Origin of the sequence: Pseudomonas sp. RA_15y_Pfl2_54, from assembly GCF_963971015.1 — a bacterium.
GTDB lineage: Bacteria > Pseudomonadota > Gammaproteobacteria > Pseudomonadales > Pseudomonadaceae > Aquipseudomonas > Aquipseudomonas baetica_A.
The window spans coordinates 57,672-115,342 of record NZ_CAXAPN010000005.1; the positions used below are offsets into that span (position 1 = coordinate 57,672).

Annotated in this window: 51 protein-coding genes (2 of these 51 cut by a window edge); 19 read left to right on the forward strand and 32 right to left on the reverse strand. The window is 59.3% G+C overall.

What is annotated here, in order from left to right; genetic code table 11:
- Positions 1-1,463, reverse strand: the 5' portion of a protein-coding gene (gene pap / locus AACY50_RS05100) for a polyphosphate:AMP phosphotransferase (RefSeq protein WP_339431130.1). The gene continues 52 nt to the left of window position 1, outside the view; the window shows 1,463 of its 1,515 coding nt (coding positions 1-1,463); the start codon lies at positions 1,461-1,463; the stop codon falls past the left edge of the window.
- 172 nt (positions 1,464-1,635) lie between these two features.
- Between pap and mnmC the strand changes: the two genes are divergently transcribed.
- Complete coding sequence (mnmC, locus tag AACY50_RS05105) at positions 1,636-3,615, forward strand: bifunctional tRNA (5-methylaminomethyl-2-thiouridine)(34)-methyltransferase MnmD/FAD-dependent 5-carboxymethylaminomethyl-2-thiouridine(34) oxidoreductase MnmC (protein WP_339538262.1); 1,980 nt, start codon at positions 1,636-1,638, stop codon at positions 3,613-3,615.
- 3 nt (positions 3,616-3,618) lie between these two features.
- Here the strand turns inward: mnmC and AACY50_RS05110 are convergent, their stop codons facing one another.
- A complete protein-coding gene (locus AACY50_RS05110) occupies positions 3,619-8,454 on the reverse strand; it encodes an NEL-type E3 ubiquitin ligase domain-containing protein (protein WP_339538264.1) in 4,836 nt (1,611 codons plus the stop codon).
- A 251-nt stretch (positions 8,455-8,705) separates the two neighbouring features.
- Here AACY50_RS05110 and AACY50_RS05115 point away from each other — a divergent pair, with 251 nt between their 5' ends.
- The 5 genes from AACY50_RS05115 to AACY50_RS05135 all read left to right on the forward strand — a co-directional run bounded on the left by AACY50_RS05115 (position 8,706) and on the right by AACY50_RS05135 (position 15,571).
- A complete protein-coding gene (locus AACY50_RS05115; RefSeq protein WP_339538265.1) occupies positions 8,706-10,097 on the forward strand; it encodes a dermonecrotic toxin domain-containing protein in 1,392 nt (463 codons plus the stop codon).
- A gap of 217 nt (positions 10,098-10,314) precedes the next feature.
- Positions 10,315-12,087, forward strand: a complete 1,773-nt coding sequence (locus tag AACY50_RS05120; RefSeq protein ID WP_339538266.1) for an N-acetylglutaminylglutamine amidotransferase — start codon at positions 10,315-10,317, stop codon at positions 12,085-12,087.
- Between the two features lie 3 nt (positions 12,088-12,090).
- Entirely contained in the window at positions 12,091-13,839 is a 1,749-nt protein-coding gene (gene ngg / locus AACY50_RS05125; protein WP_339464835.1) for an N-acetylglutaminylglutamine synthetase, read from the forward strand.
- Positions 13,840-14,004: 165 nt separating this feature from the next.
- Entirely contained in the window at positions 14,005-15,195 is a 1,191-nt protein-coding gene (locus AACY50_RS05130; RefSeq protein WP_339431124.1) for an osmoprotectant NAGGN system M42 family peptidase, read from the forward strand.
- Positions 15,196-15,343: 148 nt separating this feature from the next.
- Positions 15,344-15,571, forward strand: coding sequence for a YheU family protein (locus tag AACY50_RS05135; RefSeq protein WP_003192759.1), 228 nt, complete (start codon positions 15,344-15,346; stop codon positions 15,569-15,571).
- A gap of 5 nt (positions 15,572-15,576) precedes the next feature.
- Here AACY50_RS05135 and csrA read toward each other — a convergent pair whose 3' ends face one another.
- The 3 genes from csrA to AACY50_RS05150 form a co-directional block, all read right to left on the reverse strand.
- Positions 15,577-15,762 (reverse strand): carbon storage regulator CsrA, encoded by a 186-nt coding sequence (gene csrA, locus AACY50_RS05140; protein WP_221729287.1) that lies wholly within the window; start codon positions 15,760-15,762, stop codon positions 15,577-15,579.
- A gap of 138 nt (positions 15,763-15,900) precedes the next feature.
- Positions 15,901-16,233, reverse strand: a complete 333-nt coding sequence (locus tag AACY50_RS05145; protein ID WP_339431123.1) for a YnfA family protein — start codon at positions 16,231-16,233, stop codon at positions 15,901-15,903.
- Positions 16,234-16,298: 65 nt separating this feature from the next.
- Positions 16,299-17,114 carry an SDR family oxidoreductase gene (locus AACY50_RS05150; RefSeq protein WP_339538267.1) on the reverse strand — a complete coding sequence of 272 codons (816 nt, stop codon included), beginning with the start codon at positions 17,112-17,114 and terminating at the stop codon, positions 16,299-16,301.
- 298 nt (positions 17,115-17,412) lie between these two features.
- Here AACY50_RS05150 and AACY50_RS05155 point away from each other — a divergent pair, with 298 nt between their 5' ends.
- Entirely contained in the window at positions 17,413-17,571 is a 159-nt protein-coding gene (locus AACY50_RS05155; protein ID WP_339431268.1) for a DUF3309 family protein, read from the forward strand.
- A gap of 73 nt (positions 17,572-17,644) precedes the next feature.
- Here the strand turns inward: AACY50_RS05155 and AACY50_RS05160 are convergent, their stop codons facing one another.
- The 10 genes from AACY50_RS05160 to AACY50_RS05205 all read right to left on the reverse strand — a co-directional run bounded on the left by AACY50_RS05160 (position 17,645) and on the right by AACY50_RS05205 (position 27,080).
- Positions 17,645-19,738, reverse strand: coding sequence for an LTA synthase family protein (locus AACY50_RS05160; RefSeq protein WP_339431121.1), 2,094 nt, complete (start codon positions 19,736-19,738; stop codon positions 17,645-17,647).
- Positions 19,739-20,052: 314 nt separating this feature from the next.
- Positions 20,053-20,658: an START domain-containing protein gene (locus tag AACY50_RS05165; RefSeq protein WP_221729291.1), complete on the reverse strand. Its 606-nt coding sequence runs from the start codon at positions 20,656-20,658 to the stop codon at positions 20,053-20,055.
- A gap of 41 nt (positions 20,659-20,699) precedes the next feature.
- Positions 20,700-20,954, reverse strand: a complete 255-nt coding sequence (locus AACY50_RS05170; RefSeq protein WP_339431120.1) for a YkgJ family cysteine cluster protein — start codon at positions 20,952-20,954, stop codon at positions 20,700-20,702.
- Between the two features lie 165 nt (positions 20,955-21,119).
- Positions 21,120-21,590, reverse strand: coding sequence for a translation initiation factor 2 (locus AACY50_RS05175; RefSeq protein WP_339538268.1), 471 nt, complete (start codon positions 21,588-21,590; stop codon positions 21,120-21,122).
- A 78-nt stretch (positions 21,591-21,668) separates the two neighbouring features.
- Entirely contained in the window at positions 21,669-23,108 is a 1,440-nt protein-coding gene (locus AACY50_RS05180; protein WP_221729294.1) for an aminotransferase-like domain-containing protein, read from the reverse strand.
- 201 nt (positions 23,109-23,309) lie between these two features.
- Positions 23,310-24,122, reverse strand: coding sequence for an OmpA family protein (locus tag AACY50_RS05185; RefSeq protein ID WP_339464914.1), 813 nt, complete (start codon positions 24,120-24,122; stop codon positions 23,310-23,312).
- Positions 24,119-24,475, reverse strand: a complete 357-nt coding sequence (locus tag AACY50_RS05190; RefSeq protein ID WP_339431117.1) for a DUF4398 domain-containing protein — start codon at positions 24,473-24,475, stop codon at positions 24,119-24,121. The genes AACY50_RS05185 and AACY50_RS05190 overlap by 4 nt, the downstream gene beginning before the upstream one ends.
- A gap of 9 nt (positions 24,476-24,484) precedes the next feature.
- On the reverse strand, positions 24,485-25,318 hold the full coding sequence (locus tag AACY50_RS05195) for a substrate-binding periplasmic protein (RefSeq protein ID WP_339431116.1): 834 nt from the start codon (positions 25,316-25,318) through the stop codon (positions 24,485-24,487).
- Between the two features lie 80 nt (positions 25,319-25,398).
- Positions 25,399-26,328 (reverse strand): electron transfer flavoprotein subunit alpha/FixB family protein, encoded by a 930-nt coding sequence (locus tag AACY50_RS05200; RefSeq protein ID WP_311997938.1) that lies wholly within the window; start codon positions 26,326-26,328, stop codon positions 25,399-25,401.
- Positions 26,329-26,330: 2 nt separating this feature from the next.
- Positions 26,331-27,080, reverse strand: a complete 750-nt coding sequence (locus tag AACY50_RS05205) for an electron transfer flavoprotein subunit beta/FixA family protein (RefSeq protein WP_007908338.1) — start codon at positions 27,078-27,080, stop codon at positions 26,331-26,333.
- 551 nt (positions 27,081-27,631) lie between these two features.
- Between AACY50_RS05205 and AACY50_RS05210 the strand changes: the two genes are divergently transcribed.
- A complete protein-coding gene (locus AACY50_RS05210; RefSeq protein ID WP_339464910.1) occupies positions 27,632-29,296 on the forward strand; it encodes an electron transfer flavoprotein-ubiquinone oxidoreductase in 1,665 nt (554 codons plus the stop codon).
- A 100-nt stretch (positions 29,297-29,396) separates the two neighbouring features.
- On the opposite strand, the gene AACY50_RS05215 is transcribed toward AACY50_RS05210, so the two are convergent.
- A complete protein-coding gene (locus AACY50_RS05215; protein ID WP_339464909.1) occupies positions 29,397-30,287 on the reverse strand; it encodes an AraC family transcriptional regulator in 891 nt (296 codons plus the stop codon).
- A gap of 190 nt (positions 30,288-30,477) precedes the next feature.
- Here AACY50_RS05215 and AACY50_RS05220 point away from each other — a divergent pair, with 190 nt between their 5' ends.
- Entirely contained in the window at positions 30,478-31,530 is a 1,053-nt protein-coding gene (locus AACY50_RS05220) for an NAD(P)-dependent alcohol dehydrogenase (RefSeq protein ID WP_339431113.1), read from the forward strand.
- Here the strand turns inward: AACY50_RS05220 and AACY50_RS05225 are convergent.
- The 5 genes from AACY50_RS05225 to AACY50_RS05245 all read right to left on the reverse strand — a co-directional run bounded on the left by AACY50_RS05225 (position 31,527) and on the right by AACY50_RS05245 (position 36,678).
- Positions 31,527-32,330, reverse strand: a complete 804-nt coding sequence (locus tag AACY50_RS05225; RefSeq protein ID WP_339464907.1) for an IclR family transcriptional regulator — start codon at positions 32,328-32,330, stop codon at positions 31,527-31,529. The genes AACY50_RS05220 and AACY50_RS05225 overlap by 4 nt on opposite strands.
- Before the next feature lie 60 nt (positions 32,331-32,390).
- The gene (locus AACY50_RS05230; RefSeq protein ID WP_339431111.1) at positions 32,391-33,701 is read right to left on the reverse strand and encodes an MFS transporter; all 1,311 of its coding nucleotides are present in this window, start codon (positions 33,699-33,701) and stop codon (positions 32,391-32,393) included.
- Between the two features lie 164 nt (positions 33,702-33,865).
- Entirely contained in the window at positions 33,866-35,014 is a 1,149-nt protein-coding gene (gene dgoD, locus AACY50_RS05235; protein WP_339431110.1) for a galactonate dehydratase, read from the reverse strand.
- Positions 35,015-35,048: 34 nt separating this feature from the next.
- Entirely contained in the window at positions 35,049-35,669 is a 621-nt protein-coding gene (locus tag AACY50_RS05240) for a 2-dehydro-3-deoxy-6-phosphogalactonate aldolase (protein ID WP_339464906.1), read from the reverse strand.
- 19 nt (positions 35,670-35,688) lie between these two features.
- A complete protein-coding gene (locus AACY50_RS05245) occupies positions 35,689-36,678 on the reverse strand; it encodes a 2-dehydro-3-deoxygalactonokinase (protein ID WP_339493593.1) in 990 nt (329 codons plus the stop codon).
- Positions 36,679-36,794: 116 nt separating this feature from the next.
- Between AACY50_RS05245 and AACY50_RS05250 the strand changes: the two genes are divergently transcribed.
- Positions 36,795-37,148 (forward strand): outer membrane protein, encoded by a 354-nt coding sequence (locus AACY50_RS05250; RefSeq protein WP_445261469.1) that lies wholly within the window; start codon positions 36,795-36,797, stop codon positions 37,146-37,148.
- Positions 37,149-37,384: 236 nt separating this feature from the next.
- On the opposite strand, the gene AACY50_RS05260 is transcribed toward AACY50_RS05250, so the two are convergent.
- Positions 37,385-38,950, reverse strand: coding sequence for a carbohydrate porin (locus AACY50_RS05260; RefSeq protein ID WP_339431098.1), 1,566 nt, complete (start codon positions 38,948-38,950; stop codon positions 37,385-37,387).
- A gap of 168 nt (positions 38,951-39,118) precedes the next feature.
- Here AACY50_RS05260 and AACY50_RS05265 point away from each other — a divergent pair, with 168 nt between their 5' ends.
- The 6 genes from AACY50_RS05265 (at position 39,119) to AACY50_RS05290 (ending at position 45,959) form a co-directional block, all read left to right on the forward strand.
- Positions 39,119-40,393 (forward strand): ABC transporter substrate-binding protein, encoded by a 1,275-nt coding sequence (locus AACY50_RS05265; protein WP_339464900.1) that lies wholly within the window; start codon positions 39,119-39,121, stop codon positions 40,391-40,393.
- 21 nt (positions 40,394-40,414) lie between these two features.
- Positions 40,415-41,380 carry a carbohydrate ABC transporter permease gene (locus AACY50_RS05270; RefSeq protein WP_339431096.1) on the forward strand — a complete coding sequence of 322 codons (966 nt, stop codon included), beginning with the start codon at positions 40,415-40,417 and terminating at the stop codon, positions 41,378-41,380.
- A complete protein-coding gene (locus AACY50_RS05275) occupies positions 41,377-42,219 on the forward strand; it encodes a carbohydrate ABC transporter permease (RefSeq protein WP_339431095.1) in 843 nt (280 codons plus the stop codon). Before AACY50_RS05270 ends, AACY50_RS05275 begins: the two co-directional genes overlap by 4 nt.
- A gap of 27 nt (positions 42,220-42,246) precedes the next feature.
- Positions 42,247-43,392 (forward strand): ABC transporter ATP-binding protein, encoded by a 1,146-nt coding sequence (locus tag AACY50_RS05280; protein WP_339431094.1) that lies wholly within the window; start codon positions 42,247-42,249, stop codon positions 43,390-43,392.
- 29 nt (positions 43,393-43,421) lie between these two features.
- Positions 43,422-44,891 carry a glycoside hydrolase family 32 protein gene (locus tag AACY50_RS05285; protein WP_445261471.1) on the forward strand — a complete coding sequence of 490 codons (1,470 nt, stop codon included), beginning with the start codon at positions 43,422-43,424 and terminating at the stop codon, positions 44,889-44,891.
- A gap of 75 nt (positions 44,892-44,966) precedes the next feature.
- Positions 44,967-45,959: a LacI family DNA-binding transcriptional regulator gene (locus AACY50_RS05290; RefSeq protein ID WP_339431092.1), complete on the forward strand. Its 993-nt coding sequence runs from the start codon at positions 44,967-44,969 to the stop codon at positions 45,957-45,959.
- Between the two features lie 66 nt (positions 45,960-46,025).
- Here AACY50_RS05290 and AACY50_RS05295 read toward each other — a convergent pair whose 3' ends face one another.
- On the reverse strand, positions 46,026-46,505 hold the full coding sequence (locus AACY50_RS05295; protein ID WP_339464899.1) for a GNAT family N-acetyltransferase: 480 nt from the start codon (positions 46,503-46,505) through the stop codon (positions 46,026-46,028).
- Positions 46,506-46,656: 151 nt separating this feature from the next.
- Between AACY50_RS05295 and AACY50_RS05300 the strand changes: the two genes are divergently transcribed.
- From AACY50_RS05300 to AACY50_RS05310, 3 genes are all read left to right on the forward strand, one after another.
- The gene (locus AACY50_RS05300; RefSeq protein WP_339431090.1) at positions 46,657-47,310 is read left to right on the forward strand and encodes an HD domain-containing protein; all 654 of its coding nucleotides are present in this window, start codon (positions 46,657-46,659) and stop codon (positions 47,308-47,310) included.
- A 97-nt stretch (positions 47,311-47,407) separates the two neighbouring features.
- On the forward strand, positions 47,408-47,734 hold the full coding sequence (locus tag AACY50_RS05305; protein ID WP_339538269.1) for a hypothetical protein: 327 nt from the start codon (positions 47,408-47,410) through the stop codon (positions 47,732-47,734).
- A 44-nt stretch (positions 47,735-47,778) separates the two neighbouring features.
- Positions 47,779-48,036: a hypothetical protein gene (locus tag AACY50_RS05310; protein WP_221729325.1), complete on the forward strand. Its 258-nt coding sequence runs from the start codon at positions 47,779-47,781 to the stop codon at positions 48,034-48,036.
- A 39-nt stretch (positions 48,037-48,075) separates the two neighbouring features.
- Here AACY50_RS05310 and AACY50_RS05315 read toward each other — a convergent pair whose 3' ends face one another.
- The 9 genes from AACY50_RS05315 to AACY50_RS05355 all read right to left on the reverse strand — a co-directional run.
- Positions 48,076-48,996 (reverse strand): PfkB family carbohydrate kinase, encoded by a 921-nt coding sequence (locus AACY50_RS05315; RefSeq protein ID WP_339431088.1) that lies wholly within the window; start codon positions 48,994-48,996, stop codon positions 48,076-48,078.
- A complete protein-coding gene (locus AACY50_RS05320; protein ID WP_339431087.1) occupies positions 48,989-50,455 on the reverse strand; it encodes a purine-cytosine permease family protein in 1,467 nt (488 codons plus the stop codon). Before AACY50_RS05320 ends, AACY50_RS05315 begins: the two co-directional genes overlap by 8 nt.
- A 159-nt stretch (positions 50,456-50,614) precedes the next feature.
- The gene (locus AACY50_RS05325) at positions 50,615-51,613 is read right to left on the reverse strand and encodes an ADP-ribosylglycohydrolase family protein (protein ID WP_339431086.1); all 999 of its coding nucleotides are present in this window, start codon (positions 51,611-51,613) and stop codon (positions 50,615-50,617) included.
- Entirely contained in the window at positions 51,610-52,323 is a 714-nt protein-coding gene (locus tag AACY50_RS05330) for a GntR family transcriptional regulator (RefSeq protein ID WP_339431085.1), read from the reverse strand. The genes AACY50_RS05325 and AACY50_RS05330 overlap by 4 nt, the downstream gene beginning before the upstream one ends.
- A 183-nt stretch (positions 52,324-52,506) precedes the next feature.
- Positions 52,507-53,475 carry an L-arabinose ABC transporter permease AraH gene (gene araH / locus AACY50_RS05335; protein ID WP_339431084.1) on the reverse strand — a complete coding sequence of 323 codons (969 nt, stop codon included), beginning with the start codon at positions 53,473-53,475 and terminating at the stop codon, positions 52,507-52,509.
- A gap of 12 nt (positions 53,476-53,487) precedes the next feature.
- A complete protein-coding gene (araG, locus tag AACY50_RS05340; protein ID WP_339431083.1) occupies positions 53,488-55,032 on the reverse strand; it encodes an L-arabinose ABC transporter ATP-binding protein AraG in 1,545 nt (514 codons plus the stop codon).
- Positions 55,033-55,086: 54 nt separating this feature from the next.
- Positions 55,087-56,091 carry a substrate-binding domain-containing protein gene (locus AACY50_RS05345; protein ID WP_339431082.1) on the reverse strand — a complete coding sequence of 335 codons (1,005 nt, stop codon included), beginning with the start codon at positions 56,089-56,091 and terminating at the stop codon, positions 55,087-55,089.
- 145 nt (positions 56,092-56,236) lie between these two features.
- Positions 56,237-57,055 carry an SDR family oxidoreductase gene (locus AACY50_RS05350; RefSeq protein ID WP_339464896.1) on the reverse strand — a complete coding sequence of 273 codons (819 nt, stop codon included), beginning with the start codon at positions 57,053-57,055 and terminating at the stop codon, positions 56,237-56,239.
- Positions 57,056-57,325: 270 nt separating this feature from the next.
- Positions 57,326-57,671: the end of an SMP-30/gluconolactonase/LRE family protein gene (locus tag AACY50_RS05355; RefSeq protein ID WP_339431080.1), read on the reverse strand. Its footprint extends 530 nt past the window's final position; the window shows 346 of its 876 coding nt (coding positions 531-876); its start codon lies off the right edge, out of view; its stop codon occupies positions 57,326-57,328.

The following is a 57,671-nucleotide window of genomic DNA, read 5'->3' on the forward strand; positions in this document are numbered from 1 at the left end:
AGCGCACGGTTGATGGTGCGCAATACTTTGATCCGCGCCCAACGTTTGTCGTTGGCCTCGACCAGCGTCCATGGGGAGATCTCGGTACTGGTGCGATCAACCATGTCACCGACTGCGGTGCGGTACTCGTCCCACTTGTCGCGGTTGCGCCAGTCGTCTTCGGTGATTTTGAAGCGCTTGAACGGGATCGCTTCCCGCGCCTGGAAGCGCTCCATTTGCGTGTCCTTGTCGATGGCCAGCCAGAACTTGACCACGATCACCCCGGCATCGGCGATCTGCTCTTCAAAGTCATTGATTTCACCGTAAGCACGCAGCCAGTCGGCCGGGGTACAAAAACCTTCGATGCGCTCCACCAGCACCCGGCCGTACCAGGAACGGTCGAACACGGTGAACTTGCCGCGCGCCGGCAAATGCCGCCAGAAACGCCACAAATAAGGTTGCGCCCGCTCCTCTTCGCTCGGTGCGGCAATCGGCACGATGTTGTACTGGCGTGGATCAAGCGCTGCCGCGACCCGCCGAATCGCCCCGCCCTTGCCCGCGGCATCGTTGCCTTCGAACACGGCCACCAGCGCATGGCGGCGCATACGCTTGTCACGCATCAGCCCGGACAGCCGCGCCTGTTCGGTGATCAGTTGCTCCTCGTAATCTTCCTTTTCCAGACGCTGGGTAAGATCGAGGCTGTCGAGCAAACCCTTATGATCGACGGGGGCGCCCAGCGGCGCTGCGTTGACCTCCTGGGCATGAATCTGCGAACGCTTCAACGCGTTTTGCAGCCCCTCAAGCAGAATATTGCCAACCGCCAGACTGCGATAGTTGGCGTCCATGCCTTCGATGACATGCCATGGCGCGTAGTCGCGACTGGTACGGCGCAATATGCGCTCGCCGTATTTGACGAACTTGTCGTAGGTTTGCGATTGCTGCCAGTCCAACGGGCTGATCCGCCAACTGTGCAACGGGTCGTCGGCCAAGGCTTTGAGCCGCGCCTTCATCTGCTTCTTGGACAGGTGAAACCAGAACTTGAAGATCAGCGCGCCTTCATCGCAGAGCATTTTTTCCAGACGCTCGGCGGCGCCGATCGCCTGATCCAGACGCGGGTTCTTGAACAGGCCATGCACCCGTCCCTGCAACATCTGGCTGTACCAGTTACCGAAGAAAATCCCCATCCGCCCCTTGGCCGGCAGCATCCGCCAGTAACGCCACGCCGGAGGTCGGGCCAGCTCTTCATCGGTCTGCTGATCGAACGTACGCACCTCGATCAGCCGTGGATCCATCCATTCGTTGAGCAACTTGACCGTCTCGCCCTTGCCCGCGCCTTCGATGCCGTTGATCAAGACAATCACCGGGAAACGCTTTTGCTGCTGCAACTCGAACTGGGCATCGAGCAACGCTTCGCGCAGCGCCGGGACGGCGGCCTCATAGGTTTCTTTGTCGACGGCGTGACCGATTTCAGCGGATTCGAACATAGGACAGCTCCTTCCAGGATTGAGCAAGACTAGCGGATTGGGCACAAGGACGGCGCAGAAATTCCCGCGGGCGGCGGATTGTCATCGAGTCGTCGGCGCCAAGCCTTGCCACGGATCAAGCACCCTGCGCGCGATCGGCTAGAATGGCGACCTTGTCGTTGCCGAGCCTGCCATGAAAGCCGTATTGCCCCACGCCCAACTCGACTGGGATGAACAGGGACGCCCGCGTTCGCGAGTGTTTGATGACGTGTATTTTTCCGACCAGTCAGGTCTGGATGAAACCCGTTATGTGTTCCTCGAACAGAACCGTCTGGCCGAACGTTTTACTGCGTTGCCAGCGCATGGACACCTGGCCATCGGTGAAACGGGCTTCGGCACCGGGCTGAATTTTCTCTGCGCCTGGCAGTTGTTCGAGCAACACGCCACTGTCGGTGCCCGACTGCATTTTGTCAGCGTCGAAAAATACCCGTTGAGCCCGGCCGATCTGAAACGCGCCCTGGCGTTGTGGCCAGAACTCAAGCCGCTGGCTGATCAATTGCTGACCCATTACGTGGCGATCCATCAGGGCTTCCAGCGCATCACACTGGCCAATGGCCGAGTGACATTGACGCTGCTGATCGGCGATGCGCTGGAGCAATTGCCGCAACTGGACGCTCGGATCGATGCGTGGTTTCTCGACGGATTCGCCCCGGCGAAAAACCCGCAGATGTGGACCGCCGAACTGTTCGCTGAACTGGCTCGGCTGGCGGCGCCAGGCTCGACCATCAGCACGTTCACCAGCACCGGTTGGGTGCGGCGTTTGCTCAACGCCGCCGGCTTCAAAATGAAGCGCACGCCGGGCATCGGGCACAAATGGGAAATCCTGCGCGGCGAGTTCCTCGGCTGGCCGTCGGAGGTGACCCCGCCTGCCCCGGAAAAACCCTGGTTCGCGCGCCCCGCCCCCACGTCCGGTGAACGTCGGGCACTGGTGATCGGCGCAGGCCTTGCCGGTTGTGCCACCGCGGCGAGCCTCGCGTCACGCGGCTGGAAAGTGAGTTTGCTGGAGCGCCACGAGGCCGTGGCACAAGAAGCCTCGGGCAATCCGCAAGGCGTGCTGTATCTGAAACTGTCGGCCCATGGCACGGCGTTATCGCAACTGATCATCAGCGGCTTCGGTTACACCCGACGCCTGCTCGAAAGCCTGCAACGGGGCACCGATTGGGACGATTGCGGCGTGCTGCAACTGGCGTTCAATGCCAAGGAAGCCGAGCGCCACGCGCAGCTGGCCGCGGCGTTCCCGGAGGATCTGTTGCAGTGGCTCGATCAGCCCGAGGCGCAGGCCCGCGCCGGTGTCGGCCTGGACCACGGCGGTTTGTACTACCCCGAGGGTGGCTGGGTGCATCCGCCCGCGCTGTGCCAGGCGCAGGCCACACAACCGAACATCGAACTGCTCAGCCACCGTGAGGCGCTGGAACTGCGCAAGGTCGATGATCAGTGGCAAGCCTTCGACGGCGACCGCTTGCTTGCCAGCGCGCCTGTCGTGGTATTGGCCGGTGCTGCCGAGATCAAGCGTTTTGCGCAAAGCGCCGAGCTGCCACTCAAGCGCATTCGCGGGCAGATCACCCGCCTGGCGCAGACTGAACAAAGCCAGGCGTTGACGACGGTGGTGTGTGCCGAAGGCTACGTCGCCCCCGCGCGACGGGGTGAACACACCCTCGGTGCCAGCTTCGATTTCAACAGCGACGACCTGACCCCGACCACCGCCGAACACCAAGGCAATCTGGCGATGCTAGAAGAGATTTCCAGCGATCTGGTCTCTCGCCTGCACATCAGCGAACAGGCGGTCGAAACCCTTCAAGGCCGCGCCGCCTTGCGCTGCACCAGTCCCGACTACCTGCCGATTGTCGGCCCGCTCGCCGACCGCGCGGCGTTCATTCACGCGTACGCGGCGCTGAGCAAGGATGCCCGGCAAGTACCGGACATCGCCTGCCCGTGGCTCGACGGTCTATACGTCAACAGCGGCCACGGTTCACGCGGTCTGATCACCGCGCCGCTGTCTGGCGAACTGCTCGCCGCCTGGCTGAACGACGAACCGTTGCCCTTGCCAAGAAGCGTGGCCGAGGCCTGTCACCCCAACCGTTTCGTATTGCGCCAACTGATTCGCGGCAAATAGACCTCAAGCATCGGGCATTGCGCAGAGGCCCAGATCCCCCAAGCGAATGGCCTCTCCCGTCAGGCGCTTGAGCACAGCCTCTTCGGCCTGCTCCCGTTCGAGCCTGATGACGTCCATCTGGTTCAGGTAATCGGCCGTGGAGAGTTTGCTCGCCTGTTCGAACACCGCGTCCAGCCGCGCCGGAAAGGTTTCCTCCAGGCTCGCGAATTGCCTGGGATACGTGCGCTTCAAGTACTCGCACCAGAACGGCTGACGCAGCAGGAACGTCAGCCATTCGGACGACAGCTCAGCGACACTGATCCTGTTCCTGGCAGTCTCCAGATTGGCTTCGGTCACCCCGCCCAGGATGGCAAAACGCATATGACGCGGCTGTCCCGGCAGATCGAACTCTTCGGCCAGTCCGATGCGATAAGCCAGGTTCACCTCCAGCGGATCAGCACTGGTATCGTTAAGCGCATGCTCACGGGCAATCTGATCCAGCTTGTCCAGCCGAAACAGGCCTCGACCAAGTTTGAGCAACGGGTGTACAGAGGTCACTCGGCCACCGGCAAGCCTGGTGATCTTGTTGACTTCCACAGCGAGTTCGAGCTGGCTGAAGTTGACGGCTGCGCTGTCCGTGCAATTGATCGGGTTGGCGGCCAGGTCGAACACTTGCTCACTCAGGATTGCATCGGTTTCGGCGGCTTCAAGCACCGCCCAGACACGTCGACAGGTGTCTTTGGCGACTTTTTCGGAGTCGGCGGTATTGCCCAGCTCCGCCAGTAAATGAAACAGGCCCTCGGCCCGGGGATCCTCCTTGAATAAGGTCCAGATCCGGTCACGCTGGGCCCAGTCCCCTCCGGCGCCGCCCTCGAACCACAGCGAGCGCGCCTTCTGTTCATCGAGACGCGCGTTATCGTTCTCCAGATAGCCCATACCGACACCCACATTGTTTCGATAGTCCGCCAGGTGAGTCCTGCTGGCTAACGACAAGGGATTACCGCGCAGGTCCAGCGCCTCGCTGAAACGTCGCGAGGTCTTGAATAACCAATCCGGTAGCTGCTTGATCTGATTTTCACGCAGATCGACCCAATCCAGATGTGGCAGGCGTTCAAGACCTTTGGGCAACTCGGTGACGCGGGTGTCGCGCAGACACAGGGAACGCAAATCAAACATCTTGCCCACCTCTGGGGTCGCCCCCAGCGGGTTACTGTTCAGATTCAAGGAGTGCAGTGTGCGCAGGTTGGCAAGCTTCACCAGTGTATGTTCGGTCAGTTTGATCCGGTTACCCGCCAGACTCACCCGGGTCAGATCAGGCATGTGCGACAACACCTCAGGCAGGCGCGTGAGTGCGTTGCCGTCGAGGTCCACAGACTCGGCGTGCTTGAATGACTTGAGGAAATAAACCAGGTCGTCGCCCTGCTCCATGTTCTTGAGCGACAACTGCTGGATATGATCGAAGTTCAACCCCGGCGGGAGCGTGGGCAACGTCCCCACCCGCATCCCGTCAAGATTCAATACACAGATCGATTTTCCGCTTTCATCGGTGGCCAGAAAAAGCCGCCGAAACCCATCCTCGATCATCTCTGCCGCCGTCTTGCGGCTGTGCCGCACTTCACGCAAATCCTCCCCCATCAACGTCATGCCTGCCTGATCCTGCGTCCAGACTTCGAGCACCTTGCGCAGTTGCTCCAGATCACGGCGCAAACCTTTCACCCGTGTAGCGCGGGTCAGCGGATCATTGCCCGACCGATCAATGAACTCACTGGCCTGCGCCTCGGTAAAGCCGGGATAGAGCCTTCTCACCTTACGTAATAACGCGCGTGGATGAGGTGATTCAGGCATTGCATGATCGCCCTGAATGCAGGGGGGGTCGGAGACCAGCGGCTCGAACTTGCCGGAGGTCAATACCCGGGCACTGGCCTCACGTTCGTCCAGCGCAATGTTCAGTAACTGGCTGCGCAATCGGGCACTGTCGGCGATCACCGGGTCAGCAAAACCTGCGGTTGTACGCTGAGCCGACGGCAGTGCCTTGAGGATCGCGGCATACAGGTTGTCTGGCTCCGACGCCACACGCCCCAGGGATTTACCGTCGCCAGTGAAGGCTTCGTAGCCGCCACTGGACTTGACCAGTGTGCAGGTCTTCAAAGGCGTCGCCGCTTCGTTACCTACGGCTTCCAGTACAGGCCCGTTCAGCGTCTTGTCCCGCAACGTCAGGCGCAGATTCGGGTCCCAGCCACTCAAACGGGGCAGTAACTGGATCGCCAGTTTTTCACTATCGGCATTGGCGACCTGCGACACGAGCAAACCGCTCAGGGCACGGTCAAGGCGCACGGCGGCAGAGGCCTTGCGGACTCTCTGCGCCAGGCGCAAAGGCACGCGCCCGGTTGAGCGCAAATGCAGACGCTCGACACTCGGCGCCTGGTCAATCAGGCGCTGAGCATAACGCGCAGGAATGTCGGCGAACACGCTGCGTAATGTCTTGACCTCGTCAGCCTCACTCTGGTCGTAGCGTTGATACATACGATCGAAAACCGATCGACGCTCAGCCCTGAACAAGGCTCCCAGTTTCTTCGCCAACGCTGGCTTTTGCGAGCCGGCACTGACCTTGCCCCCCAGCATGGCTTCAACCTCGCGCAGGGACAGGCCATCGATCACCGACTGCAACAACTGCCCTGCGGCCAATTGCTCTTGCGTGACCTGCACACTGAGCGCAGGGACGCGGGTGTTGGTCGCGGGATAGGTTGCCGTGACGTCTCCTTCGCTATCGCTGACCTCGATGTACCGGCCTGTCGGCCAGCCTGGCAACTGCGGCAAGCCGTGCAGTTGTTCCTGCGAAGGTTGACCTGCGTGAACTTCCCCACGCTCAAGCTCAGTGATGAGTTGGCTTGACTGGCGCTCGATCCGCAGGCGTTCCACGGTGTCGCGTAACCGGGCAGGCAAGGCCAGATTATCGTTAAAAACCCGGTGCAATTGATCGTGGGAGATCTCGCTGATTCGGCGAATCATGTCCAGATCCGTATCCGGGAACTCACTCAGACGCGGATCGATACGCTTGAGGGTGTAGGGAGCGCTATTCCACGTTTCGGCATCCTCAGCCGCCAGACGCCAGCCGCCCTCGACGTGTTGCTCAAGCCCGGGAGCATAGGCGTTCGGGCGCTCGGGATGATCCAGATGCCAGACCTTCGTGTCCGGATCGAGTGACCCGGAGAACATCCCATAGTCGACCCGGCCGACGGTTTTTTCCTTGAGCGGATGCAACTCGACGGAGTCATCGGCCATCGTGATACCGGCTGGCAGCCGATGTTCATACGGGGTGAGATCTGGCTTCCAAAGGCGCGGTTTACCGGCCGAATCCAGAATCGCGGTGAACTGCCCGAAAAACTCCGGATGGGCCCGAACCAGCTTGCGTCCCAGCGTGCCCACCGCCTTCTGTCCACCCGCGAACACGCCCATCAGCGCAATGTCTTGCGCCACGCTGAGCAGATGCGACAGCGCCTCCTGCTGGTCGCCCCGCTGCCAGTCCTCGACCCCCTCATACACTTGCGCCAGAAGTTGGCCAACCGCGACACCCATCATCAACTGACCGACAACCGGCACGAAGAAACCCGCCACCGTCGCAATGCTCACACCCAGTTCCAGAAAACCCAGCAAGCGCTTGCGTCGCACATCCTCATCAATATCGGCCGTCGGTACGGCGAGTTTGCGGGCGTCGATCTGCATCTTGCCGACATGGCTTTGCACCATGAACTCGAACAGCGGCACTGCAATGGGCAACTGCCTGATGTGGCCCAAATCGCCGGTGTCGGCGAAGGTCTTGAAGAAGTCTGCCTTGTCATCTTCATCAATGCTGTTGGCGAAGTAGTCCTGGTAGCGCTTGTCACTCAGCTTTTGCGTGAGGTATTGCTTGAACGCAGTGAAACTCGAGTACTCATACAGCGGCCTCTCGGGCTCGTTAGCCATGTACACCAGACACCATTCGTTCGGGTATAACTCGATCGACCGGACTGCAAACACCACAACCCCCCAGATGCAACTGTCGAGCACCTCGATGCCGTGCATCATTAATGGACGATTGCTGTAGTGCAGGGTTTTCGCCGAGACCACGCCGTCAGCGGCGATCAGCCTCTGCACGATCTGCAGGCCAGCCGGTGTGATGTGCTGGCTGATTGCGGCCAGATACATGTCCAGTTGCAGCAGAAGTTTCTTCATCGCAGCGATGTCGCGGGTCATCGGACGGGTGGCCGTCACTTTACCGGCGTCGTCCACCAGGCCGAACACCTGCTGAAAATGCGACTGATAGCGCTTGCCCAGGTCCAGTTCGCGACAGAATTTGGCGAACGACGCCGGCGTCAATCCGGCCACGCCCGACGGTACGCTGCTCACCCGCACCTGACTGCCTTCGGGGTAGTTGTCGGTTTCCTCGTCTTCGGTGAAATTCTGCATCGCCGCTTGCAGCAATGTCTGCGTGGCATTTGGAAAGGTTTGAATGCCCTCTGGGTCGGTCGAGGCTGGCGAGCAACCACACTCAACCCCCGGCAAACTCAGCAGATCTTTTTCAACATCGAAGACCGCCGGCCACTTGGCTTTCAGCGCGCGGGTCAACTCAGCAATACAAAAGGCATTCAGAGGTTTGAGCTTGAGCAGATCCTTCTCGACCTTGAGTTGGATCGTGAGCAGGTCTCGCGCGGTTTGATCGAGCGCGACCAGCGTGCTGGTCGCACTGTTAAGCAGCATTGCGGGCAGGCTCTTGTGCAGCGCCTCGGCGTTGTCCAGGTCTCCTGTGGCTTCCAGCAAAACGCTGAGCACTTCATTCTGAGTCGGCGCACGCGGTGCGGATTTATTCTGTGTGGTGGTCATCGGCAATAGTCCTTTATTGCAGGCTTGAGCGTTAACCTTATCCACATCCACTTGGAATTAAAACAGAAGACTCCGACGCAGGTTAATCACATCACAGCAAACACAGACCACACAAAATCGTGCAATACATATGTATATCAAACATTCAAATACCAACCGAAAACACACCCAAAACCATTCAATAATAAAACTGTTTTCATCACGACAAACTCACCTAACATGACATCTCATTTACGAAAGGGACTTCCCGCATGACTTTACCAACAAACAACTCGCCCACCACGGTATCGAACGTTGATGCCAGCGCAAACATTTCCGATGCCGTCCAGATTGAGGACAAGGCAACTGCCGTGCAACGTTTCATTACCCACGGTATGGCAAAAGAAGATCCCACGAGGCTGGCCGCCTTGCGCGCAACGCTCGATGAAGCGCTACCCTACCAGACTTATATTGATGAATTGGCAGGCAAGCTGGAGACACCGGAAAGTTTCTGCAGACGCGAACTTCGCAGTGAACTGCTACAAACCCATGGGACACGATTCGGCATCAACGACAACATCAGACTCACGCCTGCAAACTCTGCGGACGGTGAGTCATATACCTGTACCCTGCTGCAGGCGGCGATGCTGAACTTCACCGACGAAGAAGCGGCTCCCGGTTACTTCTCGAATGACAGCGAGATTTTGGACATCCTTGGCCAGTCAACCGTTGACGACCCTGACGCGATCAGGGTATCGGCACAAGAGTTTGCGGCTCTAAGTCGCAATCTGGATCTGGGAGGCCAATACCAGAAACATATCGCCAGAACGTTTAAAGTTTCAAACATTGAGCTGATCGCCACACGCCTGCACAAATTCAACATGAAACTCAGCGCCTATGAGAAATACTTTAAAAAAACCGACTTCCCTTTGAACCGGCTTCTCACCGTGCTGAGTCTGACAAAAGGCAACAGGGATATTTACACTGGCGACAACATCAATAACGGTAAAATAAAACTGCATTCGATACAGTTATTTGGCAAGTACACCACAGATGCCGTTCTGATCACCTGCCGTCGGACCGATCAATCACCAATAGACCATAACATCGTATACATACCCAACGACCCGGGTGACGGCTTTTACCAGGACGACAACGAAGACCAGACAAAATACCGATTCTCCATCAACTTCCTGACCAATAAAGAATTCCGGACACGCCTCGTCTCTCAACTAACCAATACCGAAAAAAATGAAATAGAGGCAATGGACCTGAATAGCATTTCGTTTGTCAACGACATAACGTTTATCCCGCTAAAGAAAGGGCTGTACAAACATTTCTTTGATCGCTATCTGGATAAATTGTCCGCGGATGCAAGGGACATTGCGGTGCCGCTCGCCAATGTCAACGAACCCGCCTACGCCAATAGGCGCAAAGCGCATACCCTGCCTGAGAAAGGACGACTATCCGTCAGCCCAACCCATGATTTCAGCAAGCGCTTGCGCACTTACGCCACGGATGAATTGCTGGCCTCCGTGTTCGCCGGTCTGGGAAGCTGGACCGCCATCGAGAAGTACAACGCCCTGTCACGGCTGCTGGATCTGAAAAAGCGATTGTCCCCGCCTGATGCCGAACAACACGGCTTGCCGGTGGACGCCGACTGACAATTATTCAAAAAAAATTGTCGAAAATCCGTCCAATTATCCGCAAGCGGCGAAGAATCAACGCCCGCCTATTACGCGGCAGCGATAGCGTCAAAATCAGCCTTATAACTTATCGTTCTAAAACTCCACTTAACGAGGGGGGTCAGTTTCCGAGTACCCTGTTTTATTGAGTAGTACTGCTTGACCCCTCCCCAACGGAAAAACCGGTAAGGACTTTATGTGCGGATTAGCTGGCGAGTTACGCTTTGATCATCAACCTGCAGACCTTGCAGCCATTGAGCGAATCACCCATCACCTGGCCCCTCGTGGCCCCGACGCGTGGGGCTTCCACGCACAAGGGCCGATTGCCCTGGGCCATCGTCGCCTGAAAATCATGGACCTGTCGGACGGCTCGGCGCAGCCGATGATCGACAGCCAATTAGGCCTGTCTCTGGCCTTCAACGGCGCAATCTACAACTTCCCCGAACTGCGGACCGAACTCGAAGCGCTGGGCTATGCCTTCTATTCCGGTGGCGACACCGAAGTGCTGCTCAAGGGCTATCACGCCTGGGGAGAAGCGCTGCTGCCCAAACTCAACGGCATGTTTGCCTTCGCCATTTGGGAGCGCGATGCACAGCGCTTGTTCATCGCCCGTGACCGTCTCGGCGTAAAGCCGTTGTACCTGTCGCGCACCGGTCAGCGCCTGCGCTTTGCCTCGGCCTTGCCGGCGCTACTCAAGGGCGGCGACATCAACCCGATTCTCGATCCGGTGGCGCTCAACCACTACCTGAATTTCCACGCCGTGGTACCGGCCCCACGTACCCTGCTGGCCGGCATCGAAAAACTGCCGCCCGCCACCTGGATGCGCGTTGAAGCCGATGGCAGCACCGAACAGAAAACCTGGTGGACCTTGCCCTACGGCCCACACGAGGACGAGAAAAACCTCACCCTCGAAGACTGGACCGATCGCGTACTCGACAGCACCCGCGACGCCGTGGCGATCCGCCAACGTGCGGCGGTGGATGTCGGCGTGCTGCTGTCCGGCGGCGTTGATTCGAGCATGCTCGTCGGTCTGTTGCGTGAAGTGGGCGTGGAGAACCTGTCGACCTTCTCCATCGGTTTTCAGGATGCCGGTGGCGAGCGCGGGGATGAGTTTCAGTATTCGGATCTGATCGCCAGACACTACGGCACTCAGCACCATCAGTTGCGTATCGACGAAAAAAAGATCATCGAACAATTGCCTGCGGCGTTTCGCGCCATGAGCGAACCGATGGTCAGCCACGACTGCATCGCGTTCTATCTGCTGTCGCGTGAAGTGGCCAAGCACTGCAAGGTTGTGCAGAGCGGCCAGGGTGCCGACGAGTTGTTCGCCGGTTATCACTGGTACCCGCAAGTGGACGGTGCGGCCGATCCTTACGCGGCCTATCGCGAGGCGTTTTTCGACCGCAGCTACGACGACTACGCCGCCACCGTGCAACCGAAATGGCTGACCGCCAACGACGCTGCCGGTGACTTCGTGAAAGAACATTTTGCACAACCCGGTGCCGATGCCGCCGTGGACAAAGCCCTGCGTCTGGACAGCACGGTGATGCTGGTGGACGACCCGGTCAAACGCGTCGACAACATGACCATGGCCTGGGGTCTGGAGGCGCGAACGCCGTTTCTCGATTATCGACTGGTCGAACTGTCGGCGCGGGTTCCCGGCCAGTTCAAGCTGCCTGACGGTGGCAAACAAGTGCTCAAGGAAGCGGCACGCCGGGTCATCCCGAGTGAAGTGATCGACCGCAAAAAAGGCTACTTCCCGGTGCCGGGCCTCAAGCATTTGCAAGGCGACACGTTGAACTGGGTGCGTGAACTGTTGCTTGATCCGAGTCAGGATCGCGGTCTGTTCAACCCGGCCATGCTCGACAAATTGCTGACTGACCCACAAGGCCAACTGACGCCGTTGCGTGGCTCGAAGCTGTGGCAACTGGCGGCCCTGAACCTGTGGCTCAGTGAACAAGGAATCTGATCGATGAAACCCCACGCCACGGCTTACAGCCAGCGCCTGTTGCGCGGTCAGACTCCGTCCTATGAACGTTTGCAGGCGCGGCTGGCCGAGGACGGCAGCGAACTGGCCGCCGATCCGATTGCGGTGCATTGCGGCTGGGGCCGGTTGCTGATCGGCCACACCTTTCCTGACTCGGCAACGCTGGCTCAGGAGCTGCTCAACGAGCAACAAGGCGAGCGAGATATCGCGCTGTATGTTGCCGCACCGCAACAGATCCTCGGCCTCGAACCGACGCAGTTGTTTCTCGACCCTTCCGACACCTTGCGCCTGTGGTTCAGCGACTACCGCCAAGCGACCCGCGTGTTTCGTGGTTTCCGCATTCGTCGCGCGCAAAGCGAGGCAGACTGGCAGGCGATCAATCAGCTATACCAGGCGCGCGGCATGTTGCCGATCGATGCCCAACGGCTAACCCCGCATCATCAGGGCGGCCCGGTTTACTGGCTGGCCGAGGATGAAGACAGCGGCGCCGTGATCGGCAGCGTCATGGGCCTGAACCATCACAAAGCGTTCAAGGACCCGGAAAACGGTAGCAGCCTGTGGTGCCTGGCGGTGGATCCGCAATGCTCGCGCCCCGGCGTCGGCGAAGTGCTGGTGCGGCACTTGATCGAACACTTCATGAGTCGCGGCCTGAGCTATCTGGACCTGTCGGTGCTGCATGACAACCGTCAGGCAAAAAGCCTCTACGCCAAACTCGGTTTTCGCAATCTCTCCACCTTCGCCATCAAGCGCAAGAACGGCATCAATCAGCCGCTGTTCCTGGGACCTGGGCCTGAAGCGCAGTTCAATCCGTATGCGCGGATCATTGTCGAGGAGGCGCACCGTCGCGGCATCGATGTGCAGGTGGACGACGCCGATGCCGGACTGTTCACCCTCAGTCACGGCGGGCGCCGCGTGCGTTGTCGCGAATCGTTGAGCGACCTGACCAGCGCCATCAGCATGAGCCTGTGCCAGGACAAAAGCCTGACCCACAAAGTGTTGAAGGCGGCGGGGCTCAACCTGCCTTCGCAACAATTGGCGGGCAACGCCGACGACAACCTGGCGTTTCTCGATGAGCACCAGCGGGTAGTGGTCAAGCCGCTTGATGGTGAACAGGGCCAAGGTGTGGCGGTGGATTTGCAGAGCATTGAAGAGGTGCAGCAGGCCATCGAAGCGGCGAAACAGTTTGATAGCCGGGTGCTTCTGGAAAGCTTTCACGAAGGGTTGGATCTGCGGATTGTGGTGATCGGTTTTGAAGTCGTCGCGGCGGCGATTCGTCGTCCGGCCGAGGTGGTCGGTGATGGCCATCACTCGATTGGCGCGCTGATCGAAGCCCAGAGTCGGCGCCGGCAGGCGGCCACCAGCGGCGAAAGCAAAATCCCGCTGGACCACGAAACCCAGCGCACCTTGCACGCGGCCGGTTATGACTACAGCAGCATCCTGGCGGCGAGCGAGTCGCTGTTTGTGCGGCGTACGGCCAATCTGCACACCGGTGGCACGCTGGAAGACGTCACGGCGATTCTGCATCCGACGCTGGTCGATGCAGCGGTACGCGCAGCGCGGGCACTGGACATTCCGATGGTCGGCCTCGATCTGATGGTGCCGGCGGCGGATCAGCCGGAGTACGTGTTTATCGAAGCCAACGAGCGTGCCGGATTGGCCAACCATGAGCCGCAACCGACAGCCGAGCGGTTTGTCGATTTGCTGTTTCCGCACAGTCAGCCGGCCAACTCGTAATGATACGGCGCCTCGACTGACGCGTTCGCGAGCAAGCCCGCTCCCGCAGGTTTTGTGGTCATCTCACAACCTGTGGGATCTGGCCTGCCAGCGATCAGGCCAGATCAGGCAGCCCAAATTCTCCTCATCGAAACCATCGATGTGCTCAACCCATCAGGAGTTTCCATGACCCTCCAAATTCCCGAACCAGACCTCAACTACCTGCAAAAAGTCCTGCTGGAAATGCTTGCCATTCCCAGCCCCACCGGCTTCACCGACACTATCGTGCGGTACGTCGCCGAACGTCTGGAGGAACTCGGCATTCCCTTCGAGATGACCCGTCGTGGCACCATCCGCGCGACGCTCAAGGGCAAGAAAAACAGCCCTGACCGCGCGGTCTCGGCGCACCTGGACACCATCGGCGCCGCTGTGCGCGCCGTCAAAGACAACGGTCGCCTGACCCTCGCCCCGGTCGGTTGCTGGTCGAGCCGTTTCGCCGAAGGCAGTCGCGTCAGTCTGTTTACCGACAACGGCGTGATTCGCGGCAGCGTGTTGCCGCTGATGGCCTCCGGGCACGCGTTCAACACGGCCGTGGATGAGATGCCCATCAGTTGGGATCATGTGGAGTTGCGTCTGGACGCCTATTGCGCGACCAAGGCTGACTGCGAATCGCTGGGCATCTGCGTCGGCGACGTGGTGGCGTTCGATCCGCTGCCGGAATTCACCGAAAGCGGCCATATCAGCGCTCGTCACCTGGATGACAAAGCGGGGGTTGCGGCGTTGCTGGCGTCACTCAAAGCCATCGTCGACAGCGGCCAGGAACTGATGATCGACTGTCACCCGCTGTTCACCATTACCGAAGAGACCGGCAGCGGCGCAGCGGCGGCATTGCCGTGGGACGTCAGCGAATTCGTCGGCATCGACATTGCGCCGGTCGCGCCGGGGCAGCACTCCAGCGAGCACGCAGTGAGTGTGGCGATGCAGGATTCCGGCGGGCCTTACGACTATCACCTGTCACGACATTTGCTGCGTCTGGCCAGCGAAAACGAGTTGCCGGTGCGCCGTGACCTGTTCCGCTATTACTTCAGCGACGCGCATTCGGCGGTGACCGCCGGCCATGACATCCGGACCGCCCTGCTCGCCTTTGGCTGCGATGCGACGCACGGTTATGAGCGCACGCACATCGACAGTCTGGCGGCACTTAGTCGGCTGCTGGGGGCTTACATTCTGAGTCCTCCGGTGTTCGCCAGCGATGCGGCGCCGGCCAATGCGTCGCTTGATCGCTTCAGTCATCAGATCGAGCATGAAACGCAAATGGAGAGTGATACGCGCGTGCCGTCGGTGGACAGTCTGGTAGGGCAACGTTCGGACAGTTAAATCCATGGTGCCCGGACCGCTCCCACCGTTGGAATACGTTTCACTCTGGGGGCGGACTTGCTCACGAAGGGCCGGCGCAGGCAACACAAAACTGGCAGCCAAACATCAATCGCCGTAGCATCCCGACATTGATTTAGCCGAGGTGCCCATGCTCATCCCCTACGACGCTCTTGAAGTCGACACCCTCACTCGCCTGATCGAGGATTTCGTCACCCGCGACGGTACCGACAATGGCGACGACACGCCGCTGGAAACCCGTGTGCTGCGTGTGCGTCAGGCGTTGACCAAAGGCCAGGCGCTGATCGTCTTCGATCCGGAAAGCGAGCAGTGCCAGTTGATGCTCAAGCACGACGTGCCCAAGCACCTGTTCGACTGAAACCCTCAGCGGGCCTTTTGCCTGGCCTGCTGACGCTGGATCCGTTCGTAGACCTCCGCGCGGTGCACATTGACGTTCTGCGGCGCCTCGACGCCAAAGCGCACACTGGAACCGTTCACGGACAGAACGCGCAGGGAAATGTCGTCACCGATTGAGATCAACTCACCGACGACACGGCTGAGTACAAGCATGAGATTCGTCCTTCAGGGTTAGCGAACGCTGAAGATGCGCGGCTTGCCTGCGCCCCACAATGCATGATCGGCAAATCAGTCTTGCCCTACACCCCCTCAAGCGCAGGGCTGTCAGATACTTCCCACAAAACCATCCGTTCAAGCGGCAGAAAACCGCGGCCCGAATAGAATCACGCTCGCACCGATCACACACAACGCCACACCAATCCAGTCCGAACCCAGTGGACGAACCCGCTCCACCACGGCCAGCCAGCCAATCGAAGCCACAATGTAGATCCCGCCATAAGCGGCATAGGCGCGACCGGCATAGGCCGCTTCGACACGGGTCAACAACAGGGCGAACAGCGTCAGACTGAGCAGCGCCGGGATCACCCACAGAGCGCTTTTGCCTTGACGCAGCCACATGAAGAAGGCGAAACAACCGGCGATTTCAAACAGCGCCGCGAGCAAGAACCACAAGTAATTGAGCATTGACGCGTCTCGACAGGATGACCATTGCCGCCACCCTAACGACGCGTCCCCCCTTCAGGCAAGTTTCACCCGTTGTTCTGCTTGGCCTTGGCGCGCATTTTGTCGGCCATGGTGACCATTTCGTTGTAGAGCAGTTGCGGGTTCTTCTGCTTGATCGCCCAGGCCATCCGGCCCTGTTCGTGAGGCAGGATCATGAACTCGCCTGCGGCCACTTGTTGATAGATGTAGTCAGCGATGTCCGCTGCGCTGATCGGCGAACTTTCCAGCAACTTGCCAACCTGCGCTTTCATCGCCGGGGTCGGCCCACGGAAGGAATCAAGCAAGTTGGTCTGGAAGAATGACGGGCAGACGACATGCACACCGACTTCCTGTTGCGCCAGTTCAATCAACAGGCTTTCCGACAACGCCACCACGCCGGCCTTGGCCACGTTGTAGTTGCTCATGGCCGGGCCTTGCATCAACGCCGCCATGGAGGCGATGTTGATGATTTTGCCCTTGCTTTGCTCAAGCAACGACAGAAACGCCTTGCAGCCCTTGACCACGCCCATCAGGTTGATTGCGATCTGCCAGTCCCAGTCCTCCAGCGACAATTCGCTGAAGAACCCACCCGAGGCCACACCGGCGTTATTGACGATGATGTCGATGCCGCCGAGTTTCTCTTCGCACGCCTGAGCAAACGCGGTGAGCTGGCTGTAATCACGCACATCGCAGCGCTGAATAAAACCGTCGCCGCCGGCCTCGCGCACCTGTTTCAGGGTTTCTTGCAGGCCGGGTTCGCTGACATCGGACAAGGCCAGTTGCCAGCCTTCACGCGCCCAGCGCAGCGCGATTTCGCGACCTAAGCCCGAGCCAGCGCCAGTGATCATCATGCGATTTTGCATAGCAGACAGCCTTGTTGTTCCGGGGAAGATGCGCGCAGTGTAGCGAAGGATGTGCCGCCAGCCTCGCTCCATCAGATTGCTGAATGGTAGGGAAAAACCGTGGCGCGTTTGATTCGTTGGGAGGGACTAAGTTCTGAACTTTCGCAAGGGGAAAAGGAAATAAGCAAGCGATCCAAATACATTAAAAAACATTGAATCTTCTTTCATTCGCACCAGTCGGAATTTATAAGCCGCCTGGAATTACTGAGTCTCCAGTCGACCAGAACACCAAGACTTCTCGAACGTTATCAACAAGGAAATCGACATGGGCACAATTCTTATCATTATCCTGGTCCTGTTGCTGATCGGTGGCCTGCCGGTCTTCCCGCACTCCAGAAGTTGGGGTTACGGTCCATCCGGCATTATCGGCGTTGTGCTGGTCGTGCTGTTGGTACTGTTGTTACTCGGTCGGATATAACGATTCAAGCGTAAAAAAAAGAGGCCCTTTTCAGGGCCTCTTTTTTATTGTGTGGCGTTTTATTGCGCGGGCATCAGTCTGGTTTGCCGCTGACCACACCGGCGGTGTTTTCCATCAGGCTCTTGGTCGCCGTTTGCAGGAACGCCTCAAGTTTGAGTTTCAACTCGGCAGTGCGCGGAGCATTCGCAATGATCTCCCCACCCGGGTTTGCGCCCAAATGGTACTGATAGATTTTCGGCGCCATTTCTTTCTCTTTCGGCAGCACCAGAACCTGGTCAGCCGTGACGATGGCAGTGGTCTGCTCGCTGCCCGACGGCTTGATCACACCAAAACCGGTGTCGCCTTCCGGCAGGTTGAGCAAGTCACGGCCCCAGCACTGATGGCGCACTTCGCCACCCAGACGCCCCATGATGGTCGGCACGATGTCAATCTGCGTACCCACGGTGTGGTCACGCGTACCAAACTTCTCCTGGATGCCCGGGGCGATCATCAGCATCGGTACATAGAAGCGGCCCAAGTCCATTTCGGTAATCTGACGCTCGTTACCGAAACCGTGGTCGCCGACGATAACGAACAGGGTTTCCTTGAAGTACGGCTCTTTGCGCGCTTTCTCGAAGAACTGGCCCAGTGCCCAGTCGGAGTAACGCATGGCGGTCAAATGCTCGTTCAGCGAACCCCGATCGGTGACGCGCTCAACCGGCAACGGTGTCGGCAAGGCGTAAGGCGTGTGGTTGGACAGGGTTTGCAGCAATGCGTAGAACGGCTTGCCGTTTTCGCGGGCCTTGAGCTCCTGCAGACCACGGTCAAACATGTCCTGATCGGACACGCCCCACGTCGGATCGGAGAACACCGGGTTGACGAAGTCGTTACGGCCAACGAAGTTGGTCATGCCCTGGTTGCTGAAGAATCCCGACTGGTTGTCCCAGGCGAAGTCGCCGTTATAGACGTAAACATCGTCAAATTTGCGTGCACTGAGCAACTGCGGCAGGCCGGACAGTTTGTGGCTGCCTTCCGGGGTCTGCATCAAGTATTCGAAACCCGGCAGGTTCGGGAAGCAGGCCATGGTGGCAAACATGCCCTGATGGGTGTGCGTGCCGTTGGAGAAGAAGCGATCGAACAGCAGACCTTCCTTCGACAGTTTGTCGAGGTATGGCGTGATGTTGCCCGGTGCGCCCAACGCGCCGACCGAGTGACCGGCCATGCTTTCCATCAGGATCACGACAACGTTTTTGATCGGCAGGGTCTTGTCCGCCGGCGGCATGTAGTCACGGCGCACGGCAGCGATATCGGCATCGACCAGTTTGTCGTCCGGCATGACCAGCATCTCACGCACGACTTTCTGCGCTTGCTCTTGTGGCAGCGTGGCTTTCCAGATGTTGTTGCGATCCTCGCCCATCCGATCCTTCGCCGCCGCGATCAGCGACAACGTGCCGTTGAGGCCGAGCTGGTTGGCGAAGTTCGAATTGGTGGTGTAGACGTCACCCCAACGCAGCGGCGGGCCCTGACGCAGAGTGCCACGGGCGGCCACCACGCAAATCAGCAGACAGACCACGAACACCGCAAGGCGCGTATACCACGGCGCGACCTGACGCGTGCTGACACTGCCACCACTGAAAGGCCCGCGCGGGCGCGTGGCTCGGTCGGCGCCTTTGAACGCCAGCGTCAGGATCACGGTGCCGACGCCCCACGCCAGCAAATAGCGAACCACCGGAAAACCGTACCAGAGCATGCTCATCACGGTTTTCGGGTCTTCTTTCACGTATTGGAACACCAGACCGTTAAGGCGCTGGTGAAACTCACGGTAGAAGTCCATCTCCATCAGACCGAGGAACAGGGCGATGCTCGAAGCGAGGGTCAGCCACAGACGGAAAAATCCGCGCGCAGCCATGGCCCGGGCACTGAACAGCGCCAGTACCAGCGGAACGCAAACGTAGACCACCAGGCGCAAGTCGAAACGCAACCCATTGACGAAAGCTTCAAGGAACGTCGAAACCGGGGTATCGAGGATCATTTCGCGGTTGTAGACCAGCAGCGCGAGGCGCAGCACGGAAAACATCACCATCATGACCAGCGCACAAAGCAGCGTGTAGGCCAGATGCGATTTGACGGTCGGTTGCAGTAGACGAGCAGAAGCTCGCTGCTGATTCAGGGCGTCCGGGATTGCCATGTCGTTTTAGGACCCATTGGAAGTTGAAGTTGCAAAATACAGCGGCGCCATGCCCTCTATTGGTCATTCCAGACCCCGGGGCGTGCGCGGTGCGCAAATGTTGCACGATCACCGGCACCATTGCCATTGATTAGTGCCCCGCCACCAGACACTTTCATTCAAAGCGGCGGCAGACAGGGACAGCGTGGAAACAGCGCGGGCGAATTGTCTTGAACGCTTTGTGAAAATTTCGTTCAACGCCTATCTGGAAACACAAAAAGTCATAAAACAAAACGCCCCGAATCAATCGGGGCGTTTTGCTGAATCCGGGGCGTTTACTTCTCGGCGAGCTCTTTCAGGGCTTTCAGGGTCTTGAACGGAGCATCAACGACAAACTTGTTGGCAACCATCGCCGGCACGCTGCCGCCTGGCTCGGTGTGCACTTGATAGGTCACTTCGACCTGATCGCCTTTTGGCACAAACTTCCAGAAGCCTTTGACCTGAGCCACCCGGACAAAACCTTTTTCCTCCGGAACATACTTCGGCACACCTTCCATGTTACGGGTCAGGCTGCCGTCGGCGCCTTCAACGGTCGTGATGTGCAGCACCGAATCACGCGGGGTGACCGGCCAAGGCGTGTTGAACTGGGTGTAAGTCCAGCTCTGATCACCTTCGTGCTTGAGCAGTTTCTGGGTCTTGCATTCGTGAATCCAGGCGCAGGCGCCGGAAACGTCCTCCTGCAATGCACGCAGTTTGGCAACGGTGGTCTTCATCAGAGCAACGCCCTGATAGGACTTGTAGTCCGAACCCGGCACTTCGCTCAGGGAAACCTTGATGCCATCCTCGTTCTTGGCGACCTTCCAGTCTTCAGCCTGCGCGACCGACGTCACCAGCACGGCAGTCAAACCACACAACACAGCGATACGATGCAGCGAACCCATAGTCTTATTCCTTATTGTTGAAGTTCCGTTCGTTTGACACATCAAGCCGCCGTCATTTGCTCCCACCAACCGATCAACCTGATCGCTTCTTCCTGGCTGCGGCCACAGACTTCGATATCGGCGGCGAAACCGGAACAGACCGCCGGGCGCTCTGGACGGCCGAAAATGTTGCACAGGTTTTCGACCGAGAGTTGCACGCAACGTTCGCCGGCAGGTTTGCCATCAGGCATGCCGGGAATCGCCGAACTGATGGAGGGGGCAATGCAGCAAGCGCCACAGCCTTCACGGCATTTCATGACGAACAAGTCCTCGCGACGGGCAATGTGTAAAAGGGACGCGGACAGAGTAACCGCTAAAACGGCTGTTTCAAATTCCCTGAACCGGGGTTTTTACGGATAAGTGAATGTGACTGACCAGTCTGCGACAAAGCGTCTGCTTCGCGGGTCACAGACGGGTTGTATTTACTGCTTGAATTCGAAATCCAGCGCCGCGCCATCAATATCCCGGCGCTCTTCGTTACGCAGTTGCAACTGCATTTCGTTGCTGAGCAAACGGCCATTGAGCTGGAAGCCGCTGGTTTTCTCGCCAAAAAACTGCGGCAGGATGCCCTCGTGCTTCGGCAGCGAAACGGTTCCCTTCGGCTTCAATTCCTGGACCATCTCCTTGGGCAAGCTCAAGTCCAGTGTTGCCGGCGGCAGCTTGATTTTCGCCACCTCACTGGAGGATTTCGACCTGGAAGCCACAGGGGTGCGTTTTTTCACGGTTTTCTGCCGGGAGTGCTCGGCAGGCACTGCCTTTTTCACTACTGGCGGCTTTTTCACTGTGCTCCTAGCCGCTGGTTTTTCTGAAGTTGCGCCCGCCAAGACACCAGGTGCATGACCGATCATCAGCAAACACAGCAAAACCCACATGGCAGGAAGAAACGCTTTCATGGACCCAACGACGCTAACGGCAGAGGGCCATATGCTCGCTTGTTGGACGTCACAAGACAAGTTTGACCCGCCACTGGCTCAAAATCCGCCAGCCGTTTCCTGACACAGTTGGGTCGCCAGCAGTCCCAGCGTCATCAACGCCCTCTCCGCCTCGCGGTTCCACGGGGTGCCACAGTTCAGGCGGATGCAGTGGTTGAACTGCTCGGTATTACTGAAGATCAGCCCGGGGGCGATGCTGATGCCCTGTTGCAGCGCACGAACATGCAACTCCTGAGTATTGACCCTGCCCGGCAGGCTCACCCACAGAATGAAACCGCCCGTGGGCCGGCTCATTTGCGTACCTTCGGGGAAGTACTGCTGCACCGCCAGTTGAAAAGCACTGAGATTTTTTCGGTATTCCTGACGGATGTACCGTAAATGCCGGTCATAACCGCCATTCTCCAGATAAGCCGCAATCCCCATCTGCGTGACACTGCACGCCGAATGGGTGCTGAAGGTCTGCAAACGCTGAATTTCCTGCTGATACTTGCCAGCGATCATCCAACCGATGCGTACTCCGGGCGACAAGGTCTTGGAGAAACTCGAGCAGTAAATCACCCGATCCAATCGGTCATAAGCCTTGAGCGCCTTGGTGCGACCCTGTTCGAACATCAACTCGCCATAAATATCGTCTTCGACGATCTGGATATCGAAATCCGAAGCCAGACGCAGCAGTTGTTTCTGCCGCTCTTCAGGCATGGTGCCGCCCAACGGATTGCTCAGACGTGTGGTCAGCACCAACGCCTTGATCGACCATTGGTTGGCCGCCAACTGCAGGGCCTCCAGGCTCATGCCAGTGGCTGGATCGCTGGGAATTTCGATGACCTTCAGACCCAGCAGGTCAGCCAACTGCAGCAGGCCGTAGTAAGTCGGCGACTCGGCGGCGATCAGATCGCCTGGTCGGGTCAGCACCCGCAACGACATCTGCAGGGCATCGACACAACCATGGGTGATCACCACTTCAGAGGGATCAACCACCACACCGGCATCGCGCATGCGGATCGCTACCTGCCGGCGCAGCGGTTCGAAACCGGGGCTGAACATGTAGCTGAACGCCCGTGGACTGTGAAACCGGGTGACCTTGGCCAATTGCTGATGAAGTGCGCGCACCGGCAAGTAATCGACACTGGGCACCGCGGCACCCAACGGGAATACGCCTTCACGGCGGGACTCGACCAGAACTTGTTGAATGATGCTGCTGCGAGTCACCAGACCTGGCCGTTCGACGCGGGCGATGTCGGGCGTCGGGGCCGTCAGCGCCGGGGTCTGGTGCACGTAATATCCGGACTGGGGCCGTGCGCGAATCAGCCCCTGATCTTCAAGGTTGGCGTACGCCTGCAACACCGTCGCATGGCTGACGTTGAGTTGCGAACTCATCTTGCGCACCGAAGGCACGCGCTCCCCCGGTTGATAGACCCCACGGCGGATGTCTTCGGCCAGTTGCTGAGCAATACGTTGGTAGAGCAAGAGATTGGTCATGACGCAGCACTCGATTTCACGGGCATTTTATTCTTGTGTGAAACAATACCGGAACAGTTTAGAAGTGTACTGGGACAGTTGTCACTCTAGTCGACCATACAGTGCAGTGTCTGCCTCAACTGTATTGATTTGCGAGCTATTCGACAGACGTAAAAAAGCCCGGTGCTGCCTGACAGCCCGGGCTTTCCAGTGACGCCGCCCTCAGCGGGCAGCGCCGAGCTGGCCTGTTTCGTCGGAGAAGACAATTTCCACACGACGGTTCTGTGCCCGCCCACGCTCGGAAGCGTTGGCGTCTACAGGGTATTCGTCGCCGTAACCTTCGACCTGAATGCGTTTTTCGTCGATGCCCAGATCCGTCAGCACATCGGCAACGGACTGCGCACGGTCGCGGGACAGTTTGAGGTTTTCCTGCTTACCACCGGTGCTGTCGGCATAACCCTCGATGCGCACCACGCGTTTCGGGTTGAGTTGCAGGAACTGGACAATTTTCAACACAACACGGTTGGCCGAGTTTTTCAGCTCGGCTTCCCCAGTGTCGAACAGCACATCACCGAGCGTCATCACCAGACCACGGTCGGTCTGCGTGGTCGCCAGCGCGACTATTTGTTCTTCAAGCCACTTGCCCTGCTGCTGCACGCTGAGCAGTTTGGATTCGCGCAAGGCCAGTTGCAGGCGCTGACGCTCCAGTTCGAGCTTGGCCGCACGCTCCTCGTTGAGCACCTGATTGGTGTGCTCGCGGGCGATTTCACTGTAGCGCTGGCTGAGATAGGCGTAATGGACCACATCCGCCCCGCTGCCCCAATAAGTCGACAGGCGATCGGCGCGGGCCAGCGATTCACCGGCGCGGATCACGTCTTTCGGCGCGATGCGCAGCACGTTGGAATCTTCCTTGACCTTCTGGAAGTCGGCGCTGGCCCCTTGCAGAGCGGATTCGCTATGTTGACCCGCACAACCGTAAAGACTGGCGCAACCGGCAAGAATGAAACCGCCGAGAACTCTGGAGTTGAGGCTCATTGGGCATCTCCCAGTTGCTTGCGCAGACGGACGATGCGGGTGTTGAGCACATTCAACTGTTCTTCACTCTTCTGGGTCAGCACTTTGGCTTCCGCCAGGCGAGCATCCAGTTCGGCCTGCTCGGCACGCATGCGCGCGTTCCGGTAGGACTCATCAGCCATGTTGCCCTTTGCCCGGTTGTATTTGGTTTCGGCCAGTTTCATTTCCGGCACGTCATCGCCGGTGGCACCGACAGCCTTGGCTTGAGTGATGGCCTGCTCGGTCAGGCGCATTTGTTCATTGGGTGCCGGATCGGTCGCGCAACCGGCCATGGCCAGAACGGCCACAGCCGCGAAAAGAGGTCGAATACTCACTAAGAATCCCTACTGTTTTGGGGTACTGACAGGTTGTTGCGGCTGTTGCTGCTGCGCCTTCCAACGCTCGATATTGCGTTGCAGCGCAGCTTCCGTCAGTCCGGACGCGGGCAATTCTGTCATCTTTTTGGCCAACTGTCCGCGCAACCACGGATCGTTGCACGCCGAGTTGTGGGAAACCGCGAGGAACAGCCCCGGTCGATCGATCGGTTGCTCGAAGGCCAACAGGTCATTGGCCATGCCCAATGCCTGTGCGGCTGCCATGCCCGAGTAGCGACCGGCGAGTACATATTCGACTTCACCCAGAAGCAATTTCTGAAAGGCCTGGGTGAGGTTTGCTGTCCGGGTCAGGGTCAATTGCTGCTCGGCGAAAGTAACGAATGCCTCGCTCATTCGAGACTTTTCCGACAAGCCACCGGTATGCCCGTGCAGGTCCTGCGCTGCGTTGTAAAACAAGGTCGAGCCTTTGCGCGTCCACACCAGATAGTCGTTTTCCAGCAGCGGCGGATAGATGTAGTCGAGGTTTTCGAGCTCATTGAAGGTCAGCGGAGCATCCGCGAGCAGGTCCATACGACCGCTGCGCACTTCATCCAGGGCTTGCGAGCGCTTGCCGGCGTAGAGCAATTGGACTTTGATGCCCAGCTCTTTGGCCACTTGCTGCAAAAGATCAGCACTGGCCCCCATCAATTGCTTGGGGTTCTGCGGGTCTTGCCACAGGTACGGCGGCGCATCCGGGCTGCCGGTGACGACGAGACGTTCGCACTTGCCGGCGGCCGCCACCAATCCCGGCAACAGCGCCAGTCCCAACAATAGCGAGCAGTGCAACCTGCGGCGCAGTTCCATGGCAAAACACTCCCACTCAATTGCGAGACAAAAAAAAGCCCGACCAAAAGGTCGGGCTCTTTATAAGTGAAGCTGCCGGATTAGACCAGCTTCTCCAGCTCAGGCACCGCTTCGAACAGATCCGCCACGAGACCATAATCGGCCACCTGGAAGATCGGCGCTTCCTCGTCCTTGTTGATCGCAACGATCACTTTGGAATCTTTCATGCCGGCCAGGTGCTGGATCGCGCCGGAAATACCGACGGCAATGTACAGCTGTGGCGCAACGATCTTGCCGGTCTGACCGACCTGCATATCGTTCGGTACGAAACCTGCGTCGACCGCAGCGCGCGAAGCACCGACGGCAGCGCCCAGCTTGTCGGCCAGGGCGTACAGGTGTTTGAAGTTGTCGCCGTTCTGCATGCCGCGGCCGCCGGAAACGACGATCTTGGCAGCGGTCAGTTCGGGACGATCGGACTTGGCCAGTTCTTCGTTGACGAAGCTGGAAGTACCGGCGTTGTGCGCGGCAGCCACGGCTTCAACAGCCGCAGAACCACCTTCAGCAGCCACCGGATCGAAACCGGTCGCACGCACGGTGATCACTTTGATCGCAGCGGTCGACTGTACGGTAGCGATGGCGTTACCGGCGTAGATCGGACGCTTGAAGGTGTCAGCGCTTTCTACCGAGATGATTTCGGAGATCTGATCAACATCCAACTGCGCGGCAACGCGCGGCAGGATGTTTTTGCCGTTGGAGGTGGCAGCAGCCAGGATATGGCTGTAGCCAGCGCCAAGCTCGGCAACCAGTGGCGCGACGTTTTCCGGCAGCTGATGCGCGTAAGCGGCATTGTCAGCGTTCAGGACTTTGCTCACACCTGCGATTTTCGCAGCGGCTTCAGCCACGGCGCCAGCGCCTTGGCCTGCGACCAGTACGTGGATGTCGCCACCGATTTTGGCAGCGGCAGCCACGGTGTTCAGTGTGGCCGGGGCCAGCACTTTGTTGTCGTGTTCGGCGATTACCAAGATAGTCATGATCAGATTACCTTCGCTTCGTTTTTCAGTTTCTCGACCAGTTCAGCCACCGACTTGACCTTGATGCCCGCGCTGCGTGCAGCCGGCGCTTCGACTTTCAGAGTCTTGTTGGTGGAGGCGGTGGAAACGCCCAAAGCGTCCGGAGTCAGCACTTCGAGAGGCTTCTTCTTGGCTTTCATGATGTTTGGCAGGGACGCATAACGCGGCTCGTTCAAACGCAGGTCAGTGGTGACGATCGCTGGCAGTTTCAGGGAAACGGTCTGCGCGCCGCCGTCGATTTCGCGGGTCACGGCAACGCTGTCGCCAGAGACTTCGACTTTCGAGGCGAAAGTGCCCTGACCGTAGCCGCTCAGTGCCGCGAGCATCTGGCCGGTCTGGTTGTTGTCGCTGTCGATGGCCTGTTTGCCCAGGATCACCAGTTGAGGCTGTTCCTTGTCAACCACGGCCTTGAGCAGCTTGGCCACGGCGAGGGAAGTCAGATCTTCAGCGGATTCGACGAGGATGGCGCGGTCGGCACCCAGAGCCAGCGCAGTGCGCAGTTGCTCTTGAGCGGTGGTCGGGCCGATGGAGACGACGACGATTTCAGTCGCAACACCTTTCTCTTTCAGGCGTACGGCTTCTTCCACTGCGATTTCGCAGAACGGGTTCATCGACATCTTGACGTTGGCGAGGTCTACGCCGGAATTGTCCGCCTTGACGCGAACCTTGACGTTGTAATCCACAACGCGTTTGACAGCTACAAGAACCTTCATGGATTCCTCGTTACTCTCCGGTGAAAAGAAAGTCGCCTAGGCGAACCTGGCGGTTGATGCTCATCGGGCTAAAAGGGCACCTCTAAAAACGCCGGCTTGTGTCGGGGTGATTTCACGAAGTGGAGTGCGATGACCGTTCGTCAGTGGTGACCGATAAGTCATTGATCTTCACGCTGTGTAAACTGCGCGCCAGGCCTGCGCTGCGCATCACCTTGTATTGCCTACGCCCTGTCTTTAGAGGTGCTCTTGAAACCGCCAGTCTGCCTACGGCGAGCGCAAAACCGCCCGTATATTGACCGGAACGCCTATTCCGGTCAATACGGCAAAATGGTCACTCATAAGCCGCGCTTCTTTGATTTCTCTGGGCTGGAGCCAATTCAAACAAACGTTTGTATTGGACGCTCGGAGTGGTGTAGATATAATGCGCCCCCTAGAGAGAAAGGTGGGTTTTCCAATATTCCCTTTGACGTTAACGTAAAGGCAATAGCGGATGCGACATCGAACCTCCAAATTAGAAAAAAAACTGTTGAGCCTTGAGTAGGAGATAGCCTGTGGAACGCGAATACATGGAATTCGACGTGGTCATCGTCGGTGCCGGCCCCGCTGGCCTGTCCGCCGCCTGCCGTCTGAAGCAGAAGGCCGCCGAAGCCGGTAAGGAAATCAGCGTCTGCGTGGTCGAAAAAGGCTCTGAAGTCGGCGCACACATCCTTTCCGGTGCCGTATTCGAACCCCGCGCTCTGAACGAATTGTTCCCGGACTGGAAAGAACTCGGCGCCCCGCTGCACACGCCGGTGACCCGCGATGACATTTTCGTGCTGAAAAACGCCGAAAGCGCGCAAAAAATCCCCGACTTCTTTGTGCCCAAGACCATGCACAACGAAGGCAACTATATTATTTCCCTCGGCAACCTGTGCCGCTGGCTGGCTCAGCAGGCCGAGAACCTGGGTGTGGAAATCTACCCGGGCTTCGCAGCTCAAGAAGCGCTGATCGACGAACAAGGCGTGGTCCGCGGGATCATCACCGGTGATCTGGGCGTTGACCGCGAAGGCAACCCGAAAGAAGGCCTGTACACCCCCGGCATGGAACTGCGTGGCAAATACACGCTGTTCGCCGAAGGTTGCCGTGGCCACATCGGCAAGCAACTGATCAAACGCTACAACCTCGACAGCGATGCCGACGCCCAGCACTACGGCATCGGCCTCAAGGAAATCTGGGAAATCGACCCGGCCAAACACCAGCCAGGCCTGGTGGTACACACCGCTGGTTGGCCGCTGGACATCATGGGCACCGAGAACACCGGCGGCTCGTTCCTCTATCACCTGGAAAACAACCAGGTTGTAGTCGGTCTGATCGTCGACCTGTCCTACAGCAACACCTACCTGTCGCCGTTCGACGAGTTCCAGCGCCTCAAGCATCACCCGGTGCTGGCTCAGTACCTGGAAGGCGGCAAGCGCATCAGCTACGGCGCTCGTGCCATTTGCAAGGGCGGCTTGAATTCGCTGCCGAAGATGGTCTTCAAGGGTGGCGCGCTGATCGGTTGCGACCTCGGCACCCTGAACTTCGCCAAGATCAAGGGCAGTCACACCGCGATGAAGTCCGGCATGCTCGCCGCCGAATCGGTGGCCGACGCGCTGTTCGCCGAAAAGGATGGCACCGAAGAGCTGAGCACTTACGTCGACGCGTTCAAGAAGAGCTGGCTGTACGACGAACTGTTTGCCAGCCGTAACTTCGGCCCGGCGATTCACAAATTCGGCGCCATTGTCGGCGGTGGTTTCAACTGGCTGGACCAGAACATCTTCGGCGGCAAACTGCCGTTCACTCTGCACGACACCAAGCCGGACTACGCCTGCCTCAAGCTCGCCGCCGACTGCAAGAAGATCGACTACCCGAAACCCGACGGCAAACTCAGCTTCGACAAACTCAGTTCGGTGTTCATCTCCGGTACCAACCACGAAGAAGAACAGCCGTGCCACCTGAAGCTGACCGACCCGAGCATCCCGATCAGCAAAAACCTGCCGTTGTACGACGAACCGGCGCAGCGCTACTGCCCGGCCGGCGTCTACGAAGTGATCACCAAGGAAGACGGCGAGAAACGCTTCCAGATCAACGCCCAGAACTGCGTGCACTGCAAGACCTGTGACATCAAGGACCCTGCGCAGAACATCACCTGGGTCACGCCGGAAGGCGCTGGCGGCCCGACTTACCCGAATATGTAAGCCGAACCGCTGAACATCGAGGCTCCCGAAATGGGGGCCTTTTTGTTGCCCGCAATATTTGCATCACCACGAAACCCGCTCCCTCAGGCACTGTGGCAACTCAGGCTACGCGCTCGTCCCCCGGGCTGCGCTCGAAATAACGTTTGTACTCGCGGCTGAACTGCGAAGTACTCTGATACCCCACCCGATGCGCCACCTGCGCCACACCCAACCCCTCCGCCACCAACAACGTCTGCGCCTTCAACAACCGCAAGCGCTTGAGATACTGCACCGGCGACAACAACGTGCTGCGTTTGAAGTGTTCGTGAAACGTCGAAACGCTCATGTTCGCGCAACTGGCCAGCGTCTCGACATTCAATGGCTCGGTGTAATGCGCATGCAGATGGCTGATCGACGCCGCCACCCTCGCAAATTGCCCCTGCTGCTCGACCAACGCCCGCAACACATCGGCCTGCGGCCCCCGCAATGCGACGAACAACAATTCACGCACCCGTGCCGGCCCGAGAATCTGGCATTCCAGCGGATCGTGCAGACAGCTCAGCAGCCGTTCGACACAACCGCGCATGTCATCGTCGAGCACCACCGACGTCATCGACTCTGGCGTCTGCGCCGGAATATGCCGCCCCGGCGCGAGTCCCATCGCCAGCACCAACTCGCCCAGCAACACCCGATCAATCGCCACCGACACCCCTAGCAACGGCGCATCCGGCAAGGCGAAGGTTTCACATTCAAAAGGCACCGGCAGCGCCTGAATCAAATAGTGCCCGGCACCGTATTCCATCGTCCGAGGCCCAAGGAACGCCAGTTTGCTGCCCTGGGCGATGATCATCAGACTCGGCTCATAAATGTGCGGGCCACGGGCGACGTCGCAACTGGCGCGCAACACCCGCACACCCGGCAGTCCGGTCCGGGAGTAACCGTCGCGCAGTGCCAGCGGTTCAATCAGTGAAACCAGCCTGGCATTGGCATCAAGGTGACGGGTCAATTGCATCGAAAGTGTCTTCACAAAATTCATGGAAAAAGGGATGAAAGCATCATCGCAGATCCTTTTGCCTATGCGACCGATCAAACCTGCATGCCGGAGGATTAGGCATGAGACCCGGAGGAATCGTCATGGCCGGACCGGCGCACGGCGCCCAAAATGCGCCGCCCCACCTGTCACTGCTTTTGCGAGGTTTCACATGTACACCGCCATCGGCTATGCGGCCCAATCGGCCACCACTCCCCTCGCCCCGATGAAGTTCGAACGTCGCAGCCCACGGGCCGATGATGTCGCCATCGAAATCCTCTACTGCGGCGTCTGCCACTCCGACATTCACCAGGCACGCAACGAATGGGGCATTGCTGTTTACCCGTTGATGCCCGGCCACGAGATCGTCGGAAAAGTCACCGCCATTGGTACGAATGTCACCCAGCATAAAGTAGGCGATCTGGTCGGCGTTGGCTGCATGGTCGATTCCTGCCGCACCTGCGAAGCCTGCCAATCGAACCTTGAGCAATATTGCCTCGAAGGCCCGACCATGACTTACGCCACCCCGGATCGGGTCGACGGCAGCAACACCATGGGCGGTTATTCGGACAGCATCGTCGTCAGCGAACACTTCGTGGTCCGCATTCCGGAAAAACTGGCATTGGCCAGCGCCGCACCGATCCTCTGCGCCGGCATCACCACGTACTCGCCGCTCAAGCACTACGGCGTCAAGGCTGGCGACAAGGTCGGGATCCTCGGCATGGGCGGCCTGGGCCACATGGGCATCAAGTTCGCCAAAGCCATGGGCGCTGAAGTGACCTTGTTCACCCGTTCGGCGAGCAAGGCTGAAGAGGGCCGTCGTCAGGGCGCCGATCATGTGATCGTCTCCACCGACGCCGAGCAGATGAAAGCCGCCGCCGGTTACTTCGACTTCCTGCTCGACACCATTCCGGTGCAACACGACCTGAACCCGTACCTCGACACCCTGCGTTTTGATGGCGTACACATTCTGGTCGGTCTGATCGAGCCGGTTGATCCACCGGTGCACGCCGCCAAACTGGTATTGGGTCGTCGCGTACTGGCCGGTTCCTTGATCGGCGGCGTCGCCGAAACCCAGGAAGTGCTGGATTTCTGCGCCGAGCACAACATCACCTGCGACATCGAAATGCTCGATATCCGCCAGATCAACGAAGCCTACGCCCGGATGATCGCTGGCGACGTGAAATACCGTTTCGTGATCGACATGGCAACGCTCAAGGTTTAAATCTTAAGCCCGAGTTCTGCCGACAGCCGGGCTGTGATCCCTTTGATCAGGGGAATCAGCTCGGCCATTTTTTCCAGTGGCATGTACGGCACGGTGCTGGCAATGCTGATCGCCGCGACGATACGTTTGCTTGCATCGCGGATCGGCGCCGCCACGCAACGGATCGACGGTTCATTGTCTTCCAGATCGAACGCGTAGCCACCAGCGATGTATTCAGCCATTCGCTGCTCAAGCTGTTCCCAAGATTGCTGGGGATGCTGCGGCCAGAACTGACTTTTCCCACCCGCCGGCAGGCTGATGTCGTACAGGCGCTGCCAATCCTGCGGCGAATCATCGAGCATCAAGGCCTTGCCGATCCCGGTGCGCGCCAACGGCATTCGATGGCCGACCCGCGAACGCATTTCGGGGCCATTGCGTCCCGGATTCTTCAGCAGATACAGCACTTCGTCGCCTTCGCGAATCCCCAGGTGAACGGTGTCTCCGGTCAGCGCTGACAACTCGTCCAGATACGGCCCGGCCAGACTCACCAGCGGCAACTCTTCGCGCGCCTGAAACCCCAACTCAATCAGCTTCGGCCCGAGCAAATACCCGACCTGCGGCACCACGCGCAGATAACGCTCGTCGACCAGACAACTGGCCAGTCGATGAGTGGTGCTGCGCGTCGTGCCGATCAGCCGTGCGATCTCCTTGAGATCGCGGGCGCCACTGGCCACGGCCTGCACCACGCCCAAGCCGCGCAGCAGCGTTTGCGTGCCGGTGGGCGCGGCGTCCTTGGTTTTTTCCGGGGCGTCTTCCTGCATATCCAGCCTTTACCGTTGAGCGAGGGAACGGGCGGCATTATGGTCGCCCGATGCTGACCACTACAACTTGATACGTTCGACCTTGCCCACCAGCAGCACGTAGGACAAAGCGCCGATCAACGCGAGAACCGCGATATAGGTGATCGCCGGGGCAAATGAATCGCCACTGGCGAGGAACCCGATCACGATCGGCGTGGCAATCGCCGACAGGTTGCCGATGAAATTGAACACCCCACCGGTCAGGCCGAGCAGCCGCGCCGGCGCGAGGGTCGACACCAGCGACCAGGTGATCGATGCCAGGCCGTTGCCGAAAAACGCCAGGGCCAGGAAGGCGATCACCAGCGGCGTCGACTCAACAAAGTTGGCACCGATGATCGACGTGGAGATCAGCAACCCGCCGATGATCGGCAACTTGCGCGCAAACCCTACGGTGTAACCGCGACGAATCAGCAAATCGGAAAAGAACCCCGAACACAGCACGCCAATGAACGCCGCGAGAAACGGCAGCGACGCCAACAGGCCGGACTTGATGAAGTCCATGCCGCGGTATTTCACCAGATAAGTCGGGAACCACGTCAGGAAGAACCACAGCGTCGAGTTAAGGCAGAACTGACCGAGGTAAATGCCCCACAACTTGCGCTGGCTGAGAACGATGCCCAGATCTGTCCAACTGAATTTGGCTTTGACCCTGGCAGACTCGGCCTGGATATCCACCAACCCGCCGCCCTCACGAATCAGATCGATTTCCGCCTCATTGACGCCTTTGAAATCTCGCGGCTCGCGATACACCGCGTACCAGATCGCCGCCCAGATGATGCCCACTGCACCGGTCGCAACGAACACCATGTGCCAACCGAATTCGTGTTGCAGCCAGGCCAGCACCGGGGTGAGAAAGGCCAGTCCGACGAATTGCCCGGAGGTATAGAAACCGATCGCCGTGGCGCGTTCGCGCTCAGGAAACCAGGTGGTGACCACGCGGCTATTGATCGGATAGGCCGGTGCCTCCAGCGCGCCGACGGCCATGCGCAGGACGAACAGCGCGATGAAACTGGCGGCGAAGCCAAGCATCACCGTGGCCACCGACCACAGCAGCAGCGCGACGCTGTACAGGATGCGTGGCGGCACTCGATCCACCAGCCAGCCGCCGGGGATCTGCATGGCGGCGTAGGTCCAGCCGAACGCGGAGAAAATCAGGCCGACGTGAATCGGGTCGATGCCCAGCTCAGTGGTCAGCGCCGGCGCGGCAATCGACAGGTTGCTGCGGTCGAGGTAGTTGATCACCACGGTGATGAACAGCAACACCATGATGAAAAAACGCTTACGGCTAGGCGTGACTAAAGACGCCTGCCCGGTGAGGGGTTGCGGTTGCATGGGGATGCCTCTTGTTATGTTTATTGAGGTCGTTGAATGCAGATACCCCATCCATGGAGATCTAAATGGTGGGAGCGGGCTTGCTCGCGAATGCGATGTGTCATCTGATGCAACATCGACTGACAAGCCCTCTCCCACAGGGGGACATCAGTGATGTCGGTGACTCACCACTCGGCAAAACTGCCATCGGCATGGCGCCAGATCGGGTTGCGCCAGCGGTGGCCGACGGCCGCACGTTCGATCACGTATTCCTCGTTGATCTCGATCCCCAAGCCGGGCCCATTCGGGATCTTCACGAAGCCTTTGTCGTAATCGAATACCTGCGGATCTTTCACGTAATCGAGCAAATCGTTGCTCTCGTTGTAATGGATGCCCAGGCTCTGCTCCTGGATAAACGCGTTGTAACAAGCCGCGTCCAATTGCAAACACGCCGCCAGCGCAATCGGCCCCAACGGGCAATGCAGCGCCAATGCCACGTCGTAGGCTTCGGCCATGTTGGCGATCTTGCGGGTTTCGGTGATGCCGCCCGCGTGGGAAGCATCCGGCTGGATGATGTCGACGTAACCTTCGCTCAACACCCGTTTAAAATCCCACCGCGAGAACAGTCGCTCACCGAGGGCAATCGGCGTGCTGGTCAGCGGCGCCAGCTCTTTCAACGCTTCATAGTTTTCGCTGAGCACAGGCTCCTCGATAAACATCAGTTTGTACGGATCGAGTTCCTTCATCAGCACCTTGGCCATGGGCTTGTGCACCCGGCCATGGAAGTCGACACCGATGCCCACGTTCGGCCCGACCGCATCACGCACGGCGGCGACGTTGGCCAACGCGAGGTCGACTTTTTCGAAGGAGTCGAGAAATTGCAGCTCTTCGGTGCCGTTCATTTTTACCGCGGTAAAACCACGACTGACGGCCTCTTTCGCGGCGCGTGCTGTATCGGCCGGACGGTCGCCACCGATCCACGAATACACACGGATCTTGTCGCGCACCTGACCGCCGAGCAGATCGCTGACCGACACACCGAGGGCCTTGCCCTTGATATCCCACAGGGCCTGATCGATGCCGGCCAGTGCACTCATGTGGATCGCGCCGCCACGGTAAAAGCCGCCGCGATACAGCACCGTCCAGATGTCTTCGATGTTGCGTGGGTCTTTGCCGATCAGGTAGTCGGACAATTCTTCTACGGCGGCCGCCACGGTGTGCGCGCGACCTTCAACCACAGGCTCGCCCCAACCGGTCACGCCTTCGTCGGTTTCGACTTTGAGGAAACACCAGCGCGGCGGGACGATGAAGGTGGTGAGTTTGGTGATTTTCATCTTGTTGTCTCTCTTGTTGGATGCGCCAGCGTTCTTAGCGAAGGACTTTCCAGGCAGTGACATAGGCCTTGGCATTGACCGCCACTTGCTCCGGCGTCATGCCCGGTTTGAATAGCCCGGAACCGAGGCCGAAACCTTTCACTCCGGCGTCGATAAATACCTGCATGTTGTCCGGGGTAATGCCGCCGACCGGCGCCAGCACCGTGCCCGTCGGCAACACCGCCAGCCAGGCTTTGACGACCGCCGGGCCCATCTGCTCGGCGGGAAACAGCTTGAGAATGTCTGCGCCCTCCGCCAGCGCCGCAAACGCTTCGGTCGGTGTGGCCACACCCGGCGACAGGTACAGCCCCGCCGCTTTCGCGGCGCGCAGTACCTTGGCATCGCTGTGCGGCATGACGATCACCTGGCCGCCCGCCTCTTTCACCAAGTCGACCTGCTCCGCCGACAACACCGTACCGGCACCGATCAGGCAATCGGCGGGCAAGGTCTTGCGCAGAATGTGGATACTTTCGTACGGCGATGGGGAATTAAGCGGTACTTCTATGACGCGAAATCCGGCTGTATACAGGACTTCTCCGACAGCGGCGGCTTCCTGCGGATACAGGCCCCGCAGGATCGCGATCAGACCGTTTTGCGCCAATGCTTGCTTGAGCATGTCAGGCCTCCAGTCAGGGTTAACGGGATGAGGGATCAATCAGTCCGGCGGCCAGCGCCAGTTGCCACAAACCACGCTCGGTGGCCTGTTCGGCCAGCGTGACCTTGGCGAAACCGCAGGCATCGAGCGCGCGGCTATAGCGCGCGCAGAGTGGCGCGTTGCCGATGAGGATGATCGAAGGAAGATTCGGGTTGTTGCGGCGACGCCGTTGCACTGAGGCGAGCGCCGCCAACTCATGACCGATCATCAGGCCGGACAGATAATCCGCTTGGGCCGTCGGGCTCAGTTCACCGGTCAGCCCCAAGGTACGGGCGCTAAACAACGTCGAGAGCACGCCGAGTTCACCGTCCGCCGACAGAGCCACCTGTACGCCCCGGTCAAACGCCTGACCATCGAACGCCGCACCTTGCTGTTGGGTACGGCCGAGGATGCTGTGATCACTGAGCACGGCGAATACTTCGCCGGTCATGAAGGTGTCGAAATGCGTGATGCAGCCATCGACCACCTCCACCCATTTCGAGTGACTGCCCGGCAGGCCGATCAACAGCTCATCGCCCGCCTCGACCGGAAGATTCTGCAGAACGCCGAGGACTTGCGTTTCTTCGCCGCGCATTACGTTCGGCAGACGCGAACGCTGAATCACGCCCGGCACGATATGCACTCGCGTACCGCGAAGACTGACAACTGTTTGTAGGGAGTTCCCGAGATTGGCGACGTTCGCCGGCGTCTCGCCGTAGGCCGCTTCGCGCCAGCCCTGAGCACTGCCGACCATGCCGCAAGCGATCACCGGCAGATCCGGCTGCGCATCGAGCCAGTCGCCACACGCCTCGTCGAAGGCCAGTTCAAAACCATCGGTGCATTCGCGACCGTTGATGACTCGCGGGGTTTTCGGCAGTTGCATGATCCCGGACGACAGCGAGCGCTGCTCCAGCACCACACCGCCCGCCGCAAGTTTGTAAGCACGTAATGAGGTCGTCCCCCAGTCGAGCGCGATCAATTGCGCCTGCATCGCTTCACCTGTTTTGTTTTTGGCAGTGAGTGCGACGGACTATAAACCTTGGCGCAGGAAAATCTCAATATATAAATATCAATCCCATATTATGGGATACGAGTGTGCGGCAAATATTGCTTTTCGCAGTCTTATCGATCCTCTGGTATGACTTCCTGAACCTCCCGGCGCCCTTCCGTCGGTTCACGCCCTACATGGGTGGCGGCCTGGGCTACAGCACCGTATCAATCAGTGGCCTGGAAGCCGGCGGCGTCCACTTCGGCAATACTCATCGCGACAACGTGTCGGCCTATCAACTCGGAGCCGGGGTCAGTTTCGAGCTCACCGATCAATGGTCCACATCCCTGGATTATCGATACCTCAAGACGCGCGATGCGCACTTCGGCGACATTCAGGGCCTGCCCCAAGGCGATGTGCGCACTGACTACAGCGCCCAGTCATTAATGCTCGGCCTGCATTATTGGTTCTAAGCGGTTAAATGCATCGACGCCTGGCACGGCGTCGCTATGACAAGCCTGAGGATTGAATAACGCCACTGCTGTTCCACGACGATATTCGGTGTCACTTCATTTCGCTGTCACAGTGCCTGTTGAAGTTGGCCAAATTTTCATGGCCAATCTCAAAGCAGATGTCTGCAGCCGACATCACTGTTTGCAACAACAGCCGGCCGGCGCGCTGAAGGCGTGCTGGCCGGCGTGTTCAAACATTAAAACCAGGTTTCCATTTGTATCCCGTATTGCCAAACACCTCCGGCGTTGAAGTCCGTCTTGCCGAAGTTGTCTGTGGAACTGTATCTGTCCAGATCCGAAGACCAGTTCATGAAACTGGCGAATACTCGTAATTCGGGACGTGTGAGAAGGTCTCCAACGTCAGGCTTGAAGGTCGGAGCGACCGTGAATTTCCAGAAGTTACCGTCGACCGCATTGCGTTGCCTGTAGCCCTTGGGGTCGAGGTCCATGGTTTGCCAGCTCATTTCGTAGGCCATCTCGAAATTGCTGTTGATTGCATTGGCCAAACGCACGTTCAGGGTCATCCAGCGGTAGTCGTCACCCTTGACGTATCTGTCCTTGCTCTGTTCGGCCAGCAAGCTGGGGCCGATACGCCAGCCGGGGGCAATGGGTGTCTCACCATAAAGCGCCAGGCGCAGAGCGCGGGCGTCGTCGATCAGTTCGCCATCCGAACCGATGTTCTTGACCTCTGCCCCCAAACCTTGTCCATAGAGCAGCGCCGTTTTGAAGAAGCCTTCCCGGCCGAAGAAGTTTTTCTGATGATTGGCCAACATGCTGTGCAAGCCGGAATCCGCAGGCGTCAGGCCTGCTTGATTGCTGCGATTGCCGAAGTCGTTTTTCTTTGAGCCAATGCCATTGAACATCCACTGCCACTGACCATTATCGAAGAACTGGTTGGAGGTCAGGATGTAGCTTTGCACATCGGCATTGACACCGCCCTCACTGAAATCCCCATAGCTACGCCCGATCAAAGAGTAGTTGGAGCGCCAGTTCTTGTTCATCTGCACATCGTAGATACCACCTCCGGTGCCGGCCAGATAGACCACGTCGGAGTCCAGCCAATGGATATCGAAGTTATCCCTGTCGAATCGTTTGCCTGCCCACAAGGTGGCGTTCTCGAACACTGAGTTGCCCTTGAAGGCGGCAAGATGATCGAGCTCGGTAAAGACCTGACGCACGTTCAGGTTGCTCTCGTCGGCCGTCCAGTCATTGGAGCTCTCCACACCATCGGCGATGGACACCGTGAATTTGGCGCGGGTGCCGTTCTGCGCATAGGTTTCTTTCGACAGGTCTATACGCATGTAGGTGTCGTCTTCGTTGCCGAGTCGCCCGACAGCACCACCAACTGAGCCGGCCGGCGTTGTATAAGGCCCGCCACGGCCTCCACCAAGCCCCTCGTCAATCAGCAATCCGGAGCGGGCATAGCCTTTGAAGCTGAACCCGTCTGTAAGGTGTCCAGTACTGCCCGTTTTTTCCATGCTGTCCTGACGGGCTTCGAGTTTTGCCAGCCGGGTATCCAAAGCAGGCGTCGAATGGGCGGCGGCAGTGGACGCAGCGGGCTGCAAAGCGGGAGTGGCGAGTTTGATTTGCTGCAGTTCCCTGGCGAGCGCCTGGGTTTGCTGTTCGGCTGCGGCTGCACGCTGTTCCGCTGCGCTGGCACGGGCTTCAAACGCGGCCATGCGCTCTTCCAGAGTCGCGGCCTGAGAGGTGGCCGCCGATGTGCCGAGCACGCCTGCGAGTAGCCAGCCTGATGCTTTCTGCATGTGGATTTCCCTGTTTTGTTTTTATTGTTTTGTTCCCGCGACCGGCCATTTTTCGTCAGTTGTGAATTGTCGCAATCGACGAAAAAAAGGATGCCCCATCGCAAATACGCTGCTACATTTGGCGATGTTAACGTTAACTTTTCTAAAAACAAAAATAAAGGGTGCTCAATGAAACATCTGAAATCTCTCCTGCCAGCCACACTGTTCGCCCTCTGTGCCGGGTTTCCATCCCTCTCGAACGCAGCCCATTTGACGATCTCGTGCGGTGCGGTGGGTGCGGAGTTACAACTCTGCAAGGAGGCTGTCGAGGCGTGGTCGAAACAGACCGGCAACAATGTAGAGGTGGTTTCCACGCCCAACTCGGCGACCGAGCGGTTGTCGTTCTACCAGCAGATCCTCAGCGCGCAGTCCGCCGACATCGACATCATTCAAATCGATATGGTGTGGCCGGGGATGCTGGCCAAACATCTGCTGGATCTGCGCGAGGTGCTTCCTGCCAACGCGACCCAGGGCTACTTCCAGGCACAGGTGGATAACGCCACGGTGAATGGACGGTTGGTGACGATGCCGTGGTTCACTGACTCGGGCCTGCTGTATTACCGCAAAGACTTGCTCGAAAAGTACCACCAGCCAGTTCCCCAGACCTGGCAAGAAATGACCGCGACCGCCAGAAGTATTCAACAGGCCGAACGCGCTGCCGGGAACCCCAATGCGTGGGGTTACATTTTTCAGGGGCGCGCCTACGAGGGCCTGACGTGCAATGCGCTGGAATGGATCAGCAGCCAACCGCAAGGCGGACTGGTCAATCCACGAGGCGACATCGTGGTCAACAGTCAGGCCTCGAAAACGGCTTTGACCCTGGCGAAAAGCTGGGTAGGAGACATCTCCCCGCGTGGCGTACTCAACTACACCGAGGAGGAAGGACGTGGCGTATTCCAATCGGGAAATGCGCTGTTCATGCGTAACTGGCCGTATGTCTGGGCCTTGGTACAAAGCCAGGACAGCGCCGTAAAAGACAAGGTTGGGGTCGCTCCCCTGCCCCGCGGCGGCGAAGCCGGCACACATGCCTCCACCCTCGGTGGCTGGGGCCTGGCGGTATCGCGCTACAGTGCCAACCCAAAACTTGCCGCAGAGCTGGTGAACTATCTGACCAGTGCCCAAGAGCAAAAACACCGTGCCCTGATTGGCGCCTATAACCCGGTTATCGAGTCGCTGTATCAAGACCCCGAATTGCTCGCGGCCATGCCTTATTACGCTCAGTTGCACAGCATTCTCAACGATGGGGTGATGCGCCCCGCCTCCATCACTGCCGATCGCTATCCACGGGTCTCCAATGCGTTCTTCGATCGAGTGCATGGCGTGCTGGCGGGCGAGTTGCCTGTCGATCAAGCGCTGGCCGAACTGGAAAGCGAACTCACGCGTATCAAACGCCAGAACTGGTAAGCCACAAGGAAGGAAATCACCATGTCTGCCTCCACTACACTCGCCCCCGGCGACGAAGAGCACCTGCTCACTCGGGAAACGCCGGTACAACGCCGTCGCGTTCGCGCCGCGTGGCTATTCCTGAGCCCGATGTTGCTGTGCCTGGCCCTGGTGGCGGCCTGGCCGCTGCTGCGCACATTCTGGTTTAGCCTGACCGACGCAAGCCTGGCCGAGACGGGCGATGCAACCTTTGTCGGCTTGAGCAATTATCTGTTTCACAGCAGTGCCGGCTGGTCGGGCATCCTGGTCGATCCGCAATGGTGGAATGCGGTGCGCAATACGTTGCATTTCACTGTGGTGTCGGTGGGACTGGAAGTCGTCCTGGGGCTGCTGGTGGCGTTGCTGTTGAACATCAAGTTCACCGGCCGTTCGCTGGTGCGTGCGTTGATTCTGATTCCCTGGGCGATTCCAACCATTGTCTCGGCGAAGATCTGGTCATGGATGCTTAACGACCAGTTCGGCATCATCAATCACCTGATGCTGAGCCTCGGCCTGATCGATGCGCCTCTGGCCTGGACAGCCGATGCAGATCTGTCGATGTGGGCGGTGATCATCGTCGACGTCTGGAAGACCGTGCCTTTTGTCACGCTGCTGATGCTCGCGGCCTTGCAGATGTTGCCGAGCGATTGTTACGAAGCCGCCAGGGTCGATGGCATTCATCCGCTGAAAGTGTTCTGGCGTGTCACGCTGCCACTGTTGATGCCTGCTCTGCTGGTGGCGGCCATCTTCCGCATCCTCGACTCCTTGCGGGTATTCGACGTCATCTATGTGCTGACCTCGAACTCATCAAGCACCATGAGCATGTCGGTCTATGCCCGCCAACACCTGGTGGAGTTTCAGGACGTCGGTTACGGCAGCGCCGCTTCGACCTTGCTGTTTCTGGTCGTAGCGGTAATCGCCATGGCTTACCTGTACCTCGGACGCCGTCAACTGGAGGTCCGCTCATGAGCCCGCGCCTGCTGAAAAAAACCCTGCTGCGTCTCGGGTTCTGGTGCCTGATCGGGGTGTTGCTGCTGTATGCGGTCTTCCCTTTCTACTACGCCATCGTGACGTCGCTGAAGCCGTCCAGCGCCTTGTTCGAGGTGAGCTACTGGATCGAAACTCCCGACTTCTCCAATTACACGACGGTACTCCACCAAGCCTCATTCCTGCGGGCGATTGGTAATTCGCTGGTGGTTGCGTTGTGCGTAGTGACACTGGCGCTGTTCCTCAGCCTGACCGCCGCCTATGCCTTGGGAAGGGTGAAATTCCGTGGACGTGGCACGGTATTGATGATGGTTCTGGGCGTGTCGATGTTTCCCCAAGTCGCCGTACTGTCGGGGCTGTTCGAAGTGATCCGCGCCCTGGGTCTGTACAACACGTCTTTGGCGTTGATCCTGAGCTACACGATTTTCACCCTGCCCTTCACCGTCTGGGTGCTCACCACGTTCATGGGCCAACTGCCCCATGAACTGGAAGAAGCGGCAATCATGGATGGCGCCTCGCCCTGGGTCACGCTGACCCGAGTGCTGTTGCCGTTGCTATGGCCCGCACTGGTCACCACGGGTTTGTTGGCCTTCATCGCCGCGTGGAACGAGTTCCTGTTTGCCCTGACCTTCACCCTCACCGACACCCAACGCACCGTGCCAGTCGCCATCGCTTTGATTTCCGGCGGCAGCCCCCATGAGTTGCCTTGGGGATTGTTGATGGCCGCCTCCGTGGTGGTCACCGTCCCACTGGTGATTCTGGTGCTGATCTTCCAGCGCCGAATCGTTTCCGGTCTCACTGCCGGCGCGTTAAAGGGTTGATGCCCAACAAAGACAAGGAACAGCATCATGATCAAATTGAAACTGGACAACGTGAACAAACAACTGGGCGGCGTACGGATTCTGCGCGACGTCAGCCTGGAGATCGCGGCGGGTGAATTCGTGGTGTTCGTCGGCCCTTCGGGCTGCGGAAAGTCGACCCTGCTGCGATTGATCGCCGGACTGGATTCGATCTGCGGCGGCGACCTGCTGATCGACGGGCGACGGGTCAACGACCTGGAACCGCGCGAGCGAGGCGTCGGCATGGTATTTCAGTCTTATGCGCTGTACCCGCACATGAGCGTCTACGACAACATCAGCTTTGGTCTCAAACTGGCCAAGACTGAAAAGAGCAGCCTGCGCGAGCGCGTGCTGAAAACCGCGCAAATCCTGCAATTGGACAAACTGCTGCAACGCAAGCCAAAAGAACTGTCCGGTGGGCAGCGTCAGCGTGTGGCCATGGGCAGAGCCATGGCGCGCGAACCGGACATTTTGTTGTTCGATGAGCCGCTTTCGAATCTGGATGCATCCTTGCGTGTGCAGATGCGCAACGAAATCGCCCGGCTGCATGATCGACTGGCCTCGACCATGATCTACGTCACCCACGATCAAGTGGAAGCGATGACCCTGGCTGACAAAATTGTGGTGCTCAATGGCGGTCGCGTAGAACAGGTCGGTTCACCGCGCGAACTCTATGAGCGCCCGGCCAGTCGCTTTGTTGCCGGTTTTCTCGGTTCGCCAAAAATGAACTTCCTTGCGGCGCGCCTGCATGCGCCGGGCGAAACCAGCCTGATCGACACCGCCGTTTTGGGTATGACCGCCCTGCCCTTCGACAGCTCGAACCTGGCGGCGGGCACGCAGTTGAGCCTCGGAATTCGTCCGGAGCACGTCTCGCTCAAGGCGGCGGATGGAACCGCCGGCGTCGTCGTGACCGGGGTCGAATACCTGGGCAGCGAAACCTATGTGCACCTGGATACCGGTCAGGACGAGCCGCTGACCTGTCGTTGTGAGGTCAGCGCCGGTTGGCAGGTGGGCGATCGGGTCGAATTGCAACTGGACATCGACAACCTGCACCTGTTCGACGCCGACGGCGCAGCCTTGAAGCGCCATCCTCAAGCCACTGAAACCCTGCCCGACGGCGTCCCTCTGCGCCCGGTACGAGCACGCGCCCTATGACCTTGTCTTTGAAGACCCTGAGCGATCCAATGCCTTGCACCCTTGACCTTGCGCAGCGTGCGCTGAGTGATGGCCTGTCCCGCGTCATCCAGGATTATCGACCCGGTTATCATATTGCCCCCCCGGCAGGCTGGATGAACGACCCTAACGGGGTCGTGTACTTTCGGGGCGAATATCACGTTTTCTATCAACATAACCCCTTCGAAGCGAAATGGGGCCCGATGTATTGGGGTCATGCCAAGAGTGCCGATCTCGTTCATTGGCAGCACCTACCCATAGCGCTGGCACCGGGCGATGACTTCGACCGTGACGGATGTTTTTCCGGTAGCGCTGTGGTGTGCGCAGATACCCTGGCACTGATCTACACCGGACACACCTGGCTGGGGGAAGTGGGTGACGAGCGCTTGATCCGTCAAGTGCAGTGCCTGGCAACCAGCACCGATGGCATCCGGTTCGTCAAGCATGGCGCCGTCATCGAGACCGCGCCGCAAGACACGATCATGCACTTTCGTGACCCCAAGGTATGGAAGGAGGATGACTATTGGTACCTGATTGCCGGCGCACGCCTGGGCGATAGGCCGCTGCTCCCGCTGTACCGTTCCACGGATCTGCACGTTTGGGAGTTCCTTGACTATGTATCCAGCGGCAGCGAGGGCGATGGCTATATGTGGGAGTGCCCGGATCTGTTTCGACTGAACGGACGCGATGTGCTGCTGTACTCCCCCCAAGGCATGTCATCCCAAGGTTACGACCGACTCAACAAGTACCAGACCGGTTACCGAGTGGGCCGACTCGACAGCGACTGGCACTTCACTGGCGGGCCTTTTATCGAGCTGGATAACGGCCACGATTTCTATGCCGCGCAAACGCTATTGGCCGCCGATGGCCGGCGCCTCGTGTGGGCATGGCTCGACATGTGGGAAAGCCCGATGCCGAGCCAGGCCCATCACTGGTGCGGCATGCTCGGTTTGCCACGCGAACTTGAACTGTGCGCCGATCGCCTTTGCGTGTTTCCGGCACGGGAGCTCACCGCTCTGCGCACAGCGCCATTACCGGGCACGCTTTGGTGGGAGGAGTCGGGAGCCCGGTGGGTGCCAGAAGTGAATGGCGATATGCTCGAAATCCATGTGCATCTGGACTTGCTCGGCTGCACCGACGGCCACCTGGGCATCGCCTTGCGCTGCAGCGTCGATGGCCAGGAAGAAACGCGGCTCTACTACGATGCGTCACTGCAGCGTCTGGTGCTTGACCGTAGCCGCTCGGGTACGCAAGTCACAGGTCAACGCAGCGTGTCGATAGACCCGACACAAGCGCGACTGGAACTACGGGTGTTCCTCGATCGCTCATCGATTGAGGTGTTCGACGAAAACGGGCGCTTCAGCCTCAGCAGTCGCCTCTACCCAAAGCCCGACAGTCTTGGCGTGAAGCTTCTTGCAAGCGGCAGTGGCGGGCGCGTCTCGATTACCAGGGCATGGCCTCTCGCCTCGGGATGGCTATGAGCAGCGTCACTCGAGTCGCGAGAAGCGCGGGCGATGTGTCATGATTCTGCGTCAATCTGATCGGTTTCGCCTGACATGACTTCAGTGAAAGACGTTGCACTGCTGGCCGGCGTGTCCCTGATGACGGTTTCTCGAGCGCTCAACAACCCGGAAAAACTGAGCCCCGAAACCCTTCTGCGGGTGCGTCGCGCCATCGATGAACTGCAATTCGTACCGAGCTTGTCGGCGCGCAAAATGCGCGGCGACAACCTCCAGTCGCGAACCATCGGTGTGTTCGCGCTGGACACCGCGACCACACCGTTTGCCGTCGAGTTGCTGCTGTCCATTGAACAGACCGCGCAGCAGGCGGGCTGGAATGTGTTCATCCTCAACCTGTTGAGCAACCCACCCACCGACCAAAACATCGACCTGATGTTGTCGCACCGTCCCGACGGGCTGATCTTCAGCGCCATGGGCTTTCGCCAGGTGTGCATTCCCGAGCGTTTGAAGAGCAAACCACTGGTACTTGCCAATTGCCTGGCGGATGACAGTCGCCTGGTGAGTTATGTGCCCGACGACGAAACGGGGCAGTATCGCGCTGTACATCACGCATTGAGCCAAGGCTATCGGCGCCCTCTGTGTATCAATCTGCCAAAACAGAGTCTGGCCTGGGACCTGCGACAAAAAGGCTTGCAGCGTGCCTGCCAGGCATTTGGCCTTGCGCCTGACGCAGTCCTGCAATACGACCTTTGCGATCATGATGCCTATGGTGAAGCCGCCGCCATCCTCGACCGGCACATCATTGAGGGTCGTCCCCAGTTCGACATTCTGATCTGTGGCAACGACCGCATTGCCTTTTGTGCCTATCAGTTACTGTTGGGCCGTGGCCTGAAAATTCCCGACGATGTCGCCGTTCTCGGCTACGACAACATGATCGGTATTGCTGAGCTGTTCATCCCGCCGCTGACCACAGTGCAACTGCCGTACTACGAGATCGGTCGCAAGGCTGCCCGGCACCTGATCGAGTCCCTCGACGAATCGGGAGCCCAGCCAGTTGATTGTCCATTGGTGATCAGGGCATCACTATAAGCATTAGGTGATAGCACACCCGCTTGCTTTCGATTGGCCATTCGTCTGTCACGTCCCCATCGGTGTTCAGCCTTCGGCGAACTCGCGCAGCACCTTGCCATCCATGCGATACCTCACCCATTCTTCCTGTGGTTGGGCGCCGAGGGATTTGTAGAAGTCGATGGCCGGGGTGTTCCAGTCGAGCACGCTCCATTCGAAGCGGCCGCAGTCGTTGTCACAGGCGATTTTTGCCAGATGGCGCAACAGGGTTTTGCCGGCGCCGCCACCGCGTTGTTCCGGGGTGATATAGAGGTCTTCGAGGTACAGGCAATTGCTGCCCAGCCAGGTCGAATAGCTGAAGAAGAACACGGCGAAACCGATGGGCAGGCCGTCGCGCAGGCAAATCAGGCCATGGGCGGTGGCGCCTTCGCCGAACAGGCTGCGTTCGATGTCGACGACGCTGGCGATGACTTCGTGGCGGGCCTTTTCGAAATCTGCCAGTTCGGTGATGAAGGCGAGGATCTGCGGTGCATCGCTGGGGGTCGCCGGGCGGATTTCGATCGACATGGACGGGCCTTGTTGGAAATTGGAAAGCGCCATACTAAGGCGCGACGGAGCGCTCGTCACATGGCAATTCAACGCTTGACCTTGGCAGGGCCGGGCAGCTGATGATTTAACGCCGCGCCCACAACAATAGCGCTCACCTCAAAGGATGCTAATGAACCCTAACGCTTTTGTACCACTGGCGACGTTGGCAACGGATCTACTGCCCCACGCCCTTGAGCCTTCAGACGACGGTGCTCACGACCTCGCGCACCTGCAGCGGGTCTGGCACAACGTGCGTACGTTGCAGGCCGAGGAAGGCGGGGATCTTGAAATAATGCTGGCCGCGGCGCTGTTGCACGATTGCGTGGCCATCGAAAAGAACTCGCCGCAGCGCTCGCAGGCCTCGCGTCTGGCGGCGGAAAAAGCGTCAACGGTGCTGGCAGAACTGAACTGGCCGTCAGCAAAAATCGCCGCGGTTGCCCACGCCATTGAGGCGCACAGTTTTTCCGCCAACATCGCCGCGCTTACCCTCGAAGCAAAAATCGTCCAGGACGCCGACCGTCTCGATTCGCTGGGCATGCTCGGCGTCGCTCGCACGTTCTATGTCGCCGGGCGCATGGGCTCGGCGCTTTACGACCCGCTAGATCCCGAAGCGAAACAACGCAACTACGACGACACACGCTTCTGCCTCGATCATTTCCAGACCAAACTGCTGCACCTCGCCGACGGTTTCCAGACCGCCGCCGGTCAGCGTCTGGCGCTGATCCGTCATCAACGCCTTAAGGGTTTCATGGAGCAATTGAAGGAAGAAATCGGCGTCGCCTGAGTGCAATCGCGCTCGACCGTTCGTCGCTCATCAGGCACCAATCCGATTCGAGGGCAGACCAACGACAGGTAAGGATTTCAATCACTGGAGAAGCCCTATGATCCCGTCAAGGTTGACCGCCCTCGTATTCACCGCCCTGCTCTGCCCCGCGGCATTCGCCGCCACCGCTACAGGAACCGCCCCGACCGATCCGGTCGAACACCCCAAAGCCCCCGCCATCCAGAGTACCCCCGGCATGAATACCGATGGTTCAGGCGTCAACGTTGCTCCGCCAGCCACCGGCACCGACCCGCGCACCCAGGGTAACGATCCTGGACGTCAGGGCGGAACGTCCGGCAACCCGGTGCCACCTGTGAACTCAGGTGCCGGCGCGAGTTCGAAAACCACCACCGGTGGTTCGGGCTCCGAGGGTTCCAGCCAGTAGTTCGCCGACGCGAGCGTCCTATTCACATCCATGAAGAGGTAACCATGAACGTCGATAAAAACCTGGAAAAAGAAGTCCTCACTCGCCTGCTGCACGCCCACCCAAGTGGCTTGGGCAAAGAGGTGCTGGACAATTATCGCGGGGAGAAAGTCGTGGCCAGTGCCCTCGCCGCTTTGCAGGATCGCGGGCTGATTCACCATGGTCATGTGACGTGCAACGAGGCTGGCGAACATTCGCTGCACCTGCCGATCAAGCTCAGTGCCGCCGGGGTTGAAGCGGCGCGCAAGCTGGATCTGCAGTAGTCGCCGGGCCGTTCGCCGCACGTGCGGCGGACGGCCGAATCAGCCTGCGCTGATCAACGCATCCACCTCAGCACTCTGCGGCGCGGTTGCCGGCCCCCAACGAGTCACCGCCAATGCGGCGGCCGCATTCGCCCGCCGTGCGGCGTCAAATGCCGAAAGCCCCTGCGCCAACCCGGCCACAAAGACCCCGGCATGGGCATCCCCGGCACCATTGCTGTCCACCGCATTCACGGCAAACCCAGGGACATGACGACGCTCGCCAGCCTGCTGAAACCAGCACCCTTGCGGCCCGTCGCGCACCACCATCAGCACCTCGCTGGGCAGGAATTCTGCGAGGCGATCAAGCGCAACAGAAATCTCTTCAGCCCCGGTAAAGCGCCGCGCTTCGAGGCTGTTGCTGGTCCACACGTCGATGCGCGGCAACAACGCCTGCATCAGCGGCGAGTCCGGCGATTCGACGAGCGGCCCCGGATCGAACACCACACTGATCGACGCCGGCAATGCCAGCGTCCAGTCGAGCAAGGCTTGGGCCTTGCCTTCGTGCAGCAGGCTGTAGCCGCTGAGATAGACGTAATCGCCCGCCTCGGCCGCCACGCTGTTCAAATCGGCCTCGGTCACCTCACCCTCAGCACCGATGTAGGAAATGAAACTGCGCTCGGCCGAAGCATCAGTCAGCGCCACACACAAACCGGTGTCGCGTTGCGCCGGTGCGCTGATGCCGATGTGAATGCCTTCAGCGTTCATCGCATCACGCGCCAGATCGCCGAAACGCCCGGTGCCGTGACGACCGAGATAGACAACCGGCAGACCATTACGCACAGCCGCCGCCATCACATTGAAGCCGCCGCCGGCCTCGAAACCGGCAGACTGGGCCAGCACGTCACCGCCGACTTGCGGCAGTTTTTCCACGGCCATGACCAGGTCGATGATGACCTGGCCGGTGTGCAACATCTTAGGCATGAGCATTCTCGACTAGCGCGGCGCGGCGATCTTTCGCCCCGCCGAGCAGGAAGTAAATGCCACCGGCCACCACGAACGTCACGATCCAGCCGAGACCGTTGTGGCCCAGCCACGAATCGGACAGGAAGCCCTTGAACCAGACGTTTTCGGCGGTGGTGCCAATGGTGGTGAAACTGAAACCCAGCACGATGGCCATCGCCCACGCCCCGAATGCGCGCCACTCGATCCCACCTTGATACCAGTAGGCGCTGCTCGGGCTGACGTCGAGCAGGTCTTGGGGGCTGTAGTAATGACGATGGATCAGGTCGACCACAAAGATCCCGACCCACGCGGTGATCGGCACCGCCAGCAGGGAAATGAAGGTGATGAACGGGCCGTAGAAACTGTCAGCGATCAGCATGAAGTAAATCGAACCGGCGAAGATTGCGACGATGTCGACCACCACTGCGTAGACGCGTTTGACCTTCAGGCCCAGGGTCAGCGTGGTCAATCCGGCGGAGTACACCGACAGGTTGTTCGACAGCAGCAGGCCACCGAATGCGGTGATCAGGTACGGCACCGCCATCCAGGTCGGCAGCATGTCGCGGATCGCCACGATCGGGTCAGTCGCCGATGCCAGGTCGTTATTGCCCACCGACAACAGCCCGCCGAGGGTGATCAGCAACACCAGCGGAATCCCCGCACCGAACGCCGCCGACGCCACAAGACGCACGGCGTTGACGCTGCGATGCTGATAGCGCGACATGTCGGCGCCGGCATTGGCCCAGCCGATCCCGGTGCCGGCGGCCATGGTACCGATACCGATCATCATGGCGCTCATCGGCGCTGGCGTGGCGTTGAACACCGCGCTCCAGTCGATGGTGGCGCAAAGGAAACCGCCGACCAGAATATTCAGCGCGCCGAACACGTAGGTCGCCCACTTCTGGATGACCAGCAAGGTGGCGTGGCCAAGACCGGAAACCGACAGGGTCAGCAGCACGAAAATCGCGATGAAGATCAGCGTCAGCAGCGGGGCACTTTTTGCCTCGACCGGCGAGCCGAACAGGATCGAACACAGCGACAGCAGCACGAATGCGGCGGTGGTGGTGTTGACGGTTTCCCAACCCAGACGCGACATCAGCGAGACCAGGGTCGGGCCGATGTTGCCGCGCACACCGAAGATCGCCCGCGACAAGGTCAGGCTCGGCGCGCGGCCACGACGACCGGCAATGGAGATGATCCCGACCACCGCAAACGAACCGGCGGCACCGATGATCGCGACGATGATCGCCTGCCAGATCGCCAACCCGCGAAATGCCACCAGCGTCGCGCCCAGCGGCAAGCCGAGAATGGAAATGTTGGCCGCGAACCAGACCCAGAACAATTGCAGCGGGTGGCCGTTGCACTCGGCTTCCGGGACCGGTTCGATGCCGCGTGTTTCCAGTTGCCCGGCGCTTTGCCCGACGTTTGATGAACTCATGAAAGTGCTCCTGTTTGCCTTTTTTGTGGTTGTGGCAATGACGCGAAACAACTAGACATCCCTGGCCGTCCTGGGCCTGTCCGTGCGATCCATTACGGGTTGAAAATTCAAGAATGCGGTGATCCATTCGCGAGCAAGCCCGCGATGGCGTCAGTTCAATCAGCGCAGGGCCAACAGCCCTTGCACCAAAGGCTCAAGCTCCAGATCGTTGACGGCTTTGACCGTTGCAATCATCGGCGCAGGCCAACTCTCAAGACCCAGGCAGGCCCCGAGCATCGCCCCGAGCATCGCTGCGATGGTGTCAGTGTCGCCGCCCAGACTGGCCGCCATGCACAGCGCATCAAACGCGCTCATCTCGCCGACGGCCACTTGCTGCGCCAGCGCAAACGACACCACCACCGACTCTTGCGAGGCCACCGAAGTGCCGATCACGTCGTAGAGCAGATCGGCCAGCAGCGCCTTGTCGCTGTCGACGCTGATGGTGCGCGCCCAACTGATACGCGAAGCCATGCGCCCACCGGCCACCCAGTGACCGTGAGATTGCGCTTGCTGAGCGATCTGCTGGCCGAGGTTCAACGCCTCGCCCAGATCCATGCCATTGATCCCGGCTGACACCACCGCGGCCACCGCCGCCGCACTGGAGATGCCCAGCGTGGTGTTGTGGGTAACCTGACAGGCCTGCACCACCGCCGCGATAAAGCGCTCAGGGTCGGCGACATTCGCCGCGATCCCCACCGGGGTAATGCGCATCGCCGCGCCATTGGTCGTGCCGTAACGCCCAGCTTCTTCCGGCGAATGGCCGGCGAGGATCATTTCGATGGCGCGCTTGGTCGATGGGCCGAGCAGGTCCTGAGAGCCTTTGGCCTGCATCTCGGCTTCCCACTCGATCAGTCGTTGCGCCAGTAGCGCAGGCTCGATGCGACCGTTGCCTTCGACCAGCAACTGGCCGACCAGAATCGCCTGTTCGGTGTCGTCGGTGATTGACCCCTTGGGCATGTTCGCGGCAATCGGTTGCAGCGGGCCGGCATCCTGCAGATCAGTGATCTGGCCGAAGCGGGCCTTGATCGTTTCGCGGTTCAGCGATTGCGTCGGCATGCCCAGCGCATCACCGAGGGCCAAGCCATAAAAAGCACCGAGGGCACGGTTGAGCGTGGTCATTTCGACTCTCCAAACTGCAGGTGAAGACGGAAATGCACCGGATCGAGCAGGCTTTCGACCTGCTCCATGAAACGGTTCTGCCGGTCGTAGGTGGTGCGCAGGGCCTTGAGAAATACCGTGCCCACCGGGCGGCCAAGCAACTCGGCATCTTCGGCATTCAACGGTTCGGCACCGATCCACTGATCACCGCGTTCGCCGATATAGCCATAGGCGGCCAGAGTGATGGTCAGGGAGTTGTCGATCAGACCGACGCGCGGCAGGCTTTCCAGGCCGCCGGTGGCCGGCATCAATGAGCGTTCGAGGGACACCAGCGTGCCATCGTTGGAGCGACGACGGCGGTCGAGGGTGATGAACTGGTCGGTACCGAAACGCGCCAGCAAGTCGGGCCGGGTCACGGCTTCCAGACGCAACACTTGGGTGTTGATCAGCGCCCCGCTGTCGGCCAGTGCCTGCGCCCAGCCGCTGCGCTGGTCAAGCGCCACACCGTCAAATGTGACGATGGAGCCGACACCGCTTTGCGTGGCGATGTACTTGCGCCGCTTCAGTTCGGCGAGCGCTTCGCGCAATGTGCCACGGCTGACTTTGAATTCTTGAGCCAACTGATGTTCGCCGGGCAACAGAACGCCGTCCTCCATGAGGCCGCTTTCGATGCGCCGGACGAGTTCGTCGACCACCCGTTGTTTCTTGTCAAATCGTACCTGTCTAATCATGTACAAATTGATACCCGAAACGGGCATGACCAAGCAAGGGGAATTTTGGAGATTGGACAGAAGGCGGGAAAGCTGCGGTCCATTGTGTGCGAGCCTGCTCGCGAAGACGTCGGGTCAGTCAATATTTCCGGCGACTGATTCAGCGCTTTCGCGAGCAGGCTCTCGCCCACAAGGATGAGGGGGTCAGCGTTGCTTGAGGCGGTCGATTACGACAGCCAAGAGCAGAATCGATCCACGGATCACGTACTGGTAGAACGTATCGATGTTCTTCAGGTTCATCGCATTCTCGATGATCGCCAGAATCAACACCCCGGCAATCACATGCCGAATCATGCCGATCCCGCCGCTCAGCGATACCCCGCCCAGCACACACGCCGAGATCACGGTCAGCTCGAAACCCTGACCAATCATCGGCTGCCCGGAGGTCATGCGCGACGCCAGAATCACCCCGGCCAACGCACCGATCAAACCGTGCACGGCAAAGATGATGATCTTGGTGCGATCAACGTTCACCCCGGCCAGCAACGCCGCTTCCTGGTTGCCACCGATGGCCATGGTGTTGCGACCGTAGGTGGTGTAATTGAGCAGCCAGCCGAAAAACACAAAACAAACGACGGTGATCACGATCGGCACAGGCACGCCGAACAACTGGCCGTTACCGAAAACAAAGAACGATTCCTGCGACACGCCCACCGCTTTGCCGTTGGCAAAAATGTACGCCAGCCCCCGCACGATCTGCATGGTCGCCAGCGTGGTGATCAACGCGTTGACCCGCAACTTGGCAATCACGATCCCGTTGATCAGGCCGACAATCAGGCCCATCAACAGCGCCGCACTGACCCCGAGGAACACGCTGTCGGTGTCCCGCATGACCACCGCCGCCACCACCCCGGCGCAAGCAATCACCGACCCCACCGACAAGTCGAAATGCCCCGACGCCAGGCAATAGAGCATGGTGCAGGCGGCGATGCCGGTCGTGGAAATTGCCAGGCCCAGCCCTCGCATGTTCAGCGGCGAAAGGAAGTTGTCGATCAGCAAGGCGCAGGCGACGAAGATGGCCACCGCTGCCAGCAACATGACCCAGTCATCGAGGAAGCGCCGCATGTCCAAAGGTTTGCGCTCGGTGGGCAGGGTTTCGTTTTGGGTTGTCATCATAGTCACCTCTCAGTTCGCCACGCCGTCAGCGCGGTGGCGCGGCAAAGCCAGTTGCAGCAGGTTGGATTCATTGGCCTGTTCGCGGCTGACTTCGCCGCGCAGGGCGCCTTCGCAGAGCACCAGAATGCGGTCGGAAATCCCCATCACTTCCATCAGGTCGCTGGACACCACGATCACCGAAATACCGTCGGCGGCGAGGTTATGGATGATCTGGTAGATCTCCGCTTTGGCACCGATGTCGATGCCGCGAGTCGGTTCATCGAGCAGCAAAACCTTCATCGGCATCGACAACCAGCGGCCGAGAATGGCCTTCTGCTGATTGCCGCCGGAGAGGAATTTGATCTGCTGGCCGGCGTGGGGCGTTTTGACTTTCAACGCCTTGATCTGCTTGTCGGCGTTGCCCTTCTCCCACATCCCGCGCAACAGGCAACCGAGACCCGAATGGGCGCCGCGCGCGCTGATGTTGATGTTCTCGGCAACGCTGGCCAGCGGGATGATGCCCTCCTTTTTGCGGTCCTCTGGACACAACAGGATCCCGGCGGCAATCGCGTCGCGCGGTGAGCGCAGTTTCAGTTCATGGCCGCGCAGTTCGAGGCGTCCGGCGGTGTGGCGCTCAAGTCCACTGAGCAAACGAAATAACTCGGTGCGCCCTGCCCCGACCAGCCCGAACAAGCCAAGAATCTCGCCCTTGTGCGCCTCGAAACTGATCGGCTCACGCAGGCCCGGGCCGAGCAAACCGTCGACCTTCAGCGCCACGGCACCGCGTGGACGATTGCGGTAATCGTAGATGTCCTGAATGTCGCGCCCGACCATGCAGGTCACCAGTTGATCGTGGGTCAACTGGCTCATGTCGTCGAAAGTGCGCACGTAGCGGCCGTCCTTGAACACCGTTACCGCATCGCAGAGGCGGAACACCTCCTCCATGCGATGGGAAACGTAAAGCACGACTTTGCCTTCGTCGCGCAGACGGCCGATGATCGCCATCAAGCGGTCGATCTCACGGGCCGAGAGGCTGCTGGTGGGTTCGTCGAACGCGATCACATGGGCGCCGCGCGACAACGCCTTGGCGATTTCCACCAGTTGCCGCTGACCGAGTGACAAGCGACCGACCTTGGTCTGCGGATCGATTTCGTCAGCCAGACCTTTGAGGCAACTCAAGGCTTGCTGGCGCAGCGCACCGCGATTGATCAAACCGAAACTGGCCGGCAGATGCCCGAGAAACAGGTTCTCGGCGACGGTCATTTCCGGCACCAGATGCAGCTCCTGGTGAATCACCGCGACACCGTTGCCGATACTGTCGGCAGTCGATTTGAAAGCCATCGTCCGGTCGCCGATCTGCAACTCACCGCTGCTCGGGATGTAAGCGCCACCGAGGATTTTCAGCAAGGTCGATTTGCCGGCGCCGTTCTCGCCCATCAAGGCATGAACCTGCCCCGGATGCGCGACGAAACTGATGCCATCCAGCGCTTTGACGCCGGGAAAGGTTTTGCCGATCCCGTTGAAGCGCAGGCTGGCGCCCATGCTGTGTTCTTGTGTCTGTACTTGCGCGTGCATAAAGCCACCTCATCACACCGATCAAACGGCCCGGCTACCCGGGCCGTTGCTGCGTCAGTTCCACAAACCGATTTTTTCCAGCTCTTGCTTGAAGTTCTCGCGGGTGATCAGGGTGACGTCGTCCATGGCGGTGTACTTCGGCGGCTCTTTGCCGGTGGTGACCCACTCGTACATCATCTCGGCGGTCTTGTAGCCTTCGATGTGCGGGCTCGGCAGCATCGAACCGTAGAAGCCACTGTTGGGCTTTTTCAGCTCGCCGATCGCGTCGGTGCCGTTGATGCCGATGCCGATCACGTTAGCCGCAGCAAAACCGGCGGCTTCGGTGGCGCGTACGCCGCCGAGCACGGTGTTGTCGTTCATGCCGCCGATGATCAGGTTCTTCGCCGCGCTCGGCAGTTTCACCAGCGCCGAGTTGGTGGCGTCCATGCTGCCCGGTACGTCGAGGGTCTTCAGGGCTGCGAACAGAATATGGTCTTTGGGCATGCCCGCCTCTTCGAGGGATTTGACCGAGCCGTCGGTGCGCTTCTTGCCGGTGTCGAGTTCGTTGTAGGTGTTGACCACCGCGTACGTATCTTTCCAGTCCCAGTTACGTTTCTTGGCTTCGGCGGCCATGGCGGCGCCTTGCTTCTGGCCGACTTCGAACGCGGCCATGCCCAGGTACGGCACGTCTTCCATGAACTTGCCGTTGGCGTCGACGAAGCGGTCGTCCACGGCAATTACTTTGAGGTCATTCCTTTTGGCTTTGGCCATGATCGCCGGGCCCAGGGACACGTCCGGCGGGCAGATCACGAAGCCCTTGGCACCGTTGGCCGCGAGGCTGTCGATGGCCGACAGGGTTTTTTCGCCATCCGGCACGGCAATCTTGATCAGTTCAAACCCTTTGTCCTTGGCGGCTTTCTCGGCGAAGGCCCATTCGGTCTGGAACCACGGCTCTTCGGCCTGTTTGACCAAAAAGCCGATCTTCACGGTATCGGCAGCGAGCAGCGAACTGCTCAGACTGAACGCGGTGACCGCCAGGGCGGCACTGCACAGGGTACGAATCCCGAAACGACGTTTCATAAGCTGACTCCTTGTTATTTTTTTTGAGCAATATTTGAAAAGCGTTAAAGCGGTTGAAGCGGGTTCCTGCAAAGCCTGTAGAAAATAGTCATATCGTATGATGATTGGATTTCAGACGGACTTATCCGCGCGAAAACCCAATCAGTCAGTCGTGGTACATCACCGAGCGACCACCATCGACGGTGATGCACGAGGCGTTGATAAAGGGTGCTTCATCGCTTGCCAGAAACACCGCCGTCATTGCCACTTCAATCGGCTGACCGATGCGTTTGGGCGGGTGCAGATCGAAAGCGCGTTGACGCTCGGCGTGCGGATCGGCGAAACCGTTCCAGTAATCGACGTTCAATTGAGTCTCGATGTAGCCCGGCGCAATGGCGTTGACGCGAATACCCTGCGCCGCGTACTCGATGCCCAGCGCACGCGTCAGCCCGAGCAGGCCGTGCTTGGCCACCGGGTACGGGAAACAGCCGGGAATGATGTGGCTCGAATGGGTCGAGGCGATGTTGATGATGCTGCCGATGCCCTGCTCGATCATCTGCGGCAGTACCGCTTTGCAGCCATACCAGGCGCCGTCGAGGTCGATGGCAAAACAACGGCGCCAGTCCTCTTCAGTCATTTCCAGCGGATCCCGGAACACGTTGACCCCGGCGCAATTGACCAGCACGTCGATGCGGCCGTGCAACTCGACCGCGCGTCTGGCCATGGTGTGCAGGTCCTGCTGGCGCGACACATCAGCCCTGATCGCCTGAACGTCGTAGCCCTGTTGGCGCCAATGGGCTGCAACCTGCTCGACCTTCTCACCCTGAATATCGCTGATCAGCAGTTTCGCTTGCTGCGCAGCGAAGGTCGCGACGATGGCTTCGCCAATGCCTTGGGCGGCACCGGTGAGCAGCACAACTTTGTTTTTCAGACGCTCGCCCTTCGGCGGCGCGGGCACCGGCGGCAGGGTAAGTGGTTCAGCCATGGATCAGGACTCCTGTTCGCAAGCGCAAAAAAACCGGGCATCTGACGATGTCCGGTCTGGAAGGCGTTTGGAACAAAACAGGCAGGCGCGGGCAACGGTATCGGGCCGTTGCGAGACGCGGACTCCACATGGGAGTGCAATAGACATTCGCTGCATCACTTCACCTGTTTTGTTCTTTTTAAGTGTGAGTGCGTGTTACTGCTGGAGCCGACTATAAACCCGACCGCCAAATAATCTCAATATATAATTTCTCATCCCATATTTTGGGATCTAGCCTGCAAATCGCGTACAGCGTTTTCCTGCAACATCAACCCGCATCGATAGCACAGCACCGTCCAGCGGGTGGTTGCGCGGGCTCTTGGCGCTGGTGATGTAAAGGGTTTTCAGGTCTTCACCACCGAATACGCAACTGGTCGGGCGGCTGACCGGCAGATCGATTTTGCGATCAACCTTGCCTTCAGGCGTCAGTCGCAAGAGGCAGCTGCCGTCCCAACGCGCATTCCATACATAACCTTCTGCGTCCATTGCCGAACCGTCCGGGCCGCCCTGTTGATCGGGGCCGTACCAGATGTAAGCGGTGTCGAGGTTGCCGTCGGTGTGGATGAAATAGCGATAG

Coding starts and splice junctions, on each gene's coding strand:
- mnmC (WP_339538262.1), top strand. CDS start 1,636: ATGAAAGCCGTATTGCCCCACGCCCAACTCGACTGGGATGAACAGGGA.
- AACY50_RS05110 (WP_339538264.1), bottom strand. CDS start 8,454: ATGACCACCACACAGAATAAATCCGCACCGCGTGCGCCGACTCAGAAT.
- AACY50_RS05115 (WP_339538265.1), top strand. CDS start 8,706: ATGACTTTACCAACAAACAACTCGCCCACCACGGTATCGAACGTTGAT.
- AACY50_RS05120 (WP_339538266.1), top strand. CDS start 10,315: ATGTGCGGATTAGCTGGCGAGTTACGCTTTGATCATCAACCTGCAGAC.
- ngg (WP_339464835.1), top strand. CDS start 12,091: ATGAAACCCCACGCCACGGCTTACAGCCAGCGCCTGTTGCGCGGTCAG.
- AACY50_RS05130 (WP_339431124.1), top strand. CDS start 14,005: ATGACCCTCCAAATTCCCGAACCAGACCTCAACTACCTGCAAAAAGTC.
- AACY50_RS05135 (WP_003192759.1), top strand. CDS start 15,344: ATGCTCATCCCCTACGACGCTCTTGAAGTCGACACCCTCACTCGCCTG.
- csrA (WP_221729287.1), bottom strand. CDS start 15,762: ATGCTTGTACTCAGCCGTGTCGTCGGTGAGTTGATCTCAATCGGTGAC.
- AACY50_RS05145 (WP_339431123.1), bottom strand. CDS start 16,233: ATGCTCAATTACTTGTGGTTCTTGCTCGCGGCGCTGTTTGAAATCGCC.
- AACY50_RS05150 (WP_339538267.1), bottom strand. CDS start 17,114: ATGCAAAATCGCATGATGATCACTGGCGCTGGCTCGGGCTTAGGTCGC.
- AACY50_RS05160 (WP_339431121.1), bottom strand. CDS start 19,738: ATGGCAATCCCGGACGCCCTGAATCAGCAGCGAGCTTCTGCTCGTCTA.
- AACY50_RS05165 (WP_221729291.1), bottom strand. CDS start 20,658: ATGGGTTCGCTGCATCGTATCGCTGTGTTGTGTGGTTTGACTGCCGTG.
- AACY50_RS05170 (WP_339431120.1), bottom strand. CDS start 20,954: ATGAAATGCCGTGAAGGCTGTGGCGCTTGCTGCATTGCCCCCTCCATC.
- AACY50_RS05175 (WP_339538268.1), bottom strand. CDS start 21,590: ATGAAAGCGTTTCTTCCTGCCATGTGGGTTTTGCTGTGTTTGCTGATG.
- AACY50_RS05180 (WP_221729294.1), bottom strand. CDS start 23,108: ATGACCAATCTCTTGCTCTACCAACGTATTGCTCAGCAACTGGCCGAA.
- AACY50_RS05185 (WP_339464914.1), bottom strand. CDS start 24,122: ATGAGCCTCAACTCCAGAGTTCTCGGCGGTTTCATTCTTGCCGGTTGC.
- AACY50_RS05195 (WP_339431116.1), bottom strand. CDS start 25,318: ATGGAACTGCGCCGCAGGTTGCACTGCTCGCTATTGTTGGGACTGGCG.
- AACY50_RS05200 (WP_311997938.1), bottom strand. CDS start 26,328: ATGACTATCTTGGTAATCGCCGAACACGACAACAAAGTGCTGGCCCCG.
- AACY50_RS05205 (WP_007908338.1), bottom strand. CDS start 27,080: ATGAAGGTTCTTGTAGCTGTCAAACGCGTTGTGGATTACAACGTCAAG.
- AACY50_RS05215 (WP_339464909.1), bottom strand. CDS start 30,287: ATGCAATTGACCCGTCACCTTGATGCCAATGCCAGGCTGGTTTCACTG.
- AACY50_RS05220 (WP_339431113.1), top strand. CDS start 30,478: ATGTACACCGCCATCGGCTATGCGGCCCAATCGGCCACCACTCCCCTC.
- AACY50_RS05225 (WP_339464907.1), bottom strand. CDS start 32,330: ATGCAGGAAGACGCCCCGGAAAAAACCAAGGACGCCGCGCCCACCGGC.
- AACY50_RS05230 (WP_339431111.1), bottom strand. CDS start 33,701: ATGCAACCGCAACCCCTCACCGGGCAGGCGTCTTTAGTCACGCCTAGC.
- dgoD (WP_339431110.1), bottom strand. CDS start 35,014: ATGAAAATCACCAAACTCACCACCTTCATCGTCCCGCCGCGCTGGTGT.
- AACY50_RS05240 (WP_339464906.1), bottom strand. CDS start 35,669: ATGCTCAAGCAAGCATTGGCGCAAAACGGTCTGATCGCGATCCTGCGG.
- AACY50_RS05245 (WP_339493593.1), bottom strand. CDS start 36,678: ATGCAGGCGCAATTGATCGCGCTCGACTGGGGGACGACCTCATTACGT.
- AACY50_RS05260 (WP_339431098.1), bottom strand. CDS start 38,950: ATGCAGAAAGCATCAGGCTGGCTACTCGCAGGCGTGCTCGGCACATCG.
- AACY50_RS05265 (WP_339464900.1), top strand. CDS start 39,119: ATGAAACATCTGAAATCTCTCCTGCCAGCCACACTGTTCGCCCTCTGT.
- AACY50_RS05270 (WP_339431096.1), top strand. CDS start 40,415: ATGTCTGCCTCCACTACACTCGCCCCCGGCGACGAAGAGCACCTGCTC.
- AACY50_RS05275 (WP_339431095.1), top strand. CDS start 41,377: ATGAGCCCGCGCCTGCTGAAAAAAACCCTGCTGCGTCTCGGGTTCTGG.
- AACY50_RS05280 (WP_339431094.1), top strand. CDS start 42,247: ATGATCAAATTGAAACTGGACAACGTGAACAAACAACTGGGCGGCGTA.
- AACY50_RS05285 (WP_445261471.1), top strand. CDS start 43,422: ATGCCTTGCACCCTTGACCTTGCGCAGCGTGCGCTGAGTGATGGCCTG.
- AACY50_RS05290 (WP_339431092.1), top strand. CDS start 44,967: ATGACTTCAGTGAAAGACGTTGCACTGCTGGCCGGCGTGTCCCTGATG.
- AACY50_RS05295 (WP_339464899.1), bottom strand. CDS start 46,505: ATGTCGATCGAAATCCGCCCGGCGACCCCCAGCGATGCACCGCAGATC.
- AACY50_RS05300 (WP_339431090.1), top strand. CDS start 46,657: ATGAACCCTAACGCTTTTGTACCACTGGCGACGTTGGCAACGGATCTA.
- AACY50_RS05305 (WP_339538269.1), top strand. CDS start 47,408: ATGATCCCGTCAAGGTTGACCGCCCTCGTATTCACCGCCCTGCTCTGC.
- AACY50_RS05310 (WP_221729325.1), top strand. CDS start 47,779: ATGAACGTCGATAAAAACCTGGAAAAAGAAGTCCTCACTCGCCTGCTG.
- AACY50_RS05315 (WP_339431088.1), bottom strand. CDS start 48,996: ATGCCTAAGATGTTGCACACCGGCCAGGTCATCATCGACCTGGTCATG.
- AACY50_RS05320 (WP_339431087.1), bottom strand. CDS start 50,455: ATGAGTTCATCAAACGTCGGGCAAAGCGCCGGGCAACTGGAAACACGC.
- AACY50_RS05325 (WP_339431086.1), bottom strand. CDS start 51,613: ATGACCACGCTCAACCGTGCCCTCGGTGCTTTTTATGGCTTGGCCCTC.
- AACY50_RS05330 (WP_339431085.1), bottom strand. CDS start 52,323: ATGATTAGACAGGTACGATTTGACAAGAAACAACGGGTGGTCGACGAA.
- araH (WP_339431084.1), bottom strand. CDS start 53,475: ATGACAACCCAAAACGAAACCCTGCCCACCGAGCGCAAACCTTTGGAC.
- araG (WP_339431083.1), bottom strand. CDS start 55,032: ATGCACGCGCAAGTACAGACACAAGAACACAGCATGGGCGCCAGCCTG.
- AACY50_RS05345 (WP_339431082.1), bottom strand. CDS start 56,091: ATGAAACGTCGTTTCGGGATTCGTACCCTGTGCAGTGCCGCCCTGGCG.
- AACY50_RS05350 (WP_339464896.1), bottom strand. CDS start 57,055: ATGGCTGAACCACTTACCCTGCCGCCGGTGCCCGCGCCGCCGAAGGGC.